At 55.2% G+C, this 57,671-nt stretch carries 49 protein-coding genes (2 of these 49 only partly in view); 24 read left to right on the top strand and 25 right to left on the bottom strand.

Features of this window, described 5'->3' with window-relative positions:
* The 3 genes from RMR16_RS22225 to RMR16_RS22215 form a co-directional block, all read right to left on the bottom strand.
* Positions 1-658 carry the beginning of an LLM class flavin-dependent oxidoreductase gene (locus RMR16_RS22225; protein WP_320197783.1) on the bottom strand. Its footprint begins 683 nt before the window's first position, so the window shows 658 of its 1,341 coding nt (coding positions 1-658); the start codon lies at positions 656-658; its stop codon lies beyond the left edge, outside the window.
* A gap of 21 nt (positions 659-679) precedes the next feature.
* A complete protein-coding gene (locus RMR16_RS22220) occupies positions 680-1,681 on the bottom strand; it encodes an LLM class flavin-dependent oxidoreductase (protein ID WP_320197782.1) in 1,002 nt (333 codons plus the stop codon).
* Between the two features lie 202 nt (positions 1,682-1,883).
* Positions 1,884-2,930, bottom strand: a complete 1,047-nt coding sequence (locus RMR16_RS22215) for a substrate-binding domain-containing protein (protein WP_320197781.1) — start codon at positions 2,928-2,930, stop codon at positions 1,884-1,886.
* Between the two features lie 359 nt (positions 2,931-3,289).
* Here RMR16_RS22215 and RMR16_RS22210 point away from each other — a divergent pair, with 359 nt between their 5' ends.
* From RMR16_RS22210 to RMR16_RS22190, 5 genes are all read left to right on the top strand, one after another.
* Positions 3,290-4,771 (top strand): sugar ABC transporter ATP-binding protein, encoded by a 1,482-nt coding sequence (locus RMR16_RS22210; protein WP_320197780.1) that lies wholly within the window; start codon positions 3,290-3,292, stop codon positions 4,769-4,771.
* Positions 4,771-5,805 carry an ABC transporter permease gene (locus RMR16_RS22205; RefSeq protein WP_320197779.1) on the top strand — a complete coding sequence of 345 codons (1,035 nt, stop codon included), beginning with the start codon at positions 4,771-4,773 and terminating at the stop codon, positions 5,803-5,805. Before RMR16_RS22210 ends, RMR16_RS22205 begins: the two co-directional genes overlap by 1 nt.
* Positions 5,806-5,838: 33 nt before the next feature.
* A complete protein-coding gene (locus tag RMR16_RS22200) occupies positions 5,839-6,882 on the top strand; it encodes a substrate-binding domain-containing protein (protein ID WP_320197778.1) in 1,044 nt (347 codons plus the stop codon).
* Positions 6,883-6,950: 68 nt separating this feature from the next.
* A complete protein-coding gene (locus RMR16_RS22195; protein WP_320197777.1) occupies positions 6,951-8,204 on the top strand; it encodes an LVIVD repeat-containing protein in 1,254 nt (417 codons plus the stop codon).
* 5 nt (positions 8,205-8,209) lie between these two features.
* Positions 8,210-9,580: an LLM class flavin-dependent oxidoreductase gene (locus RMR16_RS22190; protein ID WP_320197776.1), complete on the top strand. Its 1,371-nt coding sequence runs from the start codon at positions 8,210-8,212 to the stop codon at positions 9,578-9,580.
* Positions 9,581-9,638: 58 nt separating this feature from the next.
* Here RMR16_RS22190 and mgrA read toward each other — a convergent pair whose 3' ends face one another.
* The 3 genes from mgrA to RMR16_RS22175 are packed head-to-tail and all read right to left on the bottom strand — an operon-like array spanning position 9,639 to position 13,263.
* Complete coding sequence (mgrA, locus tag RMR16_RS22185) at positions 9,639-10,682, bottom strand: L-glyceraldehyde 3-phosphate reductase (RefSeq protein WP_320197775.1); 1,044 nt, start codon at positions 10,680-10,682, stop codon at positions 9,639-9,641.
* A gap of 38 nt (positions 10,683-10,720) precedes the next feature.
* The gene (locus RMR16_RS22180) at positions 10,721-11,983 is read right to left on the bottom strand and encodes an SfnB family sulfur acquisition oxidoreductase (RefSeq protein WP_320197774.1); all 1,263 of its coding nucleotides are present in this window, start codon (positions 11,981-11,983) and stop codon (positions 10,721-10,723) included.
* A gap of 11 nt (positions 11,984-11,994) precedes the next feature.
* Positions 11,995-13,263, bottom strand: a complete 1,269-nt coding sequence (locus RMR16_RS22175) for an SfnB family sulfur acquisition oxidoreductase (RefSeq protein ID WP_320197773.1) — start codon at positions 13,261-13,263, stop codon at positions 11,995-11,997.
* A 197-nt stretch (positions 13,264-13,460) separates the two neighbouring features.
* Here RMR16_RS22175 and RMR16_RS22170 point away from each other — a divergent pair, with 197 nt between their 5' ends.
* Positions 13,461-14,879: an LLM class flavin-dependent oxidoreductase gene (locus RMR16_RS22170; RefSeq protein WP_320197772.1), complete on the top strand. Its 1,419-nt coding sequence runs from the start codon at positions 13,461-13,463 to the stop codon at positions 14,877-14,879.
* A 74-nt stretch (positions 14,880-14,953) separates the two neighbouring features.
* On the opposite strand, the gene RMR16_RS22165 is transcribed toward RMR16_RS22170, so the two are convergent.
* From RMR16_RS22165 to RMR16_RS22135, 7 genes are all read right to left on the bottom strand, one after another.
* Positions 14,954-15,958, bottom strand: a complete 1,005-nt coding sequence (locus RMR16_RS22165; RefSeq protein WP_320197771.1) for an ABC transporter permease — start codon at positions 15,956-15,958, stop codon at positions 14,954-14,956.
* 1 nt (position 15,959) lies between these two features.
* Positions 15,960-16,991 carry an ABC transporter permease gene (locus RMR16_RS22160; protein WP_320197770.1) on the bottom strand — a complete coding sequence of 344 codons (1,032 nt, stop codon included), beginning with the start codon at positions 16,989-16,991 and terminating at the stop codon, positions 15,960-15,962.
* Positions 16,981-18,540 carry a sugar ABC transporter ATP-binding protein gene (locus tag RMR16_RS22155; RefSeq protein ID WP_320197769.1) on the bottom strand — a complete coding sequence of 520 codons (1,560 nt, stop codon included), beginning with the start codon at positions 18,538-18,540 and terminating at the stop codon, positions 16,981-16,983. Before RMR16_RS22155 ends, RMR16_RS22160 begins: the two co-directional genes overlap by 11 nt.
* A 115-nt stretch (positions 18,541-18,655) precedes the next feature.
* Positions 18,656-19,660, bottom strand: a complete 1,005-nt coding sequence (locus RMR16_RS22150; protein WP_320197768.1) for a substrate-binding domain-containing protein — start codon at positions 19,658-19,660, stop codon at positions 18,656-18,658.
* Positions 19,661-19,802: 142 nt separating this feature from the next.
* Positions 19,803-20,984 (bottom strand): YeeE/YedE family protein, encoded by a 1,182-nt coding sequence (locus RMR16_RS22145; RefSeq protein WP_320197767.1) that lies wholly within the window; start codon positions 20,982-20,984, stop codon positions 19,803-19,805.
* A gap of 83 nt (positions 20,985-21,067) precedes the next feature.
* A complete protein-coding gene (locus tag RMR16_RS22140) occupies positions 21,068-21,997 on the bottom strand; it encodes a sulfurtransferase (RefSeq protein WP_320197766.1) in 930 nt (309 codons plus the stop codon).
* Between the two features lie 426 nt (positions 21,998-22,423).
* Complete coding sequence (locus RMR16_RS22135) at positions 22,424-23,035, bottom strand: alpha/beta hydrolase (RefSeq protein ID WP_320197765.1); 612 nt, start codon at positions 23,033-23,035, stop codon at positions 22,424-22,426.
* A 449-nt stretch (positions 23,036-23,484) separates the two neighbouring features.
* Between RMR16_RS22135 and RMR16_RS22130 the strand changes: the two genes are divergently transcribed.
* The 7 genes from RMR16_RS22130 (at position 23,485) to msrA (ending at position 30,435) form a co-directional block, all read left to right on the top strand.
* The gene (locus RMR16_RS22130) at positions 23,485-24,315 is read left to right on the top strand and encodes a MetQ/NlpA family lipoprotein (protein WP_320197764.1); all 831 of its coding nucleotides are present in this window, start codon (positions 23,485-23,487) and stop codon (positions 24,313-24,315) included.
* 70 nt (positions 24,316-24,385) lie between these two features.
* A complete protein-coding gene (locus tag RMR16_RS22125; RefSeq protein ID WP_320197763.1) occupies positions 24,386-25,453 on the top strand; it encodes a methionine ABC transporter ATP-binding protein in 1,068 nt (355 codons plus the stop codon).
* Positions 25,446-26,099: a methionine ABC transporter permease gene (locus RMR16_RS22120; RefSeq protein WP_320197762.1), complete on the top strand. Its 654-nt coding sequence runs from the start codon at positions 25,446-25,448 to the stop codon at positions 26,097-26,099. The genes RMR16_RS22125 and RMR16_RS22120 overlap by 8 nt, the downstream gene beginning before the upstream one ends.
* Before the next feature lie 27 nt (positions 26,100-26,126).
* Positions 26,127-27,197 (top strand): LLM class flavin-dependent oxidoreductase, encoded by a 1,071-nt coding sequence (locus RMR16_RS22115; protein WP_320197761.1) that lies wholly within the window; start codon positions 26,127-26,129, stop codon positions 27,195-27,197.
* 176 nt (positions 27,198-27,373) lie between these two features.
* Entirely contained in the window at positions 27,374-27,868 is a 495-nt protein-coding gene (msrB, locus tag RMR16_RS22110) for a peptide-methionine (R)-S-oxide reductase MsrB (RefSeq protein WP_413785946.1), read from the top strand.
* Between the two features lie 16 nt (positions 27,869-27,884).
* Positions 27,885-29,699, top strand: coding sequence for a cytochrome c biogenesis protein DipZ (locus RMR16_RS22105; RefSeq protein WP_320197760.1), 1,815 nt, complete (start codon positions 27,885-27,887; stop codon positions 29,697-29,699).
* Between the two features lie 10 nt (positions 29,700-29,709).
* Positions 29,710-30,435 carry a peptide-methionine (S)-S-oxide reductase MsrA gene (msrA, locus tag RMR16_RS22100; protein WP_413785928.1) on the top strand — a complete coding sequence of 242 codons (726 nt, stop codon included), beginning with the start codon at positions 29,710-29,712 and terminating at the stop codon, positions 30,433-30,435.
* A gap of 96 nt (positions 30,436-30,531) precedes the next feature.
* On the opposite strand, the gene RMR16_RS22095 is transcribed toward msrA, so the two are convergent.
* The 3 genes from RMR16_RS22095 to RMR16_RS22085 form a co-directional block, all read right to left on the bottom strand.
* Entirely contained in the window at positions 30,532-32,004 is a 1,473-nt protein-coding gene (locus tag RMR16_RS22095; RefSeq protein ID WP_320197759.1) for a sensor domain-containing diguanylate cyclase, read from the bottom strand.
* Positions 32,005-32,105: 101 nt separating this feature from the next.
* Positions 32,106-32,927: a bifunctional allantoicase/(S)-ureidoglycine aminohydrolase gene (locus RMR16_RS22090; RefSeq protein WP_320197758.1), complete on the bottom strand. Its 822-nt coding sequence runs from the start codon at positions 32,925-32,927 to the stop codon at positions 32,106-32,108.
* A 137-nt stretch (positions 32,928-33,064) separates the two neighbouring features.
* Positions 33,065-34,111, bottom strand: coding sequence for a class I SAM-dependent methyltransferase (locus tag RMR16_RS22085; protein ID WP_320197757.1), 1,047 nt, complete (start codon positions 34,109-34,111; stop codon positions 33,065-33,067).
* Positions 34,112-34,427: 316 nt separating this feature from the next.
* Here RMR16_RS22085 and RMR16_RS22080 point away from each other — a divergent pair, with 316 nt between their 5' ends.
* Complete coding sequence (locus RMR16_RS22080; RefSeq protein ID WP_320197756.1) at positions 34,428-36,425, top strand: putative bifunctional diguanylate cyclase/phosphodiesterase; 1,998 nt, start codon at positions 34,428-34,430, stop codon at positions 36,423-36,425.
* A 65-nt stretch (positions 36,426-36,490) separates the two neighbouring features.
* Here the strand turns inward: RMR16_RS22080 and RMR16_RS22075 are convergent, their stop codons facing one another.
* Positions 36,491-39,169, bottom strand: a complete 2,679-nt coding sequence (locus RMR16_RS22075) for a DNA translocase FtsK (protein WP_320197755.1) — start codon at positions 39,167-39,169, stop codon at positions 36,491-36,493.
* A gap of 312 nt (positions 39,170-39,481) precedes the next feature.
* Here RMR16_RS22075 and RMR16_RS22070 point away from each other — a divergent pair, with 312 nt between their 5' ends.
* From RMR16_RS22070 to RMR16_RS22040, 7 genes are all read left to right on the top strand, one after another.
* Positions 39,482-40,366, top strand: a complete 885-nt coding sequence (locus RMR16_RS22070; protein ID WP_320197754.1) for a dihydrodipicolinate synthase family protein — start codon at positions 39,482-39,484, stop codon at positions 40,364-40,366.
* A 12-nt stretch (positions 40,367-40,378) separates the two neighbouring features.
* On the top strand, positions 40,379-41,038 hold the full coding sequence (locus tag RMR16_RS22065) for a GntR family transcriptional regulator (RefSeq protein WP_320197753.1): 660 nt from the start codon (positions 40,379-40,381) through the stop codon (positions 41,036-41,038).
* Positions 41,039-41,153: 115 nt separating this feature from the next.
* Positions 41,154-42,482, top strand: a complete 1,329-nt coding sequence (locus tag RMR16_RS22060; RefSeq protein WP_320197752.1) for an ABC transporter substrate-binding protein — start codon at positions 41,154-41,156, stop codon at positions 42,480-42,482.
* Positions 42,482-43,420, top strand: coding sequence for a carbohydrate ABC transporter permease (locus RMR16_RS22055; protein WP_320197751.1), 939 nt, complete (start codon positions 42,482-42,484; stop codon positions 43,418-43,420). The genes RMR16_RS22060 and RMR16_RS22055 overlap by 1 nt, the downstream gene beginning before the upstream one ends.
* Positions 43,420-44,241, top strand: a complete 822-nt coding sequence (locus RMR16_RS22050; protein ID WP_320197750.1) for a carbohydrate ABC transporter permease — start codon at positions 43,420-43,422, stop codon at positions 44,239-44,241. Before RMR16_RS22055 ends, RMR16_RS22050 begins: the two co-directional genes overlap by 1 nt.
* 27 nt (positions 44,242-44,268) lie before the next feature.
* Positions 44,269-45,327: an ABC transporter ATP-binding protein gene (locus tag RMR16_RS22045; RefSeq protein ID WP_320197749.1), complete on the top strand. Its 1,059-nt coding sequence runs from the start codon at positions 44,269-44,271 to the stop codon at positions 45,325-45,327.
* Between the two features lie 15 nt (positions 45,328-45,342).
* Positions 45,343-46,266 (top strand): sugar kinase, encoded by a 924-nt coding sequence (locus tag RMR16_RS22040; protein WP_320197748.1) that lies wholly within the window; start codon positions 45,343-45,345, stop codon positions 46,264-46,266.
* A gap of 410 nt (positions 46,267-46,676) precedes the next feature.
* Here the strand turns inward: RMR16_RS22040 and betC are convergent, their stop codons facing one another.
* Both betC and choX read right to left on the bottom strand, forming a co-directional pair.
* On the bottom strand, positions 46,677-48,191 hold the full coding sequence (betC, locus tag RMR16_RS22035; RefSeq protein WP_320197747.1) for a choline-sulfatase: 1,515 nt from the start codon (positions 48,189-48,191) through the stop codon (positions 46,677-46,679).
* A gap of 17 nt (positions 48,192-48,208) precedes the next feature.
* On the bottom strand, positions 48,209-49,162 hold the full coding sequence (gene choX, locus RMR16_RS22030; protein WP_413785927.1) for a choline ABC transporter substrate-binding protein: 954 nt from the start codon (positions 49,160-49,162) through the stop codon (positions 48,209-48,211).
* 94 nt (positions 49,163-49,256) lie between these two features.
* Here choX and RMR16_RS22025 point away from each other — a divergent pair, with 94 nt between their 5' ends.
* A complete protein-coding gene (locus tag RMR16_RS22025; protein WP_320197746.1) occupies positions 49,257-50,150 on the top strand; it encodes a choline sulfate utilization transcriptional regulator in 894 nt (297 codons plus the stop codon).
* 30 nt (positions 50,151-50,180) lie between these two features.
* On the opposite strand, the gene RMR16_RS22020 is transcribed toward RMR16_RS22025, so the two are convergent.
* Positions 50,181-51,020, bottom strand: a complete 840-nt coding sequence (locus tag RMR16_RS22020) for an AraC family transcriptional regulator (RefSeq protein WP_320197745.1) — start codon at positions 51,018-51,020, stop codon at positions 50,181-50,183.
* Between the two features lie 117 nt (positions 51,021-51,137).
* On the opposite strand from RMR16_RS22020, the gene RMR16_RS22015 reads away from it, so the two are divergent.
* Positions 51,138-52,334: an MFS transporter gene (locus RMR16_RS22015; protein ID WP_320197744.1), complete on the top strand. Its 1,197-nt coding sequence runs from the start codon at positions 51,138-51,140 to the stop codon at positions 52,332-52,334.
* A gap of 63 nt (positions 52,335-52,397) precedes the next feature.
* Here RMR16_RS22015 and minE read toward each other — a convergent pair whose 3' ends face one another.
* The 3 genes from minE to minC are packed head-to-tail and all read right to left on the bottom strand — an operon-like array spanning position 52,398 to position 54,231.
* Positions 52,398-52,658, bottom strand: coding sequence for a cell division topological specificity factor MinE (gene minE, locus RMR16_RS22010; RefSeq protein WP_320197743.1), 261 nt, complete (start codon positions 52,656-52,658; stop codon positions 52,398-52,400).
* Positions 52,655-53,467: a septum site-determining protein MinD gene (minD, locus tag RMR16_RS22005; RefSeq protein WP_320197742.1), complete on the bottom strand. Its 813-nt coding sequence runs from the start codon at positions 53,465-53,467 to the stop codon at positions 52,655-52,657. The genes minE and minD overlap by 4 nt, the downstream gene beginning before the upstream one ends.
* 29 nt (positions 53,468-53,496) lie before the next feature.
* Positions 53,497-54,231, bottom strand: a complete 735-nt coding sequence (gene minC, locus RMR16_RS22000) for a septum site-determining protein MinC (RefSeq protein WP_320197741.1) — start codon at positions 54,229-54,231, stop codon at positions 53,497-53,499.
* Positions 54,232-54,553: 322 nt separating this feature from the next.
* Between minC and RMR16_RS21995 the strand changes: the two genes are divergently transcribed.
* The gene (locus tag RMR16_RS21995; RefSeq protein WP_320197740.1) at positions 54,554-55,306 is read left to right on the top strand and encodes a FadR/GntR family transcriptional regulator; all 753 of its coding nucleotides are present in this window, start codon (positions 54,554-54,556) and stop codon (positions 55,304-55,306) included.
* Here RMR16_RS21995 and RMR16_RS21990 read toward each other — a convergent pair.
* Positions 55,303-56,094 (bottom strand): carbohydrate-binding protein, encoded by a 792-nt coding sequence (locus RMR16_RS21990; RefSeq protein ID WP_320197739.1) that lies wholly within the window; start codon positions 56,092-56,094, stop codon positions 55,303-55,305. The genes RMR16_RS21995 and RMR16_RS21990 overlap by 4 nt on opposite strands.
* A gap of 11 nt (positions 56,095-56,105) precedes the next feature.
* Positions 56,106-57,671, bottom strand: partial view of a heparinase II/III domain-containing protein gene (locus tag RMR16_RS21985; protein ID WP_320197738.1) — the 3' portion only. The gene runs 222 nt beyond the window's last position; 1,566 of the gene's 1,788 nt are visible here — the last part of the coding sequence; its start codon lies beyond the right edge, outside the window; the stop codon is at positions 56,106-56,108.

Genomic DNA, 57,671 nt, shown 5'->3' with positions numbered 1-57,671 from the left:
CATCCGAAGAACCCGCCTGAAAAATGACCGGCTGGCCCTGCGCCGAGCGCTGGGCATTGAGCGGCCCCTCCACCGAAAAGAAGCGGCCTTTGTGACCCAGCGTGTGGAGCTTTGTCTTGTCGAAGAACTGGCCGGTCTCCCGGTTGCGCACGAAGGCGTCGTCATCCCAGCTATCCCAAAGGCCTTTTATGACTTCGAGATATTCGTCAGCGATCTCGTACCGAAGCGCATGTTCGGGATGATTTCGGCTATAGTTCTTTGCGGTGCCTTCCAGCGGCGTCGTCACCGCGTTCCACCCTGCTCTGCCACCGCTGATAAGGTCGAGAGACGCGAACTGGCGTGCCACTGTGAAAGGGTCGCTGTAGGATGTCGAGACCGTACCGGCGAGACCGATTTTCGAGGTCACCGCCGCAAGCGCGGACAGGATCGTCAAGGGCTCGAAACGATTGAGAAAATGCGGGATCGACTTCTCGTTGATGTAAAGACCGTCCGCCACAAATGCGAAGGCGATACCAGCAGCTTCGGCCTTCAGTGCATTCTGTTTGAAAAATTCAAGGTTGACGCTGCCATCGACAGGGCTCTTCGGGTGACGCCATGAATTCATATGGCCACCAGGACCATGCAGCATAACGCCGAAACCTATTTGTTTTTTGGTCATTGTTCTGTCTCCTGCCGTTTATTATGCTGCTGCTGACATGCGGTGGGTCGCCAGCAACTCGATGGAAGCAAGCCGTTGATCGGCACCGACATGCGGCGGCTCGATGATGAATTCTTCGATGCCGTGTTCGCTTGCGAGCCGGTGAAGTTTGGCGTGAATATCCGCCGCCGTGCCGTGCAGCACGTTCGGCTTGCGCTCTTCGATGCGATAATTCGTATCGCCAGACTGGCGGGCAAACTCTTCCGCCTGTTCGCGTTTACCCAGATTGAATGCCTTGCCAGTGCTCAAGAACACGCGGAATATCTTTTGTTCAGCGACCTGCGCAGCAGCATGTCTGGGATCATTGGCGGCAAATGCAGAGAGGGCCACAATGGCGGATTTTCCGCCGCTTTCCGCACGAAACGCTTCAAGGCTGGCGCGCAAGACGTCCGGGTCGCCATTAAGGTGGCCGGCAAATACAAAGCTCCAACCCTTTGATGCCGCAAGTCTGGCGCTTTCCGGGCTTGCTCCAAGCAAAAACTGTTCAGCCGACACCGGCGGCGTGGGCGTTGCCGTCAAACCAGCCTGAGCGTGCGCCTTCGGCGCAGAACCTGACAGAAAGCCATCCAGCTCAGCAAAAGCCGTCTCGAAATCCGGCTTGCGCGCCGGATCATAGGCCTGCTGCAAGGCGGATGTTGCAAGCGGCAGGCCACCTGGCGTTTTGCCGATGCCAAGGTCCACACGACCGGGCGCCAGAGAAGAAAGAACATTGAAAACTTCAGCAACTTTATAGGGGCTGTAGTGCTGCAACATGACGCCGCCGGAGCCGACCCTGATGTGAGACGTCTTTGCTAAAATCCACGCAACCAGCGCTTCCGGTGCGGAACTTGCAAGTTCTGGAGAGTTGTGATGTTCGGCCACCCAGAACCGGCGATATCCTAGCTCTTCTGCCCGCTTGGCGAGATTGACCGTATCGCGAAACGCGCTGGTCGCGGTCTCTCCTGTGGAGACCGGACTCTTGTCCAGCAAGCTAAGAGTATACATCTTGACCTCATGTGGCTGTTGATGCGTATTTTGTCTACCGATTTACTGCACAAATAAAGGACGTTCATTCCACGTTTTTCGAGGAACGGGAAAAATCTTGTTTTTGCAAAGACTGGTTGTTTCGTTTGCAGAGCGGGAAAATAAAAAGGCGCGCCAAACAATTTGGCGAGCCTTATGATGACGTTACCACAAAGGTCTAAGGTCAGAATGCTGCGGCTGGTATCCAGCTTGCGGTTGCAACCGCGCTGGTTGAAAATGCCGGAACTTTCTTGGCCAGATCCTCGATTGTTTTGACGCCTGCATCCTGCAACTGCTTCTGGGTGACCAGAACCGGATCGACAATCACACGACCCGGAACCTGTTGACCGGCAATCTGGAGCGCTGCTGCGCGAACGGACACCGCACCGACAACAGCTGGGTTTGTCGCTGCAGTTGCCACCCATGGGCTGCCCGTCTCGGCAATTTCCTGAATGTCAGCGGTGGAAATGTCGGCGGAGTAAATCTTGATCTTGTCTGAAATGCCAAGATCGGCAGCGGCCAGCTTCACGCCACGCGCAAATTCGTCATAGGGAGCAAAAACCACCGAAATATCGGGGTTTGCGCGGAAGATCGCCTTTGCCTGATCGGCGGTGGCGGTGGCCGTCGTATCGCTGACAGTGCCGAAGCGCGCCTTCTCAACAACACCCTTGTTCTCGCCCTTCACCTTTTCCCAAATCTCATGGCGGCGGTCTAGTGGCGCAAAACCTGCAACGTAAACATAACCGGCGTTGAAGCTGGTGCCGTTGTCTTTCAGGGCCTGCTCAAGCGCCAGTTCTGCAAGTCGGTGGTCCGACTGCTCGATTTGAGGAACCTTCGGGTTGTTCAGATTGACGTCGAAAGCCACGACCTTGATGCCCTTGTCGAGCGCCTGCTGCACCACATCGGTCAACGCTTCCGGCTGGCCATGGTCAACGATAATGGCCTGCACACCAAGATTGATTGCCTGCAAAATCTGTTCGCGCTGCTGCGCCGCGTCCTGGCGTCCGGGGAAAACGCGCAGATCTACGCCCAAGGCTTTCGCCTGCGCCACGGCCCCGGCCTGGTAGGCCTGAAAGAAATCGCCTGCCGAAATGTAACCCACCAGCGCGATTTTCACGCCGCCTTTATCGAACGGTGCCGGAGCGCCTGCCAATCCTTCTGCGTGGGTATTCCCAACGAGAAGGAATGAAGACAGCAAAGCTGAAATGGCAATACCCTGTTTGAGCACCATGGATGTTTCCTCTTGCGTTAAATCGAACCCAGAAATTCTGGCTGAATATGATCATACAATCGATGGTTTTTATGTATTACTTTTTACCAATTTTTGCGCTGCCGTTGGTTTTCTTTGTTTCGCATGATGGCATCGGCGCAAGGTTTTACTCAGGCACTCAAACAATCAGGCCATTGCGGTTTTAAACGTCACTGCACCGTACGTGTGGGATTTGACAACATTTCAAGTCTGCGCCCACAGGCACGCGTCTCGCAGCTGGAAATTTATTCCATAGTTTTTGTTTACTATAGAAACGCCATCCTTGTTTGTTGCGGCAGGAGGATTACCACACTTGGTCGTCATCCATGGACCTTCCGCACATGCCAATACTCGACGTACAAAACATCTCCCTTGCATTTGGGTCGACCAAAGCACTCGTGCACGCCAATCTCACGATCGAGAGTGGTGAAGTCGTGGCGCTGATGGGCGCAAATGGTGCTGGAAAGTCTACCTTGGTCAAAATCCTGTCTGGGCTCTACAGCCCCGATGCGGGAAAAGTTCTTTGGCAGGGTCAGGAATTCGCACCTAAGTCCCCGGCAGAAGCGGCCGCCAAGGGCATCGTTACCGTCCATCAATCGACGGACGTGGTTGGCATTCCCGGCCAGACGGTCGCAGACGCCCTGCTCCTCAATCATTTCGTCGATGGTCGCCATCCGTTTTTCCTCTCGCAGAAATCTGTTCGCAAAGCCGCGTCGCGTGTTTTGTCCGATGCGGGTTTCGACTTGCCGCTGGACAAAGACTTTGAAGACCTGAGTGCCGCAGACCGTCAGTTGCTGGCCATTGCCCGCGCCTTGGCGAACGATGCGCGCCTGCTTATTCTGGATGAACCAACCGCCAGCTTGTCGTCTCGTGAGTCCCAACGGCTTTATGAGCTTATCCGCGGGCTAAAAACACGCGGGATCAGCGTGCTCTATATCTCCCACCGCACCGCCGATCTTGCTGCGCTGGCGGATCGTGTCGAGATTTTGCGCGGTGGGCGTAATGTCGGCTCATTCAAGCAACCGATCGATTTTGACGCAGCCATCGAAACGATGATTGGTCGCTCACTCAGTTCTGCCCGCCCTGCGCGCCGCGAGACATTTGGCAGAACTGTGCTGGAACTCCAGAACGTTCGACTTGTGACTGGCGCCAAGCCTTTTTCACTGTCCGTGCGCGAGGGAGAAGTCGTGGCGATTACCGGCGTTCTCGGTGCTGGAAAAAGCCGCCTGTTGTCCTCGCTCTTTGGGTTGGGCACTTTTGCAGATGGAAACGCACTCTTGGACGGCAAACGTTATGCCCCTGACAGTCCGGCTGATGCCATATCCTCCGGCGTCGTTATGGCGGCGGAAGATCGCCACCGCTCTTCCTTCATTCACGCGGACTGGCCCGGTGAAAGCATTGCCGCAGCAATCAGCCTTCCGCATTTGAAGAAATGGTATCCATCCGGCTTTCTGTTTTCAGACCGTGAAACACGAGAGGGCGAAGACGCCATAAAGCGTTTGGCGATCAAGGCACAATCTGCCTCCGCATCCGTCTGGTCGCTCTCTGGCGGCAACCAGCAAAAGACAGTCATTGCCCGCTGGGAAGCGGAACCCAGCCGCCTGCTACTGCTGGATGAACCGTTTCAGGGTGTCGACGTCGGCGCAAGGCAGGACATCATCGCCACCATTCGCCGCCACTGCGACCGCGCAACATTGATAGCCACGTCAGACCCGGAAGAAGCCTTTGAAGTGGCTGACCGGGTACTCGTCATTGAACACCACACCATTCTCGACAATACGCTCGATGCAGATGCGCCGCAGCTTCACAAGGAACATGCCTGATGGTCGATGGCACCGAACACATCGCTGAAAAACCGGCCTATGCGGCAACGGCAGAAAACTTCAGAAATGCCGTAAGGCGTGGCGCGGTGTTTCTGCTGCTCGCCGCCTTGGTCATCGGGTTTTCGATAGCGCAGCCTGCTTTCATCAATATCAACAATCTGATGAGCATTTTGCAGGCCGTTTCGGTCGTTGCCATCATTGGCGCTGGCGTCAGCGTGACGCTGGCGATCAACGGTTTCGACCTTTCGGTCGGCGCGGTCGCCGCCTCCAGCGTCATGGCGGCCAGTTACCTGATGATCGTATTGGGATTGAACGCATACCAGACCGTGCCGCTCGTGCTGGTATTCGGTGCGCTCGTCGGTCTTGCCAACGCATTCCTGATCGTCAAGCTGAAGGTGCCGGATTTGCTGGCAACTCTCGCCACCATGTTTCTGCTCACCGGCCTTCAGCTCATTCCCACCGCTGGCCGCTCCATCTCGGTTGGCCTTATCCTTCCAAACGGCTCGACAGCAACGGGCAAATATGACCCTGCGTTCCTCACCATCGGTCGCTCCAGCCTGTTCAGCCTCATCCCTCTGCCTGTCATTCTCATGGTCATTGTCGCCGTCATTCTGTTCATTTTGACGGAGCGGACACGGCTTGGACGGCTGATCTACGCAACCGGTGGCAATGAAACTGCGGCGCGTCTGGCGGGTGCAAATGTCAACCGCATCAAGACCTTCGCCTATGTTCTTTCAGGTACTTTGGCAGCACTTGGCGGCATCATCGTCGCAGCCCGCGTTGGTCGTGGAGACGTGTCTTCCGGTGCATCGCTGTTGATGGATTCCGTCGCCGCCGCGTTGATCGGATTTGCGGTGCTGGCCCTGCGGCGTCCCAATGTTCTCGGCACCATTGTCGGCGCGGTGTTCGTCGGTGTTTTGCTCAACGGACTGACGATGTTGAATGCACCTTATTACACGCAGGACTTCATCAAAGGTGCCGTTCTCGTTGGCGCTCTGGCGCTGACCTACGGCGTTGCACGCTCAAAACACTGATCTTTTCAATCCTCATCCAACCAAGTGGAAACCATGTTCAAGACTTTGAAAACATTGGCGGTGGCCGCCATTTCCAGCGCTCTTTTTGCGACGAGTGCCTTTTCGGCAGGCATCGCAGGTGCGCCTGCACCTTTCGACAAGAAGACCGTGAATGTCGCCGTTATCAGCTTCCTCGGCAGCGGTGACTGGCTTCAAGCATTTGAGGCTGGGGTCAAGCGGCAGGCCGACGCGCTGGGCATCAATCTCACTGTCTCGCAAGCCCGCAACGACAACGACACCCAGCGCAACCTCGTTGAGCAGGCAATCAATCTCGGCGTCGACGGCATCGTCATCAACAATGGCCGCCCCGAAGTTCTAAAAGACGTGGCCCAGAAGGCGCTCGACAAGGGCATCAAGGTCGTCGCCTATGACGTGAACCTCGACAATCCCCAAATTCCGCAGATCGAGCAGAGCGACAAGGACATGGCAAAGCTGGTTCTTGATCAGGCAGTCAAGGACAAGGGTGATGGATTTGTAGCTGGAGCGGTTTACGTTGCCGGTTTTGCACCGCTCGACCGCCGTTATGCGGTGTGGAAGGACTTCATCGCAAAGCACAACGTAACAGAAAAAGCCGTCTGGGGCGTAGTCAACGACACGGTGCCGGCCTCAGTTGCGGACCAGACGAAAGCCATTTTGCGTGCCAACCCCGATATCACCGCTATTTTCACGCCGTGGGATGAATTCGCCAAGGGCGTGAAACTTGCCATCGATGAACTGGGCCTTGCCAAGCAGGTGAAGATTTACGGCGTCGATATCTCCACCGCCGATATTCAGCTCATTATCGAGCCAGACAGCGCTTGGGTGGCGACTGCCGCAACCAACGCCGCTGTGGTTGGCGAAGTTTCTGTCCGCGCCGTTTCGCTGGATATCGCGGGCCAGTCTCCGGGCAAGTCCGTTCTTCTTCAGCCAACGCTCATCACGCGCGATGATCTCGTGAAAAACAACATCGGCACCATTGAAGAGCTTCAGCAGAAGTTCCCGGCATTCCTGAAGAGCGATGCGGCAACGGCAAGCTGGATTCCATCAGTCACAAACTAAAATTTGCTTACTATTCGGCACCGCGCCCTGCACGGTGCCTTTTCCATTTTCAGCATCAAGAGACAATCATGCATATCCCAGACCTGCCCAAGCCGGATTTCGCCCGCAACATGAAACTCATCGGCCACAGCGATATAGGCGGCAGGGGTGACGGACTGCAATTGATGGTGCATCGCGGGTATGCCTATGTGGCGCACCCTTGGTCACAGGGCTTTTCAATCGTGGATGTGCGCGATGCAAAACATCCCAAAACCGTCAATTATATGCAGGCTCCGCCCAACACCTGGAACATTCATCTCCAGACGCATGATGACCTTTTGCTCGTCATCAACGCGCTTGATCTGTTTGCAGATGTGGAGAGTTTTACCGACGAAAAGGCCTACTACACCAAGTCCGTCGGCGAGACCGTTGCTGCAAAGGCGCGTCAGCGCAGTTGGACGGCGGGCATGACCGTGTTCGATATTTCCACTCCCGACCGCCCGAAAAAGATCGGGCAGCTTGATGTCGAGGGCGTTGGTTTCCATCGCCTGTGGTATGTCGGTGGTCGTTACGCCTATGCATCTGCACTGCTGGACGGTTTTTCCGATTACATCTTCGTCACCATCGACCTTGAAAATCCCGCCAAACCGGAGCTTGTGGGGCAATGGTGGCTGCCGGGCATGAACCTGGCAAAAGGAGAAACACCGAACTGGGGCGAAGGCAAACGTTATGCTCTGCACCATGCGCTGGTTAACGGAAACACGGCCTATGCCTGCTGGCGCGATGGCGGGCTGACATTGCTGGATATTTCCGATCATTCGGCTCCCAAACTCATCAAACACCACAACTGGTCTCCTCCTTACGGTGGCGGTACCCATTCTCCGCTGCCTCTGCCGGGGCGCGATCTGCTGGTGGTTGCCGATGAGGCGGTGGCAGACAATGAAGAGGATGGCCGGAAGCACACATGGGTTTTCGATATCCGCGTGCCAGAAAATCCGATCAGTATTTCCACATTCCCGATCCCCAACGAGATCGATTACACCAAAACAGGTGGCCATTTCGGCCCCCATAATCTGCATGAAAACCGGCCCGGCTCCTTCATTTCAGAAACATTGATCTTCGCCACATGGCAAAACGCCGGCATCCGTGCTTTCGATATTTCCGATCCATACCATCCGGTCGAGACCGGCGCTTTGGTGCCAAAAGGACCAGCGGTGATGACCGACCAAAGGCCCGGACGCCCGCAGGTTATCCAGTCGGCAGATGTGTTCGTCGATGCCGCTGGCCTGATCTACGCAACCGACTACAATGCCGGTCTGGAAATCATCGAATATGGTGGCTGATTTGAATGCCTAAAAAAGAAATACGCCTGAACGCCTTCAGCATGAACTCCATAGGCCACATAAACCATGGCCTATGGACGCATCCACGGGATCGCTCCACCGAATACAACACGATCGGCTATTGGACCAAGTTCGCGCAAACGCTTGAGCGCGGGCTGTTCGACTCGATCTTCATGGCCGACATTCTCGGCGTTTATGACGTTTATGGTGGATCAACCGATCTCGTGCTTCGGGAATCGGTGCAACTGCCGGTCAACGATCCGATGATGCTGGTGTCCGCAATGGCGGCATCCACTCAGCATCTCGGCTTCGGGATCACGGTCAACGCCAATGCCGAGCCGCCCTATCTTTTCGCCCGCCGCATGTCGACACTCGACCAGTTGACCAATGGGCGCATGGGCTGGAACATCGTCACCGGGTATCTCGACAGTGCCGCCCGCGCCATCGGCCAGACGGCAATGGGTGCCCATGACGACCGCTACGACCAGGCGGATGAGGCGCTCGAGCTGCTTTATAAACTCTGGGAAGGCAGTTGGGCGGACGACGCGGTGCGCGCCGACAAGCATGGCCGAGTCTATGCCGATCCGGCCCGCGTCCGTTCCATCAATCATCAGGGCAAGTTTTATCAGTCGCAGGGTTATCACCTCAGCGAACCCTCTCCGCAGCGCTCGCCGGTTCTTTATCAGGCGGGCAGTTCTGAGCGGGGACGCGCTTTCGCGGCACGCCATGCCGAATGTATCTTCATTTCAGCGACAGATCGCGCAGCGGCTCAAAGGACGTCACGACTGTTACGGGCGGAAGCGGTCAAGGCGGGGCGCGCTCCTGATGACATCAAGATTTTCGTGGGCATCAGCGTTATCCCCGGTCTGACGGACAAAGACGCACGCGACAAACACGTCGATTATTGCCGATATGCCAGCCCGGAAGCCGGGCTGGCGCATTTCTCGGCAGGCTCCGGCATTGATCTTTCCCGTTTTGCCATGGACGACCCCATCATCAAGGACAGTGGAAAAGGCAATGCCATCCAGTCTGGTATCCAAACTGCGAGAGAGCGTGGCTGGACGAAGCGCCATTTGCTTGAAAGCCTCTCACTGGGTGGCCGTTATCCAACATTCATCGGCACGGCATCCCATATAGCAGATGAACTGGAAGCATGGATCGATGAAGGGGAGATCGACGGATTCAATCTGACACGGACCGTCGTGCCGGAATGCTACGATGATTTTATCGATCTGGTCATCCCTGAACTGCAATCCCGGGGGCGGTACAAGACTGGATATCAGGAAGGCACGCTTCGCAGCCGTCTCTTCGGGAAGGGTGACCGTTTAGCGGAACCTCACGCGGCAAGCGTGTTTCGCTTTCCAGCCGATCATTGACAAAAAACGACCGCCCAGACGCATATCCGGGTGGTCGCGATCTTATATCGAGAGAGCCTTAAACCGCTTCGTCGTGAGACGGCTTTTCCCAAAGATTGATGCCGCCCTCGACTGCATAACGGTCGATCTCGGCCAGTTCATCCGCTGTGAAATACGGATTTCTCAGAGCCGCGACATTTTCCTCAACCTGCTTTGCAGAGCTTGCCCCAATCAAAGCCGAGGTGACACGTTTGTCGCGCAGGACCCATGCAATGGCGAGTTGGGCCAGCGACTGACCACGTTCGCGTGCGATCTCATTCAGCGCCTGCGCCCGTTTGATGTTCTCTTCCTTCAGATGCTCAGGCCGCAGGAAATCACCGCCGGGGCGATTGACGCGGGCGTCCTGCGGGACACCGTTCAAATATTTGTTGGTCAGCAACCCCTGCGCCAGCGGCGTAAAGGCAATCAGGCCCGCGCCAACCTCATCAGCCGCATCCAGAAGGTCTTTTTCAATCCAGCGGTTGAAGAGATTGTAGGCGGGTTGGTTGATCAAAAGCGGCGTGCCGCGTTCTTTGAGAAGTGCGGCAATCTCCCGTGTTTTGGCACCGGAATAAGACGATACGCCGACATACAGCGCCTTGCCCTGACGCACGGCCTGCGCCAGCGCATCCGCCGTTTCTTCCAATGGTGTCTCGGCATCAAAACGGTGCGAATAGAAGATATCGACGTAGTCTACGCCAAGCCGTTTCAGGCTCTGCTCAAGGCTGGACAGCAGAGCTTTTTTCGATCCACCGCCGCGACCATAAGGGCCCGGCCACATATCCCAACCTGCCTTGGTGGAGATGATCAGCTCGTCACGATAGGCGGCGAGATCCTGTTTCAGAATATTGCCGAAATTGATTTCAGCGCTTCCCGCCGGCGGGCCGTAATTGTTGGCAAGGTCGAAATGCGTAATGCCCAGATCGAATGCTTTGAACAGGATAGAGCGCTGTGTTTCGAGCGAGGTCGTATCGCCGAAATTGTGCCAAAGCCCGAGAGAAAGGGGAGGAAGTTTGAGCCCGCTGCGGCCAACGCGACGAAACGTAGCCTCGTCATAACGGTCGGGATTAGGGTGATAGGTCATGCTGTATGTCCTGATGAGATGTCAGAGTTGTCGTAAAATCAGATGGCCCCGTGGCGGGGCGGCAAGGTGCCGTTGAGATAAAAATTGCCGATATGGTGGTATTTCCAGCGCACTGGATCATGCAGGGAATGGGTTCGCGCATTGCGCCAGAAGCGGTCCAGACCGTAACTTTCCAGCGTAGAGCGTGCGCCACCCAGCTCAATGAGTTTCGTTGCGGCGAGCTGCGCAGCCTCCGTACCAAGCGCCTTCACCTCGGCAACAGCAACCGATGCAGCAGCAACGGTTTTTTCATCGGGTGAAGCCGTTGCCAGGTCGAGAATGCGCCCTGCCCGTGCCAGCAAAGCATCAGCAGCATGAACACGAATAGCCACATCGCCCACCGCGTGAATGGTGTGCGGATCTTCGTAACCGTGTTCGATATCCAGTTCGAAAAACGGGCGGGCATGGGCACGAACATAGGAAACCGTTTCGGCAAGCGCACCGCGCGCAATACCAACCTGAACAGCAGCATGGATGATCTGCGCGAACGGCCCCATGGGCGTTGGCCGCTCAAAAACGATCTGCTGATCCACCACCTGGAATGGAGTAATTTCCACATCGTCAAATGTGACGCTGCCGCTGCCTGTTGTCCGCTGGCCAAACGATGTCCAGTCGTCGATGAGGTTCACGCCTGCGGTAGAACGATCAATGAAAACGATGTTGACGCGCTCATCCGGTCCTTTGGCAACCGCAACGATGATATGCGCAAAGAGCGAACCCGTCGAATAAAACTTCTGCCCATTCAGAAGCAACTTGCCATCCCGCTCGGCAAAATGCGTTTTATAATCAACCGGCGTCTTCGTGCCGATTTCGGTAAACGCGTTGCCCAGCCTGTCGCCATCCAGAACCCGCTGGAAATAATGCTTTTTCTGCTCGTCGCTGCCCGCAAGTCGTAACGCTTCCACCATATAGAAATGGTTCTGCGGTATCTGCCCGATGCTGCCGTCTGCGGCTGAAATGATGGCGGTGACTTCCGCCAGCGTGACCGCCGACACTTCCGCACCGCCATAGTGTTTGGGCACGGTAATCGCCCACAGGCCACTTTGTGAATAACGCTCTATTTCCGCCAGCGGCAAACGCCGCTCCCGGTCGCGTTCCGCCGCTCCTGCGGCAAACTCGCGGGCGAGTTCCTTTGCAATAGCAATCGCTTCGTCATCGCTTGTGATGATGTGGGCGAGCTTTTGGCGCGGTGGCACATGCGGCGCTGGTCTACCAGCCGTCAATGCGGCTTGGCGATGCAGCGTTCTATCCGTTGTTGTCATGTCAAAGAACCTCAGTTCCATGCATGGCGCGGCGGGTGCGCACCATTGAGGTAATAATTGCCGACATGGTAAAATTTCCAGCGCACCGGATCATGCAGCGTATGAACGCGAGCATTTCGCCAATGGCGGTCCAGTCCATGTTCTGCAAGCGTCGAGCGCGTTCCGGCCAGCTCGAACAGCTTGTTGGTCGAGAGAATAGCGATTTCAGTTGTGAGAACTTTGGATTCACCGGTTTTGATCGTCGCTTCCGAAACCGTCTCCAGCGTGGAATTGGCACGGGCCACATCAATGCTGCGGCCTGCGATCTCCAGCAGTGCCTCAGCGGCATGAAGCTTGATCTTCAGGTCGCCGATGGCAGCAATCGTGAACAAATCTTCGCTGGCGGTTTGCTTGCCGCTGTCCACCCATGGGCGGCTATATGTGTTGATGAATGAAATCGTGTCATCGATCGTCCCGCGTGCGATGCCTGCATCGATGGCCGATTGAATGATCTGCGACACAGGGCCGCCAACGGTTGGGTGATCGAAGGACGTCACTTTCAGCGCCCGCGCTTTAGGCACGCGCACATTTTCGATTTTGACGGAGCCTGACGCAGTCGTGCGCTGACCAAAGCTGGACCAGTTGTTGGTCACGGTAAGGCCGGGCGCTTCCCGATCCGCGAAGACAAGATAACCCTGCCCGTTCTCATCAACACCGACGATAGGAACGATATGGGCAAGCAGCGCCCCTGTCGTATAGAATTTCTCACCATTGACGATCACGTCGTCGGCGTCGTGGACCACCTTGGTTTCAAAATCAACGACGGTCTTGCTCTTCAATTCCGAAAAGGCATTGCCGTAACGAAGTCCCTGAAGCGCCCAACCGAAAAACAGCTTTTTCTGCTCTTCCGTTCCATCCAGATCAACCGTCGCGATGATGGCGAGGTGGTTCTGGGTGGTCTGGGCGATAGCCGGGTCAGCGGCAGCAATGGTAGCGATGACCTTTGCAAGCGTGGCATAGGAAACCTCCGGTCCACCATATGCCTTTGGCACGTTGATACTCCAGAGCCCGCTTTGCGAATAATCATCAAGCTCGTTAACAGGCAAAAGTCCTTCGCGATCACGAAGGGCGGCTCCAACCTTGAACTTCTCGGCAAGACGCTCCGCTACCTCGATAGCTTCTGCATCGCTTCGAACAATATGCGCGGGAACTGAAGGGCGTGGTCTGGGCGCAACCGGATCTGCGGAATTGACGCGTGGATGGATGGTATAATCAATCTTGGTCTCAGAAATCGTGCCCATGCAATGGCCTCACAAACGGGTTAAATCGGCTCGGAAGAGCATCGCACAGGCGCGCAACCATAAAAGTAATTCTATGTTTTTTATACGATAATATGAGGTTGTTTTTTCTTCTCTGGTCTCGATAGAGGGTATGGACGCTCTTCCTCATCATTGCCGCTAGCCCGTATCGTCGGCAATACGAAAATGTGGAGTCGACCATGAGCAAGACAATTCGTTTCAATGCGTTCGATATGAATTGCGTTGGGCACCAATCACCGGGATTGTGGGCGCATCCGCGCGACAAATCATGGAAATACAAGGATCTGGACTACTGGCAGGATCTTGCCAGAACGCTTGAAAAAGGCGTTTTCGACGGCATTTTCATCGCGGACGTGATTGGTTATTACGACGTCTATAAGGGCTCGAACTACCACGCTATTCATCAGGCAGCACAAATCCCTGTCAACGATCCGTTGCAGCTGGCAGCGCCCATCGCGCTCGCAACAGAACATCTTGGCATCGGCATCACGGCCTCCACGTCTTTCGAGCACCCCTATACCTTCGCCCGCAGGCTTTCCACGGCCGACCACCACACCAAGGGCCGCATCGGCTGGAACATCGTCACCTCATACCTTGAGAGCGGGGCTAAAAATATTGGCGAAGGTGGTCTGCGCCGCCATGACAACCGCTACGAAGTGGCCGCTGAATATATCGAGGTACTCTACAAACTTTTCGAAGGCAGTTGGGAAGAAGGTGCTGTTCTGCGCGACCGGGAAAAACGCATTTTCACAGACCCTTCCAAGGTTCACGAAATTGGCCATAAGGGCAAATATTTCGACGTCCCCGGCTATCATTTGTCCGAACCATCACCGCAGCGCACGCCGGTTCTGTATCAGGCTGGTGCGTCCGGCCCCGGCAAAGCTTTCGCAGCGGAACAGGCCGAGTGCATTTTCGTTGCCGCACCCACCAAATCCGTTCTGAAAGCCCATGTCGCGGACATGCGCCGCCGCGTGGCGGAAGCCGGTCGTGATCCAAAGAAGGTTTACATCTACACGCTGATCACCATCATCACCGATGAGACCGAAGAAAAGGCCCAGAAGAAATTCGAAGAGTACCAGAACTTCGTGTCCTATGACGGCTCGCTGGTTTTCATGTCCGGCTGGAGCGGCATTGATTTCGGACAATATGCACCAACCGATGCGGTCAAGAAGGTGGAAACCAACGCCATTCATTCCTTTGTTGAACACGTTGCAGGGGGCGACAAATCCTGGACGATCGATGAATTGGCAAAGTTCGGTGGTATCGGTGGTCTCGGCCCGGTTTTTGTTGGCTCCCCTTCCCGCATCGCAGATATTCTTCAGGAATGGGTAGACGATACCGACGTTGACGGTTTCAACATCGCCTACGCGGTCACGCCCGATAGTTTTGAGGATGTCGTGGGATACATCGTGCCGGAACTTCAAAAGCGCGGCGTTTACCCGACAACCTACAAACCCGGAACGTTGCGCGAGAAACTGTTCGGAGATGGCGACTATCTGCCTGCAAACCATCCCGCAAATCGTTATCGGGATATCGAAGCGGTTAAACGGGAAGAAGCAGCGTTCAACGCCGCAACGCTGAAAGAAAGTGTCGCCTGAACAACGACACGCCACCGGGCTCATAACGGTGGCGTGTTTTCAAACTGCGATATGGCGGAAAATGAGAAGCAACGTCATGAACGTTGCAACGCTCCTTTGTTTGCCGCACCGGCGACCAGCACGACAAAGATAAGCAGGCCCGTGGCAACTTGCTGCCAATAAAAGTTAAGGCCTGACAGCAAAAGCCCGTTCGCAACAATACTCAGCAGCAGCACTCCGAGCACGGTGCCAACCACGTTGGGACGGCCATTGGGGTTGAGGGTTGTCCCGATGAATGTGGCACCAATCGCATTCAGCAGAAAGGCGCTGCCGGATGAAGGAATATAAACGGTGACAGTCGAGGTGACGATCAGGCCCGCAATTGCGGCAATCAATGCAGCAACGATGTAGGTCGTGGCGATCTGGAGCGACCACCGGATGCCGGAATAACGCACCACACTCGCCTGAATGCCTGACGCAATGATCACCCGACCGAAGCGGCTTCGCGAAAGCACGGCCCATGCGGCCAAAATAACCACAAAAGCGATGATGAGCGGAACAGGAATACTCAACAGGCTACCATGGCCAATGCTGCGGAATGTTTCAGGGATGGTCGCCGGAGGAAGATAAACCGGATTCCCGCCGTTCGTGAGAAGCTGCTGAATGCTTCTCCCGACAAACAAAGTGCCGAGTGTTGCGAGGAACGGCGAAATTCCAATTCCTGAAATGAGAATTGCGTTGAAAACGCCGACAAGCCCGCCGCCGAGAAGTCCGGCTATCCCGGCCACCCAGACAGGTTGCCCGGCCAGCACGAGCGAGACAAAAAAGAAGCTGGCAAAGTCGATGGACGTTCCGACCGAAAGATCAATGCCGCCTGAAGCGACAACAAAAGTCATCGCAATCGCTGTGATGGCCAGCAGCGTGAAATTATTGACGAGCAGGCTGACGAGGTTGGCCGATGTTAAAAATGACGGCGCCACCAAAGAGAACAGGATAAAGACAAGTAATAGGATGATTGGCAGGGCATATCTCGTCACGAGCGCGTAACGGTTTGCCGCCTTTGTTCCCAATGCGGGAAAGGGTGCTGTTTCAGACGCCATCTTAGCGATTCTCCCTGCGTAGAATGGTTGTGGCAGAGACCACCAGCAGGATCAGAACACCCTGAACACCGTTGACCAATGTGCTGGAAATATTGAGAAGCTGAAAGCCGTTGATAAGGCATCCAATGAAGATTGCCGAGAGAAAGGTGCCTGTGATCGTTGGCACAAGCCGGCGTGAGAAGACCGAACCCAGCAACGCGATAACGACCACCGGCAGCAACATTTCTCCGGCACCCGTCGTGCTGCCACTGAGATATGAGACAGACAGAATACCGGCAATGCCGCCACACAATCCGCTTGCCAGAAACGAGCCCGCAACGAAGCGTTTAACCGGCAAGCCTGACGCGCGCGCAGCCTCCGGGAATTCGCCAACGGCATAAAGGCGAAGACCAATCGGCGTGTATTGAACAATGGCCGTTGCCAAAACCGTGACGATGACCAGCACATAAGCCAGAATAGGAATATCCAATGGTCCATAAGCGGAAAACGCGGATAGAAAATCAGACGAAGCCGGGATGACCGTGTTCTGGGTCAGAACCAGCTCCAAACCCGCGACGACATTCATGACAGCCAATGTTGCAAGCAGCGGTGCGATTCCGGCGACGGTGACAGCGATGGCATTGACCAGGCCGATCAACACGCCGACGGCAAGTGCGCCGCCTACCGCAACACCATCACCATATCCTGCCTGCAACAGAGTGGCATAAGTTGCGGCACTGAGGCCCATATTGGCAGCAAGCGACAAATCGATGCCGCCTTTGACCACGTTCGAGCCACCCGCAATCAAAACGACGGTCAAGCCGATAGCGAGAACCCCAGCGATAGCCGACTGGGAGAGCACATTCCCGATATTGCCGACCGAGAAGAAAAACGGCGTCGCCACAGAAAAATAGATGAACACAACGGCGAAAACAGCCAATGCGCCGCCGCGCAGAAACAGTGTCTCGAAGCGCTTCGACAGGCCGACCCTGTCCGTATCAACGGCAGCCGAACCGTCAAAATCCACGGCGCCATAAGAAGTATCAGCGACCATATTCATGTCCTTCAGACGCGCCCGTCACCTCGCCAAGCACCTGCTGTTGGTTTGCCTGCGATGACTGGAATTCGCGCACGATCCGACCGCGGTAAAAAACCAGTATACTATCTGTGATACCGAGCAGCTCCTCGATATCCGACGACAGGACGATCACGCCTGCACCGCGTTCAACCAGTTCACCGATGAGGTTATAGATTTCGACTTTGGCCGCGATATCGACACCGACGGAAGGCTCATCCAGCAGATATATCTCTGACTGACGGCTGAGCCATTTGGCCAGCGCCACCTTTTGTTGATTGCCGCCAGACAGCGTCCGCACAAGCGCATCATGCCCAGCCGTCTTGATTTGCAACCGGCCGATAAGATCATTGGTATGGCTTTGTTCCTTGCCGCTTTTTAAAAAACCGAGCTTTGAAAAACGGCCGAGACTTGCAAGGGTCGTATTCTCGCTGACTGTCATGTCCAGCGCGACGCCGTCACGTCTGCGGTCTTCGGGAACCAGTGCAAGTCGCTGTCTGGTCGCTTTCGCCGGGGATGCAATGGACGCACTTTCACCGGACACCTGAATGGCACCGGACGATGGTTTTTCAAGTCCAAAAAGCGAACGGACAACCTCTTTCGCGCCTGATCCGACAAGGCCGGTAAAGCCGAGAACTTCGCCTTTTCTCAGCTGAAAACTGACATCACGATATTTGCCTGCGAGGCTCAACCCTTCAACATGAAGAAGGCTTTTGCCTAGATCGACTTTAGCCTTGGGATAAAACTCATCGATTTTGCGGTTCACCATCAGTGCACCGATCTGCGAAGCAGATGTGCCTGCCACCGGCAGGGTTGCAACGTCCTTGCCATTGCGCAGTATCGTCACTGTGTCACAGATATCAACGATCTCACCCAAATAATGTGAGATGTAGATGATGGTTATTCCCTGATCTCGAAGTCTGCGAATAAGGCCGAATAGTAGATCGGCCTCTCTCCGGACGAGCGCTGCGGTCGGCTCATCAAAAACCAGAACCTTCGGGTCCGCCAGCAAAGCACGGGTGATTTGGACGATTTGCTTTTCGGCGGCGGTGAGCTCTGAAATCAGCGCTGAGGTTGGCAGTTTCACACCGAAGTATCGCTCCAATGTCTCGTCGGCGCGGCGGCGCATCACGCCGCGATCAAGAAACGGTGTACCAGCAATCCGTGGTTCCCGCCCCAGGAACAGAGCTTCGCCAACCGTGAATGTCGGCACCAGAAGTCGATCCTGATGAATGAAGTGGATACCAAGGCTTTCGACCAGATGCGGCGTCAGCCTCTCATATGTTTTTCCATCAATCTCTATCACGCCACTATCGACAGCGTGCAGCCCCGCAAGCAGTTTGATGAGCGTAGATTTTCCCGCTCCATTCTGGCCGACGAGGCCATGAACAGTCCCTTGAGCGACACTGAGCGAGGCGCCATCCAGAGCCTGAGCGCCACCAAAAGCCTTCCTGATATTCTGGAAACTGACGATGGTAGCGTTGTCCCGAACGTCAAGAGGCTCCTCAATATTGGGAGCGAAAGCCATAGGAATACCTCCTTGAGCGTCGCACGCCCTAGTTTTCAATCGATGTGTCGTCTTGGGTCGCGGTATCAAGGATAAAAAATGCACTCGCGGATTATCCACGAGTGCACTATGGCCATTAGCCTATACCGAGCTTTTTGGAGACTTCAGCAACGTTTGCCTTGTTGGCCAGCAATGCAGGCACATAGGTTTCACGCGGAAGCGTCTGACCTGCCAGATGGCGCGCCACATTCCTGATGGCAATTCTGCCAAGCTCCGCAGGCTGCTGCGCAACATCGGCAGCGGCTGGCGAATTCGGATCGGCAATCAACTGAAGAACTTCAGGGCTACCATCCACGCCATACGTCTTGATTTCCGTGCGTCCCGCAGCCGCGAGCGCCTGCGTGGCACCGAGCTGAGGGATATCCCAGGCAGACCAGATGGCTTTGATGGAACCCTTTTCAGGATATTTGTTCAGGATTGCGGTGATCTGCGTGAAGGCATCCTGAACGGTGTTGGGTATGACGTCGCGCAGTTCCGGCTGAATGATCTTAATCTTGGGGAAGTACTTCGTGACGTTGACCAATTGATCGTAGCGGATTGCGCAAGGTGTTACGCCGTAAAAGCCGTTGAACACGACGATGTTGCCTTCGCCGCCAATATCGGACACGAGCTGGAGCGCCAGATCTTTGCCAATGCCCCAATTGTCGGAGGTGGCATTGTTCAGGGAATTGTTCGAACCCACATCGATGGTCAGAACAGGAATTCCTGCGTCACGGGCTTTCTTCAGCCAAGGATCGATCACACTCAACGTGCCCAGCAGTTGAACGATGGCATCCGGTTTTTGAGCGATAAGCGTCTGCAACTGCGAAACGAGCTTGCCATCATTGCGACCGGCATCGACGGCGATCGGTTCGCCACCCAGTTTTTTCACTTCATCGATTTGAGCATTGTAGGCCTGCAAGTCGAAGAAGTGATCCGTCCCCGTCGCACTGATACCAATGCGCTTGCCTTTGAGAGACAGCCCTTCATCGGCAAAAGCACCGCTCTTCGCGACAAGTCCAACACCGGCTGCCAGACCAGCGACCGTGGTGAGCTTAAGAAGATTGCGGCGGTTGAGGCCAGAGATAACGTCGTCTGTCATGGCACATCCCAGTTAATTTATATAATCCATAATTAGTATTAACTATTGAAATCAGACAGGCAGGATTTTCCAAAAGCGCAGACTTGGAGAAAATTTTTGAATCTTGTTTCGATACGGCGCGAAAAGGTGGCGTCGCCAGACCTCAAGGCCACGCAAAGCGGCGTTTGAAAAACAGGCCGACAAACGCACCGGCACCGCAGAAAAGCAGAAAGACCCAACCGGACAACGCCCCCGCATGAATGCCGGACAGCAGAACGCCAACTGTACATCCCAGTGCTGTCATTCCTCCCCAACCCATCAACACCCCACCGATAAACCGCGAGATGATTCCGCGTGGAGTTGGCCATGATGGGACGAATTTTTCTGCAATGAGCGCTGAGGCGAAGCTGGCAACGATCAGCCCCGCTACAAACACGCCATTGGGTGAAAGGAGTGTCGTCTTGATGGCGCTGATGCAGCCTCGCACGGTATCAAGACCCGCAAGGGTTTCTGGCGTCCAACCGTGCGATGTGCCCACTGTTCGGATGATGCTGCCAAGTTCTGCTGTGACGCCGAGAGGGGCAACGCGGAAATAAGCAAATGCGCTGATGGCCGCAACCAGAAGGCCGGTTATAGTGGGCGGCCAGCGCTCGATGAAGATGGCGGAGAAGGCTTGCTGTAGTCGGCTTCCCCGAAAATTTGGCACATCGATTGGCTCTGAACGGTCGATGTAAAGAACAAGGGCAATCAAACCAGCCAGCAAGAGGAAGGACAGCGCGAGCGTTGGACCGTAGCCAAGATAATGGGGCAACCATACGGGCACGTCATCGAAAACGCTAAGCGTATACAGGAAATTCCAGCTGAGAAATGCCAGCAGAAATCCGAAGCCCGCGCCGATGATTGCGACGATAGAGCCGAATGCTCCTTCTCCCAGCCGATAAAAGTGTCCCGAAAGGCAAGAGCCGGACAGCGCGGCACCGAAGCCGAAAACGGCAGATGCCACGGCCAGCACCCAGCCAACCGGCCCGATATGGGCGTTGGGTGGCAAGCGATCTGGTTGCGGCACCGGGACCCACGCCATCATCACGACCTGATAGAAAACAACGCCGGCGACGAGCGCAACCAGAATTGAGAGAACGCCCTCAGACCGTTTGCTTTCAACGAGATCTCGAAGATTGCACAGGAAACAAAAGCGTCCCCGCTGAAGCACGACACCAAAGGCAGCGCCTGCAACAAACGAGAATGCGAGTTGCCTGCCGTTTTCTTGCGATGCAAGCCAATTACTCACTGCCACCAATGCAACGAAAATCGCGGCGGCTGCCAAGCGACCAGATGTAAAAGCCATGAAACCCACCGGCATGCGATCGTGAAAAATCGCCGGCGCACCGTTTCAGGTGCGCCAGCTTCATTTGTTTGAGGACAGTGCTGTTATTTGCCGGTCCATACGGTTCCGGTTGGGTTGGCGATCGGAACGCCGACCGCGTTGCCGTATTCCGTCCAGGAGCCGTCATAGTTTCGCACGTCGTAACCCAGAATTTTCTTGAGTGCGAACCATGTATGGCTCGACCGTTCGCCAATGCGGCAATAGGTGATGATAGGCGCGGAACCATCGATGCCTTTTTCCGCATAGATTTTCTTGATCTCGTCTGCGGATTTGAACGTGCCATCCTTGTTGACGATGGTTCCCCATGGAACATTCACGGCGCCCGGAATATGGCCCGCGCGCACCGAGAGTTCCTTCACGCCATCAGGCGCAAAAATCTTGCCGGAATATTCATCAGACGAGCGGATGTCGATGAGTTTGATATTGTGCTTGCCCTCGGCAACGGCAACAACATCAAGAAAACGTGCCCGCACCTCAGGATTTTGTTCCGCGAGGGTTAGCTTGGTTTCCTTGGTACCCTTTGTTGCCGTATCCAGCGGCAAGCCTTCTGCTTCCCACAGTTTGCGACCGCCATCCAGAATCTTTACCCTGTCGCCAAGACCGTAGGTTTCGAAAACCCATGCGCCCCAGGCGGCAAACCAGTTGTTGTTGTCGCCATAGAGAACGATCGTCGTGTCATCCCCCACACCGGCCTTCTGTAGAAGAGACTGGAAATTTTCACGCGACGCAATATCGCGGCGCTGCTTGTCCACGAGGTCCGTGTGCCAGTTCAGGTTTGCAGCACCGGGAATATGGCCTCGCTCGTAGACGCCCGTATCGACACTCACCTCGAACACCTTGACCTTGGGGTTCTCCAGGTTCTGCTTGAGCCAATCAGCCGTCACCAGCGCGTCCGAAGCGCTCGCGGCCGTCAGAGATACGGTAGAAAAAAACAGCCCTGTCAGAGCAGATACAATCAGTTTGGTCTTCGACACGTCCTTCATCCCCTAGCTTATCTGGAGCGTCGTGGTTTCATTTGGACCCGACACAAACACTCCAACCCGTTGAACCCTGCGCATCGTGCTTTCCAACACCAATCCCGATTTTGGGCCGATACGCTTGTGACCAGGAGACAGTGCCAAGAGAATTAGCTTAAGCGAAGAAACAGCATTCCTTATTTTCCATAGAAAAAGAATAGTATGGCTCAAAAACAACCAATGACTGAAAATTAGAAATTTACCGCCATAAATCAGGTTTAAAACTCCCATTGGTTGCATATGGTTCGTTGACATACAGACGCTGAGGAAACGTTGAGCTGCTTTGGACGAGATGCGCTCGACGACACCCGGAACAGCGCACGCAGATTTTGAAGAGAATTGAAGTGTTATCGCACTCGCCGGGCATGATGCCGCCCTCAGCGGTTACGATGCGACGTGCTGACGGAGAGCGGTTTCGTTTGCTCGTGCCATTGTCGTTCTAACGGTCGCGCGGCCTTGATCGCGCGGATCAACCAATCGATCCAACAGGCCGTAACCCTGCTGCCAGCGTCCAAAACCACTGGCAATGTTGATGTGTCCGACGGAACCGAGGTTGACGAGATCGCTGCCCCAGCCAGAAGCCGCCTGCCCCAGATTTCCAACGTCCATGTAGGGATCATTCGTGCTGCCAACGACAACGCTTGGAAAGGGAAGTGGGTCAGCGGGAGCCTCGCCAAAACTGACGATACATGGATGCAACGCCTCCACCCTTCCAAGATGAGCGGGCGCGACAAGAAGAGCACCTTTGATCTTTTTAGCCAATGGCCTGCGCGCCATATTGGCAACCAACATGCAGCCGAGGCTATGCGCGACAATATATGCATGATCGGTTTCGGCAAGCGCGTGTTCGAAACGTCGCATCCAGTCGTCCAGCACCGGGCATTGCCAGTTGTCCTGATCGACAAGTCTCGCGCGGTCGTCATCTTGCAGCCAGTAATGCTGCCAGTGGCCGTCTCCCGAACCATTGAGACCCGGAACGATCAAGGTGGTACACATACATGCTCCCTCAATTGTGCTGTCGCACACCGCAAAATCCAACGACCTGAACGTGCCGGACATATGGAAAACACCGACACGTCTTGTCCTGAAACAAGAATGTCCAATTCCATTATTTTAGTCGACTATTGCTATTGCCCATTCTCCGTTTCAATGGGAAAAGCCTACCGGTAATTGTTTAGATTGAGAAAAATTCGTTTTAACATCGACTTTTTCCGGCCTTTCGCGGACCAATCTTTCCGCGTGATTTGCCTTATCCATCACCCCAAGTAGAAAAACATAAATTCGCTGTGCAAAGTAGATTTTGCCCGTATGCATGGGGAGATGCGGAAACCTTTTCCTCTTTCGCACCGCAAAATAAATGTGCCTGCTTCGTTCAATCCCATCGGCTCTGACATTCTTGGCAGCGTGAGAAGCAAATGCTTCAACTACCCAAGGGCGACAAAAAAATGAAAAATATTCTAGGAAACACCATCTCCTTTACCCGCCGCGCTGGTGTGGCAGCATTGCTCGCAGCCGCGTTCACAGGCGTAGCTGGCATCCCTGCTGTTCAGGCAGCGGACAAGACAATTAAGGTCGGCATCATCAGCGGCGAGGATGAAGATGTATGGCGTGAAGTCACAAAGCAGGCTGAAAAGAACGGCCTGAAAATCGAAACCGTCATTTTTAATGATTACACACAGCCAAACGAAGCTTTGGAGCGCGGCGAAATCGACGCCAATGCATTCCAGCACAAGCCTTACCTCGACAACCAGATCAAGCAGCATGGCTACAAGATCGTGGCGGTCGGCTACACGGGCGTATGGCCAATCGGTCTTTATTCCAAGACATACAAAACCGTTGCTGACCTGAAAGAAGGCGCGCAGATCGGCGTTCCGAACGATCCTTCCAACGAAGGTCGTGCGCTCCGCGTTCTTCAGAACGAAGGCCTGATCAAGCTTAAGGATGGCACGGGCATTCTGGCGACCCTCGCCGACGTCGTTGAGAACCCCAAGAAGTTGAAGATCAAGGAACTCGACGCCGGTATCGTTGGCCGCTCGATCGATGATCTCGATGCCGCCGTCATCAACACAGATTGGGCGTTGAAGGCTGGTCTGGGTCCAGACAACCGCATCGCGCAGGAACCAACCGCCGACAACCCTTATCGCAACTTCATCGCCGTCAAGGAAGGCAATCAGAGCCAGCCTTGGGTGAAGCAGCTGGTTGCCTCTTACCAGAACGATGCGGTGAAGGCCGTGTTCGAAAAGGTTTATCGCGGCACGGGTTTGAGCGCCTACTAAGCGACGCGCCAACGACATCAAAAAGGCGGCACGGTGTATTCCGTGCCGCCTTCATTTGCAGGAAGATAGAATGAACAGCCACATGAGCATTCCAGCACAGGCAGAAGCGACGAAGACCGAAGAGGTCGTCCGATTGACCGATGTGCACCGTCGTTTCGGGCCGGTGCCTGCATTGGACGGCGTTTCACTGACCGTGCACAGGGGAGAAATCCTCGGCATCATCGGCAGAAGCGGTGCGGGAAAATCCACGCTCATTCGCTGCCTGAACGGACTTGAGCGCCCTGATACCGGCGACATCATCATCGAAGGCCGCAAGATCAACGCGCTGCCCGAGCGGGAGCTTCAACCGCTGCGCCGCAAGATCGGCATGATCTTCCAGCACTTCAATCTCCTGTCGGCAAAGACTGTCGAAGCCAATGTGGCGCTTCCCTTGAAAATCGAAGGCATTGGCAAAGCCCAGCGATTGGCACGCGCACGCGAAATGCTGGAACTGGTCGGTCTGACCGACAAGGCAAAATCGTACCCAAACCAGCTTTCCGGTGGCCAAAAACAGCGTGTCGGCATTGCGCGCGCATTGGCGGCAAAACCAGCCTTGCTGCTGTCCGACGAGGCGACATCGGCGCTGGACCCGGAGACGACCCGATCCATCCTTTCTCTCCTAAAAGACATCAATCGTAAGCTCGGACTGACCATTGTGCTGATCACGCACGAAATGGATGTCGTTCGCGCCATCGCGGACCGCGTGGCGGTGATCGATGCCGGCAAGATCGTAGAAGAAGGCAACGTCTGGTCCGTTTTTTCGCACCCATATGCCGAGATCACCAAAAGCCTGCTCGCCGGGAACCGTCCGCAATTGCCTGTTCACCTCGGCAACGCGCTGGATGAAAAGAACGGCAACGACATTCTCATCAGCATCGACCTTGTTGGCAGTTACGCACAAAGCCGGCTTTTCAGCGATCTGGCAGAGGCCTTCTCTCGTGGGGTGCGGCTTCTGGAAGGCGGCATCGAACACATTCAGCAACAGCCCGTTGCGCGCTTCTTTCTGGCCGTTCCGCGCTCTGATGTGGGCTTACTCGACGAAATAAAAGCAAAACTGGCTTCCGCCGATGCACGTCTGGAGGTGCTGGGTTATGTCTGAGATCATGATTGAACTTTTGATCCGCTCCCTCTGGGAAACGATCCTGATGACGTTCGCCTCCGGGGTGATCTCTCTGGTTGTCGGCCTGCCCTTGGGCCTGGCATTGGTCATCACCTCGCGCGGTGGCATTGCTGAAAACCTTTGGGTCAACCGCTTCATCGGCAGCATCGTCAATGCTTTCCGCTCCATTCCCTTCATCATCCTGCTCGTTGCGCTCATTCCGCTCACACGGTTGATCGTCGGCACCTCGCTTGGAACATGGGCGGCGATCGTGCCACTCTCCATCGCTGCAATCCCCTACTACGCGCGCATTGCCGAAGTATCCTTGCGTGAAGTGGATCACGGTTTGATCGAAGCCGTGCGCGCCATGGGTGGTAATCGCTGGACCATCATTCGCGAAGTGCTGGTACCGGAAGCGCTGCCGGGCATCATTGCCGGTTTCACCGTCACATTGGTCACGCTGATCGGCGCTTCTGCCATGGCAGGTGCCATCGGTGCCGGTGGTCTGGGAGATCTCGCCATTCGCTACGGGTATCAGCGTTTTGAAACCAACGTGATGATCGCCGTGGTGGCGGTGTTGATCGTCATCGTCTGTGGCATCCAGTGGATTGGCGACAAGACCGCCGAGCGGCTGGACCGACACTAATACTGAGACATAAAGCAGGAAGACCGCATGAGCACGGACAGTGAGTTTCTCTGGTACATTCCCAATGACACCAAAGCAGGACATCGCGGCGATGCTGCCGTTGAAGGACATAACAGCCTCGAAACACTCACCCGCCATGCAAAGGCGCTAGAGGAAAACGGTTGGAAAGGTGCTTTGCTGGGCACTGGTTGGGGACGTCCAGATACCTTCACTGTTGCCACGGCGCTTGCGGCCCGAACCACCACGTTTGAACCGCTGATAGCCGTTCGCCCAGGTTACTGGAGGCCAGCCAATCTCGCCTCTGCCGCCGCAACTTTGGATCACCTGACAAACGGCCGCGTCCGGTTGAATATCGTTTCCGGCAAGGACAGTTTGGCGGCTTATGGCGATAGCGAAGGCGATCAGGCCCATCGTTATGCCCGCACCAAAGAATTCATGCGGCTTGTGCGCCGTTTGTGGACCGAAGAGAACGTCACCTATTCCGGCGAGCATTTCAGCGTCTCGGGTTCAACTGTTGTGCCACGGCTGGAGCCTCGCGGCACCCGGCTGCATCCCAAGCTTTATTTCGGCGGCGCCTCCGACGCGGCAGAGCAAGTCGCTGCCACAGAGGCCGATGTTCAACTTTTCTGGGGCGAGCCGCTGGAGGCCATTCAAGAGCGGATCGAGCGATTGAAAGGCTTGAGTAAAAGGTTGGACCGCGATCTGCCGCCGCTGGAATTCGGACTGCGCATTACCACTCTCGTTCGCGATACAACAGCGCAGGCTTGGGCGGACGCCGAAGCCAAAGTCGCAGAAATGGCAAAAAGCACCGGCGCACGGTGGAACGACCATCTTCAATCCATAGCGGTTGGTCAACAACGGCTGTTTGACTTGCAAAATAAGGGCGATGTTTTGGACGAAAACCTCTATACCGCCCCCGGTCGTTTTGGCGGCGGCGGTGCCGGCACCACATGGTTGGTGGGATCGGCAGAGGATGTCGCTCGCTCTTTGCGCAAATACCGCGACCTTGGTATTACCCAGTTCATATTGTCCGACACGCCTTATCTGGCAGAAATCGAACGTCAGGGACAGCAGCTTTTACCGCTGCTCAAGTCTTGAGATGAACTAGGCCTTGGCCCCCATGACCGGACACGACCCCTTAGCCATAAGTCTTGGCCTGCATGATATTGTCATGACGTCTCTGAAACTGATGTTGGCACGCCCGAGCCAGGTGAAACTAAAAACTTTCGCGCACGTAATTGCCAACAGAAACCAGTTTTCAAACGGAGGCATTTATTATGAACAGGCGCGAACTTCTGGCGGCGGGTGTCGCCGCGTTTATGGCGGATTATCTAGCCGTCAGTGTCGGCACTCTTCTGGCTGCACCGAATGAAACATTCGCCGTCACACACAGCGAAGGCGAGTGGCGCAAGCTTCTGACCTCAGAACAGTTCAATATTCTGCGCCAGGAAGGCACGGAATATCCCGGCAGCAGCCCGCTTCTCGGCGAACATCGCAAAGGTGTTTTTTCCTGCGCCGGCTGCGAACAGGCTCTGTTTTCATCTGACACCAAATTCGAGAGCGGAACAGGCTGGCCAAGTTTCTGGAAGCCTCTCGACAATGCCATTGGAACGACACGCGATGCGTCACTCGGCATGGTGCGCGTGGAAGTTCATTGCGGCAGGTGCGGTGGTCATCTGGGCCATGTCTTTGATGATGGGCCAAAGCCAACGGGGCTACGATACTGCATGAATGGCGTTGCCATGACATTCAAGGCAGCGGCGGCGTAAAAAAGGACATCGTGCCATGACATTCTTCGTTCTCGCCTATCTTGCTGGCGTCCTGACGATTGTTAGCCCGTGCATTCTGCCTGTGCTGCCGTTTGTCTTCGCCAGAGCGGGGCAACCGTTCTTGAAAAGCACCCTGCCCCTGCTCATCGGCATGGCGGCGACGTTCGCAGCCGTTGCGACACTCGCGGCGGTGGGCGGAAGCTGGGCAGTTGAGGCCAATGAATATGGTCGTCTGATTGCCATGGTCATCCTTGCAGGTTTCGGCGTCATTCTCCTTTTCCCATCGATTGCGGATCATTTGACGCGTCCTATCGTGGCACTGGGCGCGCGTTTGACCCACACCGCAGAACGGCAAAGTGGGCTTGGTGCCATCGGCACGTCGCTTATGCTCGGCGCTGCAACGGGACTTTTATGGGCTCCGTGCGCCGGGCCAGTGCTTGGTCTTATCCTGACAGGTGCGGCACTTGAGGGCGCGAACACAGGAACAACCGTGTTGCTCGTTGCCTACGCGCTGGGTGCGGCGACGTCTTTGGCACTGGCACTGTTGGTCGGAGGTCGCGTTTACACGGTCATGAAACGCTCACTCGGCATTAGCGAGTGGCTGCGGCGCGGTGTTGGTGCGGCTGTTGTTCTGGCGGTCGTGGCCATTGCATTTGGGCTGGACACTGGCTTTCTCACGCAGATTTCGGCTCAAAGCACGGCCTCGCTCGAACAATCGCTGATCGACCGGCTGAAACCAAAAACCAGCCCGACCGGCGCAATGGCACCATCCATGGCGATGACCGGCAATCCCGCAAATGCGATGATGAGCGCCAACAACACTATGATGATGCAAAGCGGGACGTCTCAGCCAACAGCCTCAGCGCTGCCAGTCGAAGCGATCTCACCGTCTTTCGATGGCGCGGTCGAATGGCTGAACTCGCCGCCACTGACCACGGCGCAGTTGAAGGGCAAGGTCGTTCTCGTTGATTTCTGGACCTACTCCTGCATCAATTGCCTGCGCTCCATACCCTATGTCCGTGCCTGGGCGGAAAAATATAAGGATCAGGGCCTCGTCGTCATCGGCGTGCATTCTCCCGAATTCGCATTCGAAAAGCGGGTTGAGAATGTCAAAAAAGCGACGGTAGATCTCTCGGTTGGATACCCTGTCGCCATCGACAACGATTACGCGATCTGGCGGTGTTTCAACAATCAGTACTGGCCAGCGCACTACTTCATCGATGCCGAAGGTCGCGTGCGGCACCATCATTTCGGTGAGGGTGAGTACGAACAGTCAGAGCGGGTTATCCAGCAATTGCTCGCCGAGGCTGGTCTGAAGGGTGTTGCGAGTGATAGTGTTGCGGTCAGTGCAAAGGGGGCTGAAATCGCTTCAAATGAAGCCGATGTCCAGTCGCCGGAAACCTATATCGGATATATGAGGGCGAAAAATTTCCTCGGCGCGGATGGCATCGTCAATGATGCGGCTCACCTTTACACGGCGGAAAAGCCGAGGCGCAATGAATGGGGTCTCACCGGCAACTGGAATGTCGGCCCAGAAGGCGCGGCGCTGACGCAAAGCGAAGGCAGCATCTATTATCGCTTCCGTGCCCGCGATCTGCATCTCGTCCTTGGTCCATCCAGCGATGGAAAACCCGTCAGGTTCAAGGTGACGATCGACGGCAAGCCGCCCGGTGAAAATCACGGCACAGATACCGATGCAGACGGTAATGGAACCGTGACGGAAGAACGGCTCTACCAACTTGTTCGCCAGAGCGGATCGGTTGAAGACCACACATTTGAAATCCGCTTTCTGGATGCAGGTCTGGAAGCTTACGCATTCACCTTCGGTTGAGGAAATTATCATGCGAAAAACGTTCAATTTTTTGAGTTCAGTCAGGTTTGCAGCCGGGATGGGTCTGGTGTTTACAGCATTGGCGTCTGGATCAGGCATCGCCTTGGCACAGGAAGGCATCAAAATTCCGGCTCCGACTATCGATGAAGCGAAGGCCACATCGGGTAAGGAAACTGCCGTCTTTGCCGGTGGCTGCTTCTGGGGTGTGCAGGGTGTGTTTCAGCGCGTGGCGGGCGTTGAAAACGCCGTGTCTGGTTATGCCGGTGGCGCGAAGAACACAGCCAGTTACGAAACCGTCAGCGGCGGCAAGACTGGTCATGCCGAATCCGTCAAGATCACCTTTGATCCCCAAAAGGTCAGCTATGGCCATTTGCTGCAAATCTATTTCTCTGTGGCACACGACCCGACGCAACTGAACCGCCAAGGCCCAGATCGTGGCACGCAGTACCGCTCCACCGTGTTCCCAACCAATGCGGAACAGGCGCGCGTTGCCAAGGCTTATATTGACCAACTGAACAAGGCACGGATCTACGATGCCGCCATCGTGACGACCATCGAGCCGGACCAGCCTTTTTACCCGGCAGAAAACTACCATCAGGATTTTCTGACGAGCAATCCGACTTACCCGTACATCGTCTATAACGACCTGCCGAAGATCGAGAACCTCAAAAAGCTGTTTCCAGGCGATTTCCGCGCAGAGCCGGTTCTGGTCGCAAAAATGGGCGTCGGAAACTGAGCTATTGCACCTAAGGTGATGTTTTAGAGTGGCTTGCCGCTATTGAGATTGCGGCGAGCCTTCCGACGACGCGACATCAACGGCGGATGACGCGGTTCAGATGCCAGCTTTCTTGGCCTGCGCTGTATGACCACCAGGCATGGCAAAGTTGGCATAATGGGCCTTCTTTTGCTCGTACATGTTGATATCGGCACGTCGAACCATGGCTTCCATGGTCTCGCCCTGTTCAGTGGTGGCAACACCGATAGAAATGCCGAGCGGTGCGTTGGAATAGAACTGATTGTTGATTTTCAGCAATTCATTGATGGTGTCGACCATTGTGGCCGCGGCCTGTTTGTCGGCGCCGGGCATGAGAATGGCGAACTCATCGCCGCCAATGCGTGCGGCGTGATTGGGTGCTGCGACGACGCCGTTCAGCACCTCACCCAGACGCCGCAAAAGTGCGTCTCCGGCGTCGTGACCCAACATATCATTGGCATTTTTCAATCCGTTCAGATCGATAACAACCGCAGAGACGGGCCGCAGGCTGTTGCGTGCCAGCCGATTGAGTTCATCGGCGTAGAACGCACGATTATAGAGCTTGGTCAGCACATCGTGCTTACCAAGATATTCGAGGTAGGCTTCGGCCTTTTTGCGGGCGGTGATGTCGGTGAGTGCGACCTGCACCAGAGACCAATCATTCTCGTGGCCGGGGAAAACCGAGAACTGCAAGAGGACATGACGTTCCGAACCATCAAGCGCGTAATTTATCACTTCACGCTGGTGGAAAAGATTGCCGTTCCAGAGATCGATCAATTGCTCCCGGAAGGGCTTGTCCATCTCACCACGGAACACATCGCCCAGGCGATGCAACAAAGTTTGTTCATCCGGCGCGCAAAACAGATCGAGCGTTGCTTTATTGACCTCGATCACACGGATTTCGCTCATGCATTGGCGCACGAATTCGGGATGAACATCCATGAACACACGGAAGTCCACGATGCCTCTGTGTTTGATGTCATCGATCAGGCGCTTGATGTGGCTGAAATCTTCCACCCACAGGGACACGGGCGAATGTTCGAACATGCCTTCGGCATACCGCCTGTTACTTTGTTCCAGTCTCCGGGCTTCCTCCCGCTCCGTCACGTCTTCTGTCGTGATCAGAATGCGACCAAGGGTGTCCTCATGGCCGGGAATGACAGCTCCGCGAAGCTGGATATCAAGCCTTTGTCCACTCAGCGAATAATTGACCGCATGGCTGGAGAATCGGGAATCGCCATCCCACAGTGCTGCAAGCTCCTGAATATGGCTGTCCAGCATGTCGTCACGAAAAACGAGATGCAGATTGGCGATCAGATGATCGACATCACGCGCTGCGAAGAGTTCCAGCGTCTTGTCATTCACCTTCAACACACGGATATTTTTCGAGCATAGCTCGACACGCGCCAGATCTTCTCGCAGAAACGCACGGATATCCGTGACACCCTGCTGACGCCAAACATCAAACTGATGCTTCACCCCGGAAAAATCTTCGATCCACATCGCCACGGGGGCGAGATTGAAGATATCTGCGTCAAATGACTCTGCCATCAGCTTGATCTCTGGTTGAACGGCGGCTTTCGCGTGCCTCGCGAAAGCCAAGTACAAAAGAATTACGCTTTTTAAACTAAAGAATTCCCTAACTTGCTAAACTACCAAAGCTTCACATGTCTGTTTACATCTTTGTAAAGCAGATAGCGGAAACGCCCCGGGCCGCCCGCATAACACGCTTGTGGGCAGAATGCGCGAAGCCACATGAAGTCCCCGGCTTCCACTTCCACCCAGTCATTGTTCAACCGGTAGACGGCTTTTCCTTCCAGCACGAAAAGCCCGTGTTCCATGACGTGGGTTTCCATGAAGGGAATGGTCGCGCCTGGCTCGAATGTCACGATATTCAGGTGCATATCGTAACGGCCGTCGGCCGGATCGATGAAACGGGTCGTCGCCCATTTGCCGTCTGTATCCGGCATGGCAGACAATTCATGCTCGTCTTCATGGGTGAAGATCGCCGGAGGCAGCTCCAGGCCCTCAACGACGTCGAACACCTTTCTAACCCAGTGAAACTTGGCCGGAATGGAACCGCTTCCACGGATTTTCCATGCACTGCCAGCCGGAATATAGGCAAAGGAACCGGCCCGCATGGCATGTTCTGTGCCATCAAGCACAATGGTCATCTCGCCATCGACCACAAAAATTGCTGCCTGCGCACGCGCATCCGGCTCCGGCTTATCACTTCCGCCGCCGGGCTGAACTTCCATGATGTATTGCGCGAAAGTTTCCGAAAACCCCGTCATTGGGCGGGAAATGATCCATGCGCGTGTTTCATTCCAGTGCGGCAGAACGCTGGTGACGATGTCCGACATCACGCGCTTGGGAATGACGGCATAGGCAGTCGTGAATGTGGCTTTGCTTGAAAGCAGCTCTGTCTGGCCAGGGAGCCCGCCAAAATCAGAATAATATCGCTTATTGTCCATTATGCACTCCAAAGGCAGGCTATTTCACCAAGAGCTTTAGAACCTTTCACCGCCAAATGGAATCGTCTTTGCGATCATTTTTATGGCGGAAAGCCGCAATACCTTTTCAGGCAACACAGCTTTCCGCAGCAACACAACTATGCCTTTTTACGGATGACGCCGTACACGATATTGCGGTTGTCTCCGAAGAATACTTCGGCCTCAAACACCGCAGGATCAATGCTGGCGTTGATGATATTCCACATGTCTTGTTTTGAGCGAAGCAGCAGCGCCCAGTTCATGAAGGATTCCATATAACCGTCCACGCCAATATCTTGGGAAAAATTGGCGAACAGAAAGACCCCGCCGGGCTTCAGCATATCGAGGCAGCGTTGCGTCAGCTTGATCGAAACCTTGTCGACCAAATAGTCGTAAAGACCGGCGGCATAAACGAAGTCGAAGGTGCCGAGCTGGTGACGGCCAGACAGAATTCCGCGCACGGAGCCATCTATGGCTTCGATGCAGGTGCCCTCGAAATCCCGGGTGATGGACCCAATGCTGAGCGGATCCTGATCCAATGCAACCCAACGTTTAATGGCACCCTCAGCCAAGGCCGCAGATTCGTTTGCCTCCCTGAGATGACCTGCGGCAATCGTGAGGATTTCCGTTTCCGGCCCACGAGCACTTGCAATCTCATCGATATATTTGGTGAGAATGTCACGCCGCTCCCTAACCGCAACGGAAGAGGAGGCGTCCTTGGTGTACTCATACAGCGCCAAACCGAGAGGAGAAGCAGCGGCGATTTTATCCTGCACGCAGGAATGACCGTATATGAAGTCCAGCAATTGGGCATCGCCAGAATATCCACGCGGCTTGTCAGACGACCAGCGGGTAAATGGGTCTTGAAGAAAATACTCGGAAACAACGTGATCCTGAATGATGGGAATTAGCTCTCTCCACACGCCAAGATTTAACTTTCCCCTGATTTGATGTAATGCTCCAGCGACGTAATGTATAATCTCCTGCGGTGCACGCCCGCTCAAAAATTGCTGCTGTGCCAAATTAAGAACGATTGCGATCTCTGCTATTCCGAGTTCGAAATTCTCTTTGAAATTGTCTGCACCTTTACCGAAAACTTCGTCGGATATTGCTTCCGGAGTGATAAGACTTTCACCGTCAAAGAATTTATTTTGAAGCTGAGACACGGGCACCCCTCTTGGTTAACATATTGTTAATCCTAAGACAAATTAAACCCGATTGCGACTCAAATAAGCGCTGGATAACCGTCCAAAATACATTTTCTCGCGGAAACTTTTCCTTAAGGTAAATCTAATTTTGATTGTAGTTTTCCCGAAATTTAAAGAAACTTAACAGGATACCTTTTATGGTGCCGAGCACTGCAACCTTTCCCGCTGCCCCACGGGCCGAACGAGAGGGAGTATTAGGGCGAGATTCCGCAATAGTACTCGTTAGAAATGAAGAACTAATCTTGCAAGAATATTGCAACCTATGGAAAAGTGCATGAAGCACACTTTGGCAGATGTGGTCGAGCTTGATTTGCACGCAGGTGCACCGCGCAAGCAATCGTCCGATGCTTTGCGGAGCCTTTTTTTCGAAGAAGCAGACGCGAAACGGCGCAAGTCCATACGCCAAGGGCTTTGGGTTGCCGTGCCGGTCTATCTGCTGTTTTCAGTGACGGATATTCTGCTCGTACCAGATGTTGCGCCGCACACGATGTTTGCACGTTTCGTCATTGGTATCGCCGCACTGTTGACGCTGGAAATGCAAATCCGCGCGCACGTCAAAACCAACCATTTGGACCTTGCCTGCGCCACGGCGCTGGTCGGCGGCTACATCGCTTGGCTCATGCCCGCGATGATGACCAGCCATGTCACCAACATGTCCTATTATATGGTGTTCGGCGCTATCTTCATGATGGGCGCGAACCTGTTTTTCACATTCAACTTCGCGCTGTCGCTGCTCGCATCGAGCCTTGTGCTGGTGACGTATTTCGCCGCACTCAGCTACTTCCACGAAGACATCTATTACCAGATTGCGTTCGGCACCTTCTATATCTCGTGCTTCATATTCACATCCTATGTGAACTTGCGCCTGAACCGCGAGCGCTACCATGTTTTTCTGAACGCCGTTGAAGCCAAGATACAGCAGCGGCAGGCCGAAGACCGGGGTGAGGCATTGCTGCGCCTTTCCAACACCGACCCGTTGACAGGTCTTGAAAACCGCAGGGCGATAGACAGCAGGCTGCGGCAATTGTGGAATGGTTGGCTAACCGCAGAGCGCAACTTCGCGGTGTTTTTGATCGATGTCGATTTCTTCAAAAAGTACAATGACTACTACGGTCATCAGGAAGGCGACCGCTGCCTGATACAAGTGGCGCAAACGCTACAGACCAGCATGAGCCGCTTCGACGCGGTGATTGGCCGTTACGGTGGCGAAGAGTTCATTGCACTTGCCCGGTTCCGATCAGCAAAAGATATCGAAGACATAGCCGAGACACTGCGCAGAACCGTTGAAGCCCTTTGCCTCACGCATGAAAGACGGCGGGATGGCACATCCATCATCACCGTCAGCGTCGGCGCGTCCTTCACACGTCCCCAGCCTGATCCAAAGCTGGAACGTATTATCAATGAGGCCGACCGCGCGCTTTATCTGGCCAAGGCGAACGGGCGCAATACCGTCAAACTGTTCGATCCCAACGATCCGCACCACAGCGACGACACGGAAAATGTTGCAGCGCTGCTCAACATCGCCATTCAGCAAAACCTCGTCTCTCTCGTCTATCAGCCGATCAAGAACCTTAAGACCGATCAGGTTGAAGGGGCAGAAGCGCTCATGCGGTTACGCCTTTTAGACGGAACGCTTGTACCGCCGAGTATTTTCATTCCCATTGCAGAACGCACCGGCGTGATCATGGACCTTGGCCTGTGGGCAATTCGCACTGTGTGCCAGGAAGTTCTCAGTTGTGACAAGGTCACCATCGTCAGCGTAAATGTGTCGCCAATCCAGCTGAAAAGCCCCGGCTTTGCCACATCCGTTGCCGCCATTCTCGGTGAAGTCGGCGTTGCCGGTGGTCGTCTGGCCTTCGAGATAACCGAAGGGCTGGAGATGGACATGAATTCCGACGTTCTTCATTGCATCAGCGATCTCAAGACACTGGGCATCAAAATCTGGCTGGATGATTTCGGTACCGGTTTTGCGGGCCTCTCATGGCTGCGGCTGATTGATTTCGACACCGTGAAAATCGACAAGTCATTCCTTCATGATGGGCACACGCCGCGTGGCAAGGTCATGCTCAGCGATATCATTGGCCTCATCAGAAACCGGGGGCACAAAATCCTGGTGGAAGGCGTTGAGACCGCAGAGCAACTGGAGCTTCTGAAAGAGCTTCATATCGATCAGGTCCAGGGCTATTACGTTGGCCGCCCGGCTCCCGTCGAGAAATTCAGGAACGAAAAACCCACCTATCTTCCCCGCACGGGTCTGATGCGTCCTGCCTGAATGAAACAACCCGGCAACGGTTTGCCGGGTCGTCTCGTCAATGAAAACCGTCAGACCGCGACGTCTCAGTCGCCCATGCCCGGCACTTCGCATGTGTCACGATCACCCACGATAATCGAACGCTTGCCGACGTGGTTGGCAGGACCGACGATACCTTCCTGCTCCATACGCTCGACCAGAGAGGCGGCGCGGTTGTAACCGATGGACAGGCGGCGCTGAATGTAGGACGTCGAGCACTTCTTGTCGCGCAACACCACCTTCACGGCCTTTTCGTAAAGGTCTGCCGTGTCGTCTTCGGCCATAGCCGTCTTATCGAAAACGGCAGTGTCTTCTTCTTCCGCGTCGTCGGTCTCATCCGCATCTTCGGTGACTGTGCCGAGATATTCGGGACGTCCCTGCGTTTTCAGATGCGCGACGACCTTCTCAACTTCCTCGTCCGAAACGAAGGGACCGTGGACGCGCGAGATGCGCCCGCCGCCGACCATGTGCAGCATATCGCCCTGTCCCAGCAGATGCTCGGCACCCTGCTCGCCTAAAATGGTGCGGCTGTCGATCTTGGATGTGACCTGGAAGGAGATACGCGTCGGGAAGTTGGCCTTGATCGTGCCGGTGATGACATCGACGGAAGGACGCTGAGTTGCCATGATCAGGTGAATACCGGCAGCGCGCGCCATCTGCGCCAAACGCTGAATGGCACCTTCAATATCCTTGCCAGCGACCATCATAAGGTCAGCCATCTCGTCCACGATGACGACGATGTAAGGCATAGCCGTGAGGTCCATTTCCTCCTGCTCGTAGACAGCCTCGCCGGTGGCGCGGTCAAACCCGGTCTGCACATTGCACATCACGGTTTCGCCCTTGGCGCGGGCGGAAGCCGCACGAGCATTGTAACCGTCGATATTGCGAACGCCGAGACGCGACATCTTGCGATACCGATCTTCCATTTCGCGTACGGCCCACTTCAACGCCATAACGGCTTTCTTCGGGTCTGTCACAACCGGCGTCAGCAGGTGTGGAATACCGTCATAAACCGACAATTCCAGCATCTTCGGATCGACCATGATCAAGCGGCATTCTTCCGGCTTCAAGCGGTAAAGCAGCGACAGGATCATCGTGTTGATGGCAACGGACTTGCCGGAACCCGTCGTACCCGCCACCAGAAGGTGCGGCATCTTTGCCAGTTCCGCCACAACAGGCTCGCCGCCAATGGTTTTGCCGAGGCAAAGCGCCAGCTTCATCCGGCTTTCAGAATAATCAGCGGATTCGATCAGCTCACGGAAATAAACCGTTTCACGAACCGGGTTTGGCAGTTCGATACCGATGACATTACGGCCGGGAATGACCGCCACACGCGCCGAGAGCGCCGACATGGAACGGGCAATGTCGTCAGAAAGACCGATAACACGGGATGATTTCACGCCCGGCGCTGGGCCGAATTCATAAAGTGTAACGACCGGACCGGGGCGCACGTCAATGATCTCACCCTTGATGCCGAAATCTTCCAGAACACTTTCCAGCAGGCCAGCACTCTGCTCAAGCGCTTCCGGCGTCATCGTCGTCGTTTGCTGAACCTGCGGCTGTTGCAAAAGGTCGATAGGCGGGAACTCGTATTCGCCTTCACTGAAAACCGGCGCGTCGAGGAACATCGGCTGGTTGCTGCGCGCAACTGTGCGCAATTCACGGCGCGGTTCGGCAATGGCAACGGGTTCAGCGATGATGACAGGCTGCGCAACACTGTGCTCTATGACCGTAGCTGGCTCTTCAACGGGCACGACTGGCTGAAGAGCGTCTACCTGCTCGTTCAGAGCTTGTGGAACGGGGCGAACGCCCACCTCGCGGTAAAGCGAGATGGGCGATCCTTCCGGCATGGTAAAAACAGGTTTTTCAACAACGGGCGACGGCTGGCGGATGACCTGCGCCTTGTACGGTGCCGGCTTTGCGAGAGGCTGAACGGCGGGAGCGGCCGGAACTGCGGCCACGCGCTGCGCCTTCAAACGCGCCAGTTCTGCAAGACGGAGCGGCTGTGATGGCGGCATGATGGCGCTGCCAACGTCAAGGCTCATCACCTCCCAGAACATTTCATCCGAAAGCGAATCGGCGAAGGCTGGCACATCGAATGAACCATGTCCTTTCTCGGCAGGGAAACACGCAACATCGATCTGCTCCGCATCAACGGCGGCAATGGGCTGTTCGACGGTCACTGGCGCAACCGGAGCGGATGCTTCCTGTTGCTGTTTTAATGCCAGTTCACGACGCAAACGATAGGTCAGCGCAAGCGCGCCCGTTGCGCCCGGCGGCTGCGGCAGCACAGCAGGTTTCGCAATCCGGCGTTCGGCTGGAGGCTGCGTCGGAGTGACCTTCGCGGCGGAAACCTTTTGCTCTTCATCGGGCACAACAACGGCGGTCGCTTCATCCTCGGCATTTGCCGAGCCGGCACCAGCCGTCTGTTTTCCGGTTACAAGATTTTGCGGCGTGCGGGTAAACCGTACATTGGGGCCAAGCGTAAACGCATTTTGCCACAGGGGCATATCGTCTCGCCCTTCAATCGCATTTGCGGCGATCTGGTCTGCATTGTGTCCCATAACTGCACGCTGGTCCGCCGTTAACGGCACCATGGCATGGGGGGTGGTTTGCGGCACTTTCGGCTCTGCAATGGGCTGCTTCTCTCCCCTCTCATCTATCGCATTGACGGAATTATTCAAATTCGAACGGGACATACGCATCACAGCCTGTACACTCATCATAAACGGACATTCGGCACACGATATGGAATAGAAAATAAAGGTTAATCACATATTGCCAACGCGACGTTTGAAGTGATTTTTCCCACGCTATCCACCGCGCTGTGTCTGGCTCGCCACGCAGCCTCTAAGCGCTAAAAACGCTCGTTTCGCGCTGACAAGTGTTGGAATTCAATGCACGGCGGCTCACGCGCTCATAAAAACACCTCCCAAAACGCCTTTTCAACAGCCTGCTTAAATACTAAAAAATATCCGCTTTACAACTAACATGTTAACGTCGTATCAAGCTGATGTCAGTTTTGGAGGAGCAGGCAATTGACGGTTAAATTCGGCCTTTCGGCAGCACTCACCACACCCTTTGCACAGAACGGCGACATTGACGTCGCAGCGATGATTGCGCAGGCCAAGCGCTCGCTTGCTGCTGGCTGCAACAGCGTCACGCTGTTTGGTACGACCGGTGAAGGCAGCTCCATCGGCAATCGGGAACGCAACGAGATACTCGCTGCCTTTGTCGCCGCTGGCATCAATCCGAAAAACCTCGTTGCGGGTGTGTTGGTGGATTCGACACAGGATGCTGCCGATCAGGCAAGCGAAGCCTTGCAAGCTGGCGTTCGCAACATTCTTCTTGCCCCTCCCTCCTATTTCAAGAATGTCAGCGATGAAGGGCTGTTCGAATGGTTCTCGTCGGTGTTCCACAAACTTGGAAATGCTGCACGGGATGTCATTGTCTACAATATTCCCTCCGTTACCATGGTGGCGCTTTCGGTGGACCTGATCGGTCGTCTGCACCGCGCATTCCCCAACGTTGTCACAGGCGTGAAGGATTCCTCCGGTGACTGGCCCTATACGCAGCAGTTGCTCAAGGACCATAGTGATCTGATCATTCTCATTGGTGATGAGCGGCATCTGGCACAGGGTGTGAGACTTGGCGGTCAGGGCGCGATTTCAGGCGTTGCCAACTTCCTGCCGCATGAAGTGCGTGCCATGGCCGTTGATGGCGTGGATGACAAACGTGTTCAGGACCTTGTCGTCGAACTATTGAAATATCCTGTCACGCCTGCGGTAAAGGTTCTCGTGTCGTACGTGACCGGAGAAACCATCTGGCACACGGTTCGCCCGCCGCTGGTTTCCATTTCCGCTGAAAACCGTAAAAAGATAGAAGCGGCATTCGAGTCGCTGTTCAGCAGCCAGGCGGCTTGAGAAAGGTAGCGAATGGACGATAACGGCGAACAGACCACGTTGAGAGAAAAAGCGTATGAAAGTTTTACGCACCATCTTCTCGCCCGTGATGTTCGCCCCGGTCAGTTCATCTCGCAGCGTCGTCTGGTGGAGCTTACCGGCCTGCCGCTCGGCGCAATCCGTGAAGCCATACCACGTTTGGAGGCGGATGGTCTCATCAAGACGGTACCGCAGCGCGGCCTTCAGGTCGCACATATCGATATCAACCTCATCCGTGAAGCGTTCCAGTTTCGCATCTTCATGGAAAAGGAGGCTGTCGCCATTTTCACGCGCACGGCCTCCAATGACACGATCGCGCGGATGATCAAAGAACACCGCGATATCGACGAGGCAGACCGGAACGGTCAAGGCTCGCCGGAATTGGATGCGCGGGCGCAGGCTGTCGATTGGGGTATGCATGATGCCTTTATCGACTCGCTGGGCAATTCGATCATTTCGAATGCCTATCGCGTCAATTCCATCAAAATGCGCCTGATCAATCAGGAGCGATTTCGCATCGCCGGCCACATTAAATCGGTGATGGAAGAGCACCTGACAATTCTTGAGGCCATAGAAAGACGTTCCGCGGAAGAGGCCGCCGAAAGGCTGGTCGCACACATCCGCAATGCGAGGGACAGGGCTCTCGCGGTTTAAAACATCGGACCGACAAGTGTGTAGCGGTTTTCGGGCAATCCGATGTTGAGTAAAAATACGACTAAATAAGGCCGGGGGTGAGGAGATTTTCGGCCAATCCAGAGGAGGAGAAAACATGACGCATTCACTGCTCAATCCCACACGCCGTGGGTTTCTGGCCGGAACGGCAGCCATTGCCGGAGGTGCCGCATTCGGCGTTCGCACAGCGTCTGCCGCCGTCAATTGGAAAAAACACGCTGGCACGACGCTTGAGGTCAACCTCGTCAAAAGCCCGCGCAGCGAAACGCTTCTGAAATACATCAAGGAATTTGAAGAACTGACTGGCATCAAGGTCAATGCCGAGGCAACGCCGGAACAGCAGCAGCGCCAAAAGGTCGTCATTGAACTGTCCTCCGGCAAGCCAAGCTTCGACGTCGTGCACCTCAGCTACCACGTCCAGAAACGCCAGTTCGAAAAGGGCAAATGGCTGGCCGATATCAGCGGTTTCCTGAAAGATCCGTCTTTGACCGATCCTTCGCTGGTCGAGAGTGATTTTGCCGAAGCAGGCATGCAGTTTGCCAAGGACAGCGACGGCGTTCTGCGCTCCCTGCCCTTCTCCGTGGATTACTGGATCCTCTACTGGAACAAGGAACTGTTCGCAGCCAAGGGTCTGAAATATCCGCAGACATTCGAAGAACTTGTCGCAGCGGCGGAAGCAATCACCGACCCGTCTACCAATACTTACGGTTTTGTGGCACGTGGCTTGAAGAACGCCAACACGCCAGTCTGGACCTCACTGATGCTGGGTTATGGCGCAGCACCGATCGTAAACGGCAAGATCGACACCACAACCAAGGAAGCGGTGGAGGCGGCGACGCTTTACCAGCGTCTGATGACCAAGGCAGCACCTCCCGGTGTGTCCGGCTTCAACTGGGCAGAATCGCAATCGGCCTTCCTTCAGGGCAAAATCGGCATGTGGCTGGATGGCGTCGGCTTTGCACCGCCAATCGAAAACCCAGAAAAATCCCGCGTCGTCGGCAAGACCGGTTATGGCGTGATGCCGAAGGGTCCAGCACAACAGGCGGCTGGCACGTTTGGTGACGGTCTGGGCGTTGTCGAAGCCAGCCAGAAAAAGGAAGCGGCCTACCTCTTCTGCCAATGGGCAATTTCCCATGACATGGGTGCCCGTCTGTTGCAGGCCGGTGCAGGTGTACCGTTCCGCCAGTCCATTCTGGAAGACGCAAAGGTTCGCGAAGGCGTGAAAATGCCTGCGGAATGGCTGGATGCGGTCGTCGGTTCCGGCAAAGTATCCAAGCTCGCACTTCCCGTCATCATTCCCGTCACCGAGTTCCGCGATATCTACGGCGTTGGTCTCACCAACATGATTGGCGGTGCGGACCCGGCAGCCGAACTCAAGAAAGCGACAGATCAGTTCGCGCCTGTTCTGGCACGAAGCGAGGGATAATGGTGTCCATCAGCATCGAAAACACCGTCAAGACCACGAAGGTCATCAGAAGGAGCAAGCCCACACGGCTTGCTCCCAATTACTGGCCTTTCGTCATTCCCGCACTCGTCGTCATCGCAGCGGTCATCGTGTTTCCCTGGGTGTTCACCCTGTGGATGAGCGCGCAGCGCTGGACGCTGGGGCAGGAACAAAGCTTCATAGGCTTTGACAACTACATCCGTCTGGCAAGCGATATGCGGTTCTGGGAATCGATGTGGCACACGCTGGTCTATACGTTCCTGTCGGTGGTCGCGCCGCTATTTTTGGGCACTCTGGCAGCCTTGCTTTTCGATGCGCAATTTCCGCTGCGCGGTTTCCTGCGCGGCGTTTTCGTCATGCCCATGATGGCAACGCCTGTTGCCATCGCACTCGTCTGGACAATGATGTTCCATCCGCAGCTGGGCGTTTTGAACTATCTCTTGTCCTTCATCGGCATCGGTCCGCTGGAGTGGATCTACAATCAGTCCACCGTCATTCCGTCGCTGGTACTGGTGGAAACATGGCAATGGACGCCGCTCGTCATGCTTATCGTTCTCGGTGGTCTCGCCGCCGTGCCGCGTGAACCTTACGAGAGTGCGGAAATCGACGGCGCAAATGCCTGGCAGAAGTTCCGTTATCTGACCCTGCCGATGATCGCGCCGTTTCTGATGATTGCCGTCATCATCCGCTCCATCGATGCGGTCAAAAGCTTCGACATTATCTATGCGATGACACAGGGCGGACCAGGCACGGCATCCGAGACGATCAACATCTACCTCTACAACACGGCCTTTGCCTATTACGACATCGGTTATGGGTCGGCCATGGCCGTCGTCTTCTTCATCGTCATCGTCGCGCTGTCCTTCGTGCTTCTTATGGTGCGCCAGCGCTCCCAATGGAACGAGATGGAGGACCGCTGATGAAACGCAAAACACTCGACAAAATCGGTCTGCTGTTCGTGGCACTTGTCATGATCTCGCCGGTTATCCTGTTCTTCATCTGGATGATTTCGCTGTCGTTGAAATATGAAATCGACAACGGCGCTTACCCACCCATCCTCATTCCAGAACGCTTTGCATGGTCCAACTATGTGAAGGTGTTCGAGGAGAACAATTTCTTCCTCTATTTCTGGAATTCGGTGCTCGTCACCGGCGCTGCAACCTTCCTGGCCCTCGTCATCGGCGTCCCTGCCGGTTATGGCATCGCACGGATGAAGGCGGAAAAGTCGGCTATCGTCATCATGATTGCCCGCATGACGCCCGGCCTCTCGTTCCTCATACCGCTGTTCCTGCTGTTCCAATGGCTGAACCTGCTGGGTACACTCTGGCCGCAGATCATCATCCATCTGGTCGTCACCGTGCCTATCGTGGTGTGGATCATGATCGGTTATTTCGAGACGACGCCGAAGGAACTCGAAGAAGCTGCCAGCATCGATGGCGCGTCTTCATGGCAGGTGTTTCGCCTTGTGGCGCTGCCCATCGCAAAGCCCGGCATCGTCGTGTCCTTCATTCTCGCCGTCATCTTCTCGTGGAACAACTTCGTCTTCGGCATCGTGCTGGCCAGCCGTGAAACGCGCACCCTGCCCGTTGCGGTCTACAACATGCTGTCTTTTGAACAGGTCAGTTGGGGTCCGCTCGCAGCGGCTGCACTCATCGTCACGCTGCCTGTGCTGTTGCTCACCATGTTTGCGCAGAAACAAATTGTTGCGGGCCTTACCGCAGGCGCCGTCAAGGGCGGCTAAACCACTATTCATGATGGGATCAAAACCATGGCACCGGTCAATATTCAGAATGTTCAAAAGCGTTTCGGCGCAGTCAACGTCATCCACGGCATCGACATCGATATTCGCGATGGTGAATTCGTCGTCCTCGTCGGCCCCTCCGGCTGCGGAAAGTCCACCCTGCTGCGCATGATTGCGGGGCTGGAGGACGTCAGCGATGGCGAAATCCACATCGGCGCGCGTGAGGTGAGCAACCTGCCCGCCCGGGACCGCGATATCGCCATGGTGTTCCAGAACTACGCGCTTTATCCGCACATGACGGTGAAGGATAATATGGGCTTTGCGTTGAAGCTGAAAAAGGTCAGCGCCACCGAAACCGCCCAAAAGGTCAACAAAGCCGCCGCTATTCTGGGGTTGGAAAAGCTGCTGGACCGGTATCCGCGCCAACTTTCCGGTGGCCAGCGCCAGCGCGTTGCCATGGGCCGTGCGCTGGTGCGCGATCCGCAGGTTTTCCTGTTCGATGAACCGCTATCGAACCTCGACGCCAAACTTCGCGTGCAGATGCGCGGTGAAATCAAGGCCATGCACCAGCGCATCGGCACCACCACCATTTACGTGACCCACGATCAGGTGGAAGCCATGACCATGGCCGACAAGATCGTGGTTTTGCATGACGGCGTGATCGAGCAGATCGGCGCGCCGCTGGAACTTTACGACCGCCCGGCCAATCTCTTCGTTGCCGGGTTCATCGGCTCACCCGCCATGAATTTCGTGCGCGGCAAAGTGGAAGAAGGTGTGTTCCGCTCCACCAAAGGCCTTGTTTTGCCACTGCCACAGACGGTCAATCCGGCAGAACTTGGTGGGCGCGATCTCGTCTACGGCATCCGCCCGGAACATATACGCGCGGCGGAAAGCGGCATTGAAGGACGAGTGGAAATGGTCGAAGGCACCGGCTCGGAAATCTACGCGAAATTGAATTGCGCAGGCGATGATATTGCCTGCCTGTTCCGCGAGCGTATCAATGTTCGTTTCGGCGACACGATCCATATTGCCATCGACTCATCCGCCGTGCATCTCTTCGATCAGGACACTGGCAAACGCATTTGAAGGTCGAAGGCTGGCATGAGTGATAAGGTGAAACACCGCAAGCATGTTTTATGCGTGGGTGCCGCTGTGCTGGACACGTTGTTTCGGGTGCGCGACATGCCAACCGGTCAAGGAAAAGTGCTGCCATACGAAATGCTGCAAATCGCTGAAGGCATGGCCTCCAGCGCTGCTTACGCCGTTCACCGCATGGGTGGCCGCGCCAGTCTTTGGGGCGCGATTGGCGATGATGAAACCGGTAGCCGTATTCTCCGCGATCTCACCGACAGCGGCATCGACACGTCAGGCATGACTGTTGCGAAGGGCGCACGCTCCGCCCTTTCAACCATCATCATCGATGACCAAGGGGAGAGGCTGATTGTCCCGTTTTACGATCCAAAGCTGCACGACAACAAACGCTCCTGCACCACAGATGACATAGCGCCCTTCGATGCTGTTCTGGTCGATGTGCGCTGGCCCGAACTGGCGTTCGAAGTTTTGACCGTCGCCCGCGCACTCGGCAAGCCCGCCATTCTGGATGGCGATGTTGCGCCGGTGAAAACCCTTGAAAAGCTGGCCCCCGCCGCAACCCACATCATCTTTTCAGAACCAGCGGCAGAACGGCTGACCGGAACCAGCGACGTTTCCGCCATGTTACCGATTTTGCATATGCGATATCCGCAGACCTTCATTGCCGTTACCGCCGGACCTGCGGGCTGCTACTGGACAGAACCGGAAAAACCCACGGTTCACTTTCAATCCACATTGAAGATCAAGGCTGTCGATACGCTAGCGGCGGGAGACGTCTTCCACGGAACTTTTGCTCTCGCAGTTGCAGAAGGCATGAAAAGCCGCGCCGCCATTCAGCTCTCGTCGGTGGCTGCCGCACTGAAATGCACCGTTTTCGGCGGCCGCGCGGGCACGCCGACCAGAGAAGAAGTCGAGGCCGAACTGAACTCTTAAAAGGAGTGGTGTCTACGAGAGGATTCGAACCTCCGACCCCAGGATTCATACCACTTCGGCTTTAACCGCCATCCATAAGGATGTTCGTGGTCTGGACTGTCCCTTCACCATGGACCTTTCGGTCTTTAGGTGCTGCCCATCCAGTCTCTACACCTTCACCGGATTTCTCCAGCGCTTGGCTCGGGATTGGCATGCTGAAAGTTCAGCGAAGCGTTCCCCGAATTTGAGCAGATCGATTACGGCGTTTCCAACCGTAACCCCCAATTTACAACTAGGAATCCTGTGCTCTATCCTGCTGAGCTACGTAGACAAGCTCTTTGGTTTACCGGGCTTCGATACCTCATCACAAGAATTTCGGCAACGTCCTTTGCCATTCATGAGCAAACAATTTTGTTGCGTCTGTTGCAAACCTACTCACCTCTGGGGTATCGCTGGTTCTCTTCCAGCACATTGAGGTCCATGTGATTGCGCATGTAGCGCTCCGATGCTTTCTGGAGCGGCTGATAATCCCAAGGGTAATAGGCGCCGTTGCGCAGGGCTTTGTAGACCACCCATCGACGTGCCTGACTTTCGCGCACGGACGCATCGAATGATGCCAAATCCCAGCGACCCTGCACCTGCGCCATCAGGGACACGAATGCCTCCTTGTGCTCTGGATTGTTGGCGAGATTGTTCAATTCGTGCGGGTCTGCATCCAGATCAAACAGCATGGGAAGATCGTTTTCGCAAATGCTCAACTTATACCGACCGTCCCGTATCGCCACGAGTGGCGATATAGATCCCTCGGCTGCATATTCCATCGGCACCGGGCTGCGACCTGCGGTTCCATCCACCAGACCGGACAGATCTTCGCCATCCGTCCATCTTTTCAAGGATGTGATATCCAGCCCGGCGAGAGCGCATAGCGTCGGCGTGACGTCGAGTGTGGAAACGGGTTCATCGAAGCGCTTCGACTGCCAGCCGGGTACGGACATCATCAATGGCACACGCGCCGAGCCTTCGAAAAAGCACATCTTGAACCACAGGCCACGCTCTCCCAGCATGTCGCCGTGATCGGAAAGGAATACGATGATCGTATCCTCATCCATCCGTGTCCGTTTCAGGACGTCAAGGATGTCACCTACCTTTTCATCGACATAGGAGATATTTGCAAAATACCCCTGCCTCGCCCGCCTCACCTGTTCTGGCGAAATGTCAAAAGCCGTGTGATCGCAAGCCTCCAGCAACCGCTGAGAATGCTGGTCGAGATCGGCAAACGGCATTGCTGCTACGTCTGGATCAAGAGCGGGGCAGTCCTCGTAGAGATCCCAGAATTTCCGTCGCGCCACATAGGGATCGTGCGGATGGGTAAAGCTCACCGTCAGGCACCATGGGCGCTCGTCCAGTCTGCGCGAGAGGTCGTAGAGTTTACGGGTTGCGTGGTAGGCGACCTCATCATCATATTCCATCTGGTTGGTAATCTCGGCCACCCCAGCGCCGGTAACCGAGCCGAGATTGTGATACCACCAGTCGATCCGCTCGCCGGGCTTGGTATAATCCGGCGTCCAGCCGAAATCAGCGGGATAAATGTCCGTTGTCAGCCGCTCTTCAAAACCATGAAGCTGATCCGGCCCGACGAAATGCATTTTGCCGGAGAGACCAGTGTAATATCCAGCCGAGCGCAGATGATGCGCGTAGGTTGGAATGTCGGAGGCAAATTCCGCCGCATTGTCATAAACGCGGGTTCCACTTGGCAGTTGGCCAGACATGAATGACGCACGAGCAGGCGCGCAGAGCGGGCTTGCCGTATAGGTGTTGGCGAAGCGCACGGAACGCTCCGCCAAAGCCTTCAAGTTTGGCGCATGGAGAAAATCCGCTGGTCCATCAGGAAAGAACGTTCCGTTCAACTGATCGGCCATAAGGATGAGTATATTCGGCTGCGCCATGCAAAATTATCCTGAAATCAGAGTCCGATAGCAGCTTTTACGGCTTCGTTACCGGGTTTTCCATCCAGCGTGGTGACGCCGTTCAACCATGTATCGATGGATTTTGGGTTGGCTTTCAACCACGCTTTTGCCGCATCCGTCGCAGTCTGACCGGCCAATATCTCGCCCATCAGATTGTTTTCCATGGTGACATCGAATTTCAGGTTCTTGAACAACCCGGCAGCATTCGGGCATTGCGCCGTCCAGCCCGTGCGTGCCAGCGTGTAAACCTCAGCACCACCAAAATTCGGGCCGAAATAATCATCGCCGCCGGAAAGATATTCGATAGAGAATTTCTCGTTCATCGGGTGGGGGGCCCATGCCAGAAACACGACGCCCTTCTTTGATTTTCCAGCGCGGTCAACCTGCGCCAGCATGGCTTGCTCACCGGACTCAACCAGTTCCCAATCCTTCAGACCGAACTTTTCCGAAGCGATGATTTTCTGAATGTTCTGATTGGCAGGAGCGCCGGGTTCGATGCCATAAATCTTGTGGTCGAACTCATCGCCATGCTTTGCAAGATCGGCGAAATCCTTGATACCCTTTTCTGCCATATAAGCAGGAACTGCGAGGGTAAATTTCGCGCCTTCAAGGTTTTGACCGATAACCTCGATTGCCTTTGCCGAATTCAGATCATCGATGAAGGATTTTTGGGCTGGCATCCAGTTTCCCAGAAACACATCGATTTCACCTGTTTTCATGGCCTGATAACCAATTGGAACAGACAGCGTCTTTACATCCGCCTCATAACCCAGCGCACCCAGCACCACAGAGGCAACGCCATTGGTCGCCGTAATGTCCGTCCAGCCCGGATCGCTCAACCGAATGGTTTTGCAGGCTGCGTCATCCGCTGCATGTGCATTACCCGCAAAGGCAGCAGCAAGAAGGAGAAGGCCGGAGGTCATCCGTCCTATGCGAAAATTCTTGTTCATTGCCGTTCTCCGGTTATTCGAGAATTTTAGTCAACAACGGATTGATCTCTGCCGTGAAGCAGATAATTTTTGATATGTGACAAAAGGATTTTTTATGGCTGGCAGACCGATTGATCTGGGATGGATGCGCATATTGCTGGAGATAGGCCGGTGTGGAAGCTTGACGGCCGCCGCACACCAACTGCGTTTGACGCAGCCAGCGGTGAGCTATCAAATTCGGCGACTTGAAGAGGAGTTGGGGACGACGCTTCTGAAGCGCCAGCACCGTGGTGTGGAACTGACGCCGGAAGGCAAACGGCTGTATGATCTGGTCAGCCGACAAGTGACCGAAATCGACCAATTGGCGGGCGAACTCAGGAGGCAGGAAAGGCCGACCATTCGGCTCCATACGGATTATGCATTTTCATCCCTGTGGCTCATTCCGCGCATGCAGAATTTCCGCGCGCTTTACCCCGATATCAACATTCAAATCGTCGCGAACCAAAGCCCACTGCGTCACAACGTGGAGGATGGCGATGTACTGGTGATATTCGGAAACAGCGCAGAGGCGGGACAGGATGCAACGCTTTTGCTGGCAGAAAAGGTAACGCCGGTCTGCGCACCCGGATTTCTGGACTGTCCACCTGACGCCGTGACCACCGCGCAGCTGGCCAAATTCAAACTCATCCATCTGGACAGTCCACGCACATCAAACTGGTTTGACTGGCAGAGCTATTTCGGTGAAGTGGGCGTCACGCGCGGCGCGGAAAGCGGAAAAGGCGACATCAGTTTCAACACCTACTCACTCGTCATTCAAGCCGCACTTGGCGAACAGGGCCTGGCAATTGGCTGGTCGGGTCTGGTGGACGATTTGCTGAAAAGCGGCGCCTTGGTAAGTGTAGGCCAAACGATAGAAGCACCAGACAGAGGTTATTGGCTGGTGGGTTCTACAGAGAGAAAAGCTGCTGCCGCGAAATTGGTAAACTGGCTTCTGGAGCAAACCCGATAAGGTGGCCTTTTGGCCTTTTTGCATTGACCATTATGTCATCGCAGTCCGGCCGTGTCTGAGGCTCGATGCTTTCAGATAAGCACTGGGAGAACTGCCCAGCATACGCCGAAACATGGTGGTGAAGGCTGCCACGTTTTCATAGCCCGCATCCAGCGCGACATTCGTTATCGCCTCACCGCCTGCCAGCCGCGGCAGCGAAGCAAAGATGCAGGCCTGCTGCCGCCACGTCACGAAACTCACGCCGGTCTCGGCGCGAAAAACACGGGTAAATGTTCTGCGGCTCATACCCAGCGCGCTGGCCCAATCGTCAATGCTCGTATTGGCGGCTGGCGCGTTGAGAAAGTTGCGGCACAATGCGGCAATGTTTGCGTTGCTTGGAAAGGGAAGCCCAAGCGGCTGTTCAGGCAGATGGCTGATCTCATCCATCAGCAGTTCCATGACCAGTTCACGGCGGCGGCTATTCAGCGGTTTCAAATCTTGACGAACAAGCTCCTCGATCAAATTGCCCGCCAGAACAGTGACCTCGACCACTCTTGGCCGCTCGGTTCTGATGACATCCGGGTGCACATAAACGGAGTTCATTTCAACCCGGCTGATCATTTCGCTGGAATGTGGTAATCCGGCTGGAATGATAAGACCGTGGCCGGGCGGGATCATCCATCGGCCATCTGCTGTGCTGACAAACACCACGCCGCTGCGTGCAAACCACAGCTGTGTTTTTCTGTGGGAATGCACCGGCCCTTTGGAACCAGCCGGATAGGTGCGGCGTAGCGCCAGCACCGACTCATTGTTTCCATCAATGAAGCTGAGAAGCGCTTCGTGCTCCTCGTCGCGAGAAAAGCCGATCTCTCCGAATTCCTGGCTGCGCATTTGGCCCACTCTCGAAAAAATTAGACCAGACCACAAAAGCAGGCCGCAAACAATGCGCGTAGAAGTGCCCCAATATAAAATGAACCGCCATGTTGCGGATATTCGGAGAGAAACATCATGGCGAGTGTGACCAGCACGAGCTTCCCTGCTGAAAAAACGGCCTTTTCCATCATCGCCGCCGCCAGTTTTTGCCACATGCTCAACGACATCATGCAATCTCTGCTAACGTCGCTTTATCCGCTGCTGAAAGCCAATTACGCGCTGGATTTCATGCAAATCGGCCTTCTGACCTTCGCATTTCAGGTCACGGCCTCACTTTTGCAGCCAGCCGTGGGTATTGCGACGGACAAATGGCCTATGCCGTTTTCGCTTCCGGTCGCGATGTTGTCGACATGCGCGGGCCTGATCACCCTCGCCTTCGCGCACAGCTTTCCGGTTCTGGTTATCGGTGCCTGCCTGATTGGCATCGGCTCTGCCATTTTCCACCCTGAAGCATCTCGCGTAGCGCGGGTTGCCTCCGGCGGTCGGCATGGCTTGGCGCAATCCTTCTTCCAAGTGGGCGGCAACACCGGCACCGCCATCGGACCGCTGCTTGCGGCCTTCATTGTCCTGCCCTATGGCCAGGAAAGCCTGAGCTGGTTTTCACTGATTGCCTTGACCGGATTTGCCGTGCTGTCCTGGGTCAGCGTCTGGTACAGCCGCCATCGCCGCAGCACCGCCGGGCGCGCACCTGTGAGCAAAGCATTCCCGCTTCCACGCAACAAGGTGTTGATAACGCTGGTGGTTTTGATCATCTTGACCGCGACCAAGAACGCCTATCTCGCCAGCTTGTCCAGCTACTTCACCTTCTACACCATCGATAAGTTTGGTGTGTCGGTGCAGGACGCGCAGCTGCTGCTGTTCCTGTTCCTCGGCGCATCGGCAGCGGGCGTGTTCTTTGGTGGACCGATCGGTGACCGTTTCGGCTCACGCGTAGTGATCTGGTTCTCAATCCTCGGCGTTATCCCGTTCGCTTTGCTTCTGCCCTATGCTAACCTGTTCTGGACTGCCGTTCTGGTCGTGCTGATCGGCTTCGTGTTCTCGTCAGCCTTCTCGGCCATCGTCGTTTTCGCGCAGGAACTCGTTCCGGGCCGTGTGGGACTGATCGCGGGAATGTTCTTCGGTTTTGCCTTCGGTTTCGGCGGTATCGGTGCGGCTGTGCTGGGCGTGTTTGCTGACCGCGAAGGCATCGAATTTGTCTATCGCATCTGCTCCTACATGCCGCTTCTCGGCCTTTTGACGGTGTTCCTGCCCCGGCTACCGTCTCACAGATAAGCCATTCGCAACAAAAAAGGCCGCCCCGAACTCAATCGGGGCGGCCTTTCTGCATTGATGAGATCAGGCTGCGCGCAGGCCCGCCTTGAGCGGAATTTCGACGTCGATCTCCAGCAGCGAGACGTGCTCATCGCTGTCCATCTTGACGTGAACCTTGTCGTTATCGATCTGAACGTGCTTGGCAATCACGGCCAGAATTTCCTCGCGCAGCACTGCCACCAGATCGGTACCCGCACAGGTCCGCTCATGGGCTAGCAACAGCTGCAAACGGTCGCGCGCGACAGGTGCCGATTTCTGTTTACGAAAAAGGCTGAAGATACTCATGCGGCCCTCCCGAATATCTTGGAGAATATGCCGCGCTTTTCGCCCGGAATAACAATAGGAAGCTCTTCACCGCAAAGACGGCGCGCCGCATCGAAGTATGCCATGGCCGGTGCCGATTTTGCGTCGGCCAGCGTTACAGGTGCACCCACGTTGGATGCGCGCAGAACGTCCATGCTTTCAGGAATGATGCCGAGCAGCGGAATGGAGAGAATTTCCAGAACGTCGTCCACTTTCAGCATGTCGCCACGTTCTGCACGAACCGAATCGTAGCGTGTCAACAACAAATGCTTTTCCATCCGCTCGCCGCGTTCGGCTTTCAGCGTCTTGGAATCCAGCAAACCAATGATGCGGTCGGAGTCACGCACGGAAGAGACTTCCGGATTGGTCACGACCACGGCAACATCGGCATGGCGCATGGCCAGGGTGGCACCGCGCTCGATACCCGCAGGGCTGTCGCAAATGACCCAGTCGAAGTGCTTCTTCAGCTCAGCGATGACCCATTCAACACCTTCCGGCGTCAGATTGTCCTTGTCGCGGGTTTGTGAGGCTGGCAGCAAAAACAGCGTGTCCAGACGCTTATCGCGGATCAGCGCCTGCGGCAGCTTGGCATCGCCCTGAATGACGTTGACCAGATCATAAACAACGCGACGTTCCGCGCCCATCACCAGATCGAGGTTACGAAGGCCGACATCAAAATCCACGACGACGACTTTTTCGCCTCTTTGTGCCAGCGCTGCACCAAGCGCAGCAGTTGACGTGGTCTTTCCAACGCCACCCTTACCGGAAGTAACGACGACTACCTTCCCCATCCTGCTCTCCTGTTCTTGCCGCATGCGGCTTAATTGAGTTTGTCCGCTTTGATCGTATCGTTTTCCAGCCAGAGCTGGACGGCCTGACCGCGAAACTTCGGGTCGATATCTTCAGCAACCTTGTAGACGCCGTCGATGGCCAGCAACTCGGCTTCCAGCTTCTTGCAGAAAATCCGCGCCGAGGCATTTCCAAGAGACCCCGCCATGGCACGGCCACGAAGCGCACCGTAAATATGGATCGATCCACCGGCGATGACTTCGGCACCCGACGCGACGGAACCAACGATCGTCACGTCACCTTCCGGGAAGATGATCGACTGGCCGGAACGCACCGGTTCGCTAATCATCAAAGACTGAACCACGCTGCGAATTTCTGTAACGGGCGCCGTGACTGGCTCCTCGACAACACCGATCGTCGCAAGCTCAACCGGAGCCACCTCAACGTCAGACGCCGCTTTGCCGCCTTTCAGCGCGGGTGGCATTCCAGGCTCTATCATCGATGGACGCGCACCTTCGATGCCCATCACCGCGACATTGCGGGAGAACAATTCGGCGAGCAAAGCTTTCAGCCCTGCCTTGTCGAGCTTCAGCTCCGCCACATCCAGAACGACCGGACGTGACAGAAAGAACCCGGCGGAACGCGCTGCCAGATCATCAAGCCGCTCCAGCCACAGATCCAGCGGCTGTTCGGGAGAAAGCACGACCGCAAGAAACGAGCGACCTTTGATACGGATTGAGGGTGAGGCTGTTAGCACTTTGGTCATCTTGGTAAACAAATCATTGCCAAAGGAGTAGCCCAAATATGGTTAACAAATGGTTAATAAGGGCATATTGGGGAGGCTAAAATTAACCCGTACAGACCCATGATTTCTATCTATACCGAGTCTTGAACAACGGGAGACAAACGCCTTATTTTGCCGACATTTCACGTCAGCACTGGAATTTTTTTTGACACAAAAATGCTCAAGGCCTAATGAAAAGTGTAAATTTGTCAAACTGCTTATTTAAATTGATCTTATCATTGAGTTAAATCGAAATTCATCATACATATTTACATGATACCTTTCGTTTCCGACCTTTCAATCCATGGTGACTCTCGTGCGAGAACAGCAAAAACAGCGCGGCAAATCCTCCGTATCTCTCGTAACGCAGGTCAGTACCGTTCTGAGAAACGCAATTGCGTCCGGCACCTATGGACCAGGCCAACGGCTTCCGAGCGAAATAGAGCTGACCGAAACCCATGGCGTGAGCCGTACTGTCGTACGCGAGGCGGTAACGGCATTGCGATGTGATGGGTTGGTTGAGGTGCGCCAAGGTGCTGGCATTTTTGTTCTGAAACGCGAAAAGGACGCCCTCTCCACGGCCAAAGTCGATAAGGCCAGATTATCGTCGGATCTCGAAGTGCTGGAAATCAGAACACCGCTGGAAATAGAAGCTGCCGGGCTGGCGGCGCTCCGACGCTCACCGTCGCAGGAAGAAGCGATATTTGACTGTCACGCCAGAGTTCTGGACTGCATCGAGAAAAATACGTCGATTCGAGAAGCTGACCTTTCGCTGCATTTGGCAGTCGCGGCAGCCACCAACAATCCGCTTTTCACACAATTTCTTGAACTGCATGGACAGGCCGTGATCCCGCAATCCAAGGTCATTTCCGAAAAACATGAAGTTGACCAGACGGCCTATAGGCGCTTGATTCACAAGGAACATGAAGCAATCGTCGTGGCGATTTCGGATCGCGACGAACAGGCCGCCAAACTTGCCATGCAAGAGCATCTTCGCGGCAGCCAGCATCGATATCGCGATATGATGCGCGACATAAGAGGCATTGCCGCCCACTAAGTGGCGGCGTCTACGCCCCAGACCTCAATCTGCGTCAGCGCCGGAAACGGCGAAGGATCCTCTGCTTTTTTGAGGTCGTGCAGCGTCACCCATTCGACCGTTCGTGGTTCGATCTCGAATAGCTGTGCTGCTCCGGTTTTTACCAGCGCCAAGCTGGTGGTATAGCCATCTGAAAACGTCACACAGGCTTTGTCCCACCAGGCGTCATGCGGAAAATCGGCCCTGAGATAGATGGCCAGTTGATCGACCAGAACCGGCCTCCCGAAATTCACCGTCAGCGCAGCGGCCGGGTCGCGATTGATGCCCCAGCTGGTGTAGGGCCAAAACCCGTGATCGGTATTGGCCTTTTCACCATCAATGGCATTGCGCGCCGCAAATACGGCCTCACCTCGGGTTTCAACATTTGCGGAAGCGTGTGGAAACAGTGAGCTGTTTGCGTGGTCATCAAACGGATTGAGAGCGAGATTTCGACGGGCAGACACCTCTTCAGCCGCTGCTCGACGGGCGGAAATTCGATGCAAATCACCCAAAAAGGCTTGGGGCGCATAGGTTTTTTGTTTCGCACCGAATGGAACGGGCATTGTAAAACTTGTCTCGGCGAGAAAAACCAGTGCTGGCTGTATTCCCGCATCAAATGACAGAAGAATATGGCCGGGCTGCGAGGTCTCGACAACGATGCTGTCACCTTCGGAATATGCCGCACGATAGACAAGAAAAGCCTCATCGCCGGAATTGGACTGCGCCAACACGATGCCAGCAGCGTTGACGACCTTGAGTGTAAGCTTCATCGGCTTCCTCCTTAACGGATGACGAGGCGAAGGCGTTTGCCTTTGAGGGGGATGAGAATGCGGTAAATCGTGTCCGGCCAAGATTGACGCAGGCGAGGATCATCGATGCGGATCGGCTCGACGACAGGCATTCCTGCCCCTTCGAGAGCCACACTCCCCAAGTCGCCCAAAACCACGAGGTTTCCATCGACCACAGGCATTTCAACCGTCATGAGAGACAACACAGCCTCATGCTCGCCGTCATAATCGTCGGTGATGTCGATGTGGCTGTTACGAACGAGCTGAACGGTTCTGCGACAGCGCTGAACACATGCTTCGGTCGGATAAGCCCCTGCTATATCGAGCGAAATTTCCGCACGTTCTTCGCTGAAGTCGGCTGAGAAATTCCTTGCAGCGAAGTGCTGCCCATTGGATTGCGTCACGCCACCGAATGTCGGCAGGTTGTGATAGGCCGATTGCATTGTCCAAATGTCATAACGCTGCGGCGAGAAGGTTTTTGCGGTGTAGGTTTCCACACCAACATCAATGATGAAAGGGCGACCATGCTTATAAAGCGTGAAACTGCCGACATCGTTGTGGTTGTGGCTCTCACCATTGTTCCCACCTTTGACAGCGAGATCAAACGTCTCGTCGCGCGCTATGGCCAGTTCTATGCCGGGATACAGTGTGTCGAATTTTTCGGGTCGAGGCGCGTTAAAGGCGCTCAGCTCTTGTTCTGTCAGAATGGCTTGAGCGCGATACCAAAGGTTCCATTCGTTCTGCATCAACCGCCTGGCGGAATTTCGCCATCGGTCTGCGGCAAAGGCCTGAAGTGGTTGCGATGACACTACTTTGCCGAACAGAAATTCCCGTACACCACAGGTTTCAACCCGCGCTGGCGCGTCGGCGAAATTGAAAAACCGGTCATCGTCGATGTGCATGTGTTGAATGAATTCAGCCATGTTGCGAACTTTCCGTGCGGCCCACAGCGGCGCCACCACGCCGGGTGCGGCCTCGTCAAAAACGGTCATCGCCCCGAACATGCAAAGCGCAGCGTGCCCGTAATACAGCACACCCTCTTCACAGGCACCGTCCTCGGCATAGTCCTTTTGAAACGCATCAAGGCTCTTCAAGGCCTGCTCGAAAACCAACCGCCTTGTGGGCTGATCGGTTGGCAGCAGAAATGTGGACAGAAGAACATTTTGCGTAATCCACGCCGTCCAATTGTTCATCCGCTCATCACCATTGCCCATCCACCAGAAATGGCGAGACAGATAAGGCTGAATGATCCGTTGATTGATTTCCGCAGATATGCGCTGGACGAGATCGGGACTGACGCTCTCCAGTTCCGTGCGTAAAAGATGCAAACAAAGGGCGAGATTGGCACCTGTTTCTGCCGAAAACAAATCGATGACGGGATTTTGCGGATCAGGGAAAGGCGCGCGTGCACCACCGCGAACGTGGGAATTATGTGCGGGCAACTGCCAGCCGCTTTCCTCGCAGATCAGCCAGAGACCATCGATGATGGCACCAAGAAAGCGCCCCTGCCCTTCGATCGTTTCTCCAAGCACCAGAGCATTCAACTTGAGGCGCCGCGA

This window comes from Agrobacterium sp. rho-13.3 (assembly GCF_033957765.2).
GTDB lineage: Bacteria > Pseudomonadota > Alphaproteobacteria > Rhizobiales > Rhizobiaceae > Agrobacterium.
Note: the sequence above shows the minus strand (reverse complement) of the source record. Positions and strands in the feature narration are given on the sequence as shown.

What these genes read in the sequence shown, in the direction of transcription:
- RMR16_RS21990 (WP_320197739.1), bottom strand. Translation starts at nt 56,094, where the DNA reads ATGAAGCTTACACTCAAGGTCGTCAACGCTGCTGGCATCGTGTTGGCG.
- RMR16_RS22015 (WP_320197744.1), top strand. Translation starts at nt 51,138, where the DNA reads ATGGCGAGTGTGACCAGCACGAGCTTCCCTGCTGAAAAAACGGCCTTT.
- RMR16_RS22090 (WP_320197758.1), bottom strand. Translation starts at nt 32,927, where the DNA reads ATGGACAATAAGCGATATTATTCTGATTTTGGCGGGCTCCCTGGCCAG.
- minD (WP_320197742.1), bottom strand. Translation starts at nt 53,467, where the DNA reads ATGGGGAAGGTAGTCGTCGTTACTTCCGGTAAGGGTGGCGTTGGAAAG.
- RMR16_RS22045 (WP_320197749.1), top strand. Translation starts at nt 44,269, where the DNA reads ATGGCACCGGTCAATATTCAGAATGTTCAAAAGCGTTTCGGCGCAGTC.
- RMR16_RS22155 (WP_320197769.1), bottom strand. Translation starts at nt 18,540, where the DNA reads ATGGCTTTCGCTCCCAATATTGAGGAGCCTCTTGACGTTCGGGACAAC.
- RMR16_RS22105 (WP_320197760.1), top strand. Translation starts at nt 27,885, where the DNA reads ATGACATTCTTCGTTCTCGCCTATCTTGCTGGCGTCCTGACGATTGTT.
- betC (WP_320197747.1), bottom strand. Translation starts at nt 48,191, where the DNA reads ATGGCGCAGCCGAATATACTCATCCTTATGGCCGATCAGTTGAACGGA.
- mgrA (WP_320197775.1), bottom strand. Translation starts at nt 10,682, where the DNA reads ATGACCTATCACCCTAATCCCGACCGTTATGACGAGGCTACGTTTCGT.
- RMR16_RS22150 (WP_320197768.1), bottom strand. Translation starts at nt 19,660, where the DNA reads ATGACAGACGACGTTATCTCTGGCCTCAACCGCCGCAATCTTCTTAAG.
- RMR16_RS22050 (WP_320197750.1), top strand. Translation starts at nt 43,420, where the DNA reads ATGAAACGCAAAACACTCGACAAAATCGGTCTGCTGTTCGTGGCACTT.
- RMR16_RS22210 (WP_320197780.1), top strand. Translation starts at nt 3,290, where the DNA reads ATGCCAATACTCGACGTACAAAACATCTCCCTTGCATTTGGGTCGACC.
- RMR16_RS22075 (WP_320197755.1), bottom strand. Translation starts at nt 39,169, where the DNA reads ATGATGAGTGTACAGGCTGTGATGCGTATGTCCCGTTCGAATTTGAAT.
- RMR16_RS22135 (WP_320197765.1), bottom strand. Translation starts at nt 23,035, where the DNA reads ATGTGTACCACCTTGATCGTTCCGGGTCTCAATGGTTCGGGAGACGGC.
- RMR16_RS22180 (WP_320197774.1), bottom strand. Translation starts at nt 11,983, where the DNA reads ATGACAACAACGGATAGAACGCTGCATCGCCAAGCCGCATTGACGGCT.
- RMR16_RS22190 (WP_320197776.1), top strand. Translation starts at nt 8,210, where the DNA reads ATGCCTAAAAAAGAAATACGCCTGAACGCCTTCAGCATGAACTCCATA.
- RMR16_RS22220 (WP_320197782.1), bottom strand. Translation starts at nt 1,681, where the DNA reads ATGTATACTCTTAGCTTGCTGGACAAGAGTCCGGTCTCCACAGGAGAG.
- RMR16_RS22095 (WP_320197759.1), bottom strand. Translation starts at nt 32,004, where the DNA reads ATGGCAGAGTCATTTGACGCAGATATCTTCAATCTCGCCCCCGTGGCG.
- RMR16_RS22040 (WP_320197748.1), top strand. Translation starts at nt 45,343, where the DNA reads ATGAGTGATAAGGTGAAACACCGCAAGCATGTTTTATGCGTGGGTGCC.
- msrA (WP_413785928.1), top strand. Translation starts at nt 29,710, where the DNA reads ATGCGAAAAACGTTCAATTTTTTGAGTTCAGTCAGGTTTGCAGCCGGG.
- minE (WP_320197743.1), bottom strand. Translation starts at nt 52,658, where the DNA reads ATGAGTATCTTCAGCCTTTTTCGTAAACAGAAATCGGCACCTGTCGCG.
- RMR16_RS22080 (WP_320197756.1), top strand. Translation starts at nt 34,428, where the DNA reads ATGAAGCACACTTTGGCAGATGTGGTCGAGCTTGATTTGCACGCAGGT.
- choX (WP_413785927.1), bottom strand. Translation starts at nt 49,162, where the DNA reads ATGAACAAGAATTTTCGCATAGGACGGATGACCTCCGGCCTTCTCCTT.
- RMR16_RS22025 (WP_320197746.1), top strand. Translation starts at nt 49,257, where the DNA reads ATGGCTGGCAGACCGATTGATCTGGGATGGATGCGCATATTGCTGGAG.
- RMR16_RS22055 (WP_320197751.1), top strand. Translation starts at nt 42,482, where the DNA reads ATGGTGTCCATCAGCATCGAAAACACCGTCAAGACCACGAAGGTCATC.
- RMR16_RS22170 (WP_320197772.1), top strand. Translation starts at nt 13,461, where the DNA reads ATGAGCAAGACAATTCGTTTCAATGCGTTCGATATGAATTGCGTTGGG.
- RMR16_RS22195 (WP_320197777.1), top strand. Translation starts at nt 6,951, where the DNA reads ATGCATATCCCAGACCTGCCCAAGCCGGATTTCGCCCGCAACATGAAA.
- RMR16_RS22065 (WP_320197753.1), top strand. Translation starts at nt 40,379, where the DNA reads ATGGACGATAACGGCGAACAGACCACGTTGAGAGAAAAAGCGTATGAA.
- RMR16_RS22115 (WP_320197761.1), top strand. Translation starts at nt 26,127, where the DNA reads ATGAGCACGGACAGTGAGTTTCTCTGGTACATTCCCAATGACACCAAA.
- RMR16_RS22125 (WP_320197763.1), top strand. Translation starts at nt 24,386, where the DNA reads ATGAACAGCCACATGAGCATTCCAGCACAGGCAGAAGCGACGAAGACC.
- minC (WP_320197741.1), bottom strand. Translation starts at nt 54,231, where the DNA reads ATGACCAAAGTGCTAACAGCCTCACCCTCAATCCGTATCAAAGGTCGC.
- RMR16_RS22160 (WP_320197770.1), bottom strand. Translation starts at nt 16,991, where the DNA reads ATGGTCGCTGATACTTCTTATGGCGCCGTGGATTTTGACGGTTCGGCT.
- RMR16_RS22120 (WP_320197762.1), top strand. Translation starts at nt 25,446, where the DNA reads ATGTCTGAGATCATGATTGAACTTTTGATCCGCTCCCTCTGGGAAACG.
- RMR16_RS22205 (WP_320197779.1), top strand. Translation starts at nt 4,771, where the DNA reads ATGGTCGATGGCACCGAACACATCGCTGAAAAACCGGCCTATGCGGCA.
- RMR16_RS21995 (WP_320197740.1), top strand. Translation starts at nt 54,554, where the DNA reads ATGGTGACTCTCGTGCGAGAACAGCAAAAACAGCGCGGCAAATCCTCC.
- RMR16_RS22145 (WP_320197767.1), bottom strand. Translation starts at nt 20,984, where the DNA reads ATGGCTTTTACATCTGGTCGCTTGGCAGCCGCCGCGATTTTCGTTGCA.
- RMR16_RS22215 (WP_320197781.1), bottom strand. Translation starts at nt 2,930, where the DNA reads ATGGTGCTCAAACAGGGTATTGCCATTTCAGCTTTGCTGTCTTCATTC.
- RMR16_RS22060 (WP_320197752.1), top strand. Translation starts at nt 41,154, where the DNA reads ATGACGCATTCACTGCTCAATCCCACACGCCGTGGGTTTCTGGCCGGA.
- RMR16_RS22020 (WP_320197745.1), bottom strand. Translation starts at nt 51,020, where the DNA reads ATGCGCAGCCAGGAATTCGGAGAGATCGGCTTTTCTCGCGACGAGGAG.
- RMR16_RS22130 (WP_320197764.1), top strand. Translation starts at nt 23,485, where the DNA reads ATGAAAAATATTCTAGGAAACACCATCTCCTTTACCCGCCGCGCTGGT.
- RMR16_RS22200 (WP_320197778.1), top strand. Translation starts at nt 5,839, where the DNA reads ATGTTCAAGACTTTGAAAACATTGGCGGTGGCCGCCATTTCCAGCGCT.
- RMR16_RS22165 (WP_320197771.1), bottom strand. Translation starts at nt 15,958, where the DNA reads ATGGCGTCTGAAACAGCACCCTTTCCCGCATTGGGAACAAAGGCGGCA.
- RMR16_RS22175 (WP_320197773.1), bottom strand. Translation starts at nt 13,263, where the DNA reads ATGGGCACGATTTCTGAGACCAAGATTGATTATACCATCCATCCACGC.